This window comes from Acinetobacter nematophilus (genome assembly GCF_026344175.1).
Lineage (GTDB): Bacteria > Pseudomonadota > Gammaproteobacteria > Pseudomonadales > Moraxellaceae > Acinetobacter > Acinetobacter nematophilus.
Map to the genome: position 1 here is coordinate 1 of NZ_JAPKMY010000005.1, position 57,091 is coordinate 57,091.

Annotated in this window: 60 protein-coding genes and 1 pseudogene (1 of these 61 cut by a window edge); 22 read left to right on the top strand and 39 right to left on the bottom strand. The window is 40.0% G+C overall.

All coding sequences use genetic code 11. The features are described from left to right. Window positions 1–56 precede the first annotated feature (56 nt). The 3 genes from OSH00_RS10630 to OSH00_RS10640 form a co-directional block, all read right to left on the bottom strand. Window positions 57–1,142 carry a DUF6670 family protein gene (locus OSH00_RS10630; RefSeq protein ID WP_266130417.1) on the bottom strand — a complete coding sequence of 362 codons (1,086 nt, stop codon included), beginning with the start codon at window positions 1,140–1,142 and terminating at the stop codon, window positions 57–59. Window positions 1,143–1,176: 34 nt separating this feature from the next. Next, window positions 1,177–2,004 carry a CDP-diacylglycerol--serine O-phosphatidyltransferase gene (gene pssA / locus OSH00_RS10635; protein ID WP_266130418.1) on the bottom strand — a complete coding sequence of 276 codons (828 nt, stop codon included), beginning with the start codon at window positions 2,002–2,004 and terminating at the stop codon, window positions 1,177–1,179. Window positions 2,005–2,160: 156 nt separating this feature from the next. After that, window positions 2,161–3,018, bottom strand: a complete 858-nt coding sequence (locus OSH00_RS10640; RefSeq protein ID WP_196076698.1) for a 23S rRNA (adenine(2030)-N(6))-methyltransferase RlmJ — start codon at window positions 3,016–3,018, stop codon at window positions 2,161–2,163. Window positions 3,019–3,133: 115 nt separating this feature from the next. On the opposite strand from OSH00_RS10640, the gene OSH00_RS10645 reads away from it, so the two are divergent. Together OSH00_RS10645 and OSH00_RS10650 are read left to right on the top strand one after the other, a co-directional pair. Then, window positions 3,134–3,736, top strand: coding sequence for a 2OG-Fe(II) oxygenase (locus tag OSH00_RS10645; RefSeq protein ID WP_266130419.1), 603 nt, complete (start codon window positions 3,134–3,136; stop codon window positions 3,734–3,736). A gap of 197 nt (window positions 3,737–3,933) precedes the next feature. After that, window positions 3,934–4,461, top strand: a complete 528-nt coding sequence (locus OSH00_RS10650) for a hypothetical protein (RefSeq protein WP_266130420.1) — start codon at window positions 3,934–3,936, stop codon at window positions 4,459–4,461. 107 nt (window positions 4,462–4,568) lie between these two features. Here the strand turns inward: OSH00_RS10650 and OSH00_RS10655 are convergent, their stop codons facing one another. The 4 genes from OSH00_RS10655 to OSH00_RS10670 all read right to left on the bottom strand — a co-directional run bounded on the left by OSH00_RS10655 (window position 4,569) and on the right by OSH00_RS10670 (window position 8,975). Continuing rightward, window positions 4,569–4,826: a DUF2789 family protein gene (locus OSH00_RS10655; protein WP_196076695.1), complete on the bottom strand. Its 258-nt coding sequence runs from the start codon at window positions 4,824–4,826 to the stop codon at window positions 4,569–4,571. A gap of 233 nt (window positions 4,827–5,059) precedes the next feature. Further along, complete coding sequence (locus OSH00_RS10660) at window positions 5,060–6,046, bottom strand: malate dehydrogenase (protein WP_004826724.1); 987 nt, start codon at window positions 6,044–6,046, stop codon at window positions 5,060–5,062. A gap of 258 nt (window positions 6,047–6,304) precedes the next feature. Further along, a complete protein-coding gene (locus OSH00_RS10665) occupies window positions 6,305–6,964 on the bottom strand; it encodes a ribonuclease T2 family protein (protein WP_420909516.1) in 660 nt (219 codons plus the stop codon). Between the two features lie 37 nt (window positions 6,965–7,001). Further along, window positions 7,002–8,975 (bottom strand): lytic transglycosylase domain-containing protein, encoded by a 1,974-nt coding sequence (locus tag OSH00_RS10670; protein ID WP_196076693.1) that lies wholly within the window; start codon window positions 8,973–8,975, stop codon window positions 7,002–7,004. Between the two features lie 285 nt (window positions 8,976–9,260). Between OSH00_RS10670 and miaB the strand changes: the two genes are divergently transcribed. The 3 genes from miaB to ybeY are packed head-to-tail and all read left to right on the top strand — an operon-like array spanning window position 9,261 to window position 12,358. Next, entirely contained in the window at window positions 9,261–10,715 is a 1,455-nt protein-coding gene (gene miaB / locus OSH00_RS10675) for a tRNA (N6-isopentenyl adenosine(37)-C2)-methylthiotransferase MiaB (protein WP_151824247.1), read from the top strand. 38 nt (window positions 10,716–10,753) lie between these two features. Next, entirely contained in the window at window positions 10,754–11,863 is a 1,110-nt protein-coding gene (locus tag OSH00_RS10680) for a PhoH family protein (protein ID WP_266130422.1), read from the top strand. Window positions 11,864–11,872: 9 nt separating this feature from the next. Continuing rightward, a complete protein-coding gene (ybeY, locus tag OSH00_RS10685; RefSeq protein ID WP_266130423.1) occupies window positions 11,873–12,358 on the top strand; it encodes an rRNA maturation RNase YbeY in 486 nt (161 codons plus the stop codon). 93 nt (window positions 12,359–12,451) lie between these two features. Here ybeY and OSH00_RS10690 read toward each other — a convergent pair whose 3' ends face one another. Next, complete coding sequence (locus OSH00_RS10690) at window positions 12,452–13,303, bottom strand: PHP domain-containing protein (RefSeq protein WP_196076689.1); 852 nt, start codon at window positions 13,301–13,303, stop codon at window positions 12,452–12,454. Window positions 13,304–13,347: 44 nt separating this feature from the next. Here OSH00_RS10690 and OSH00_RS10695 point away from each other — a divergent pair, with 44 nt between their 5' ends. The 4 genes from OSH00_RS10695 (at window position 13,348) to mnmC (ending at window position 17,070) form a co-directional block, all read left to right on the top strand. Continuing rightward, entirely contained in the window at window positions 13,348–13,962 is a 615-nt protein-coding gene (locus OSH00_RS10695) for an inner membrane-spanning protein YciB (RefSeq protein ID WP_196076688.1), read from the top strand. Between the two features lie 27 nt (window positions 13,963–13,989). Next, a complete protein-coding gene (locus OSH00_RS10700) occupies window positions 13,990–14,292 on the top strand; it encodes a YciI family protein (RefSeq protein WP_196076687.1) in 303 nt (100 codons plus the stop codon). A 4-nt stretch (window positions 14,293–14,296) separates the two neighbouring features. Next, on the top strand, window positions 14,297–14,821 hold the full coding sequence (locus OSH00_RS10705; RefSeq protein WP_196076686.1) for an SH3 domain-containing protein: 525 nt from the start codon (window positions 14,297–14,299) through the stop codon (window positions 14,819–14,821). Between the two features lie 344 nt (window positions 14,822–15,165). Continuing rightward, window positions 15,166–17,070, top strand: coding sequence for a bifunctional tRNA (5-methylaminomethyl-2-thiouridine)(34)-methyltransferase MnmC2/FAD-dependent 5-carboxymethylaminomethyl-2-thiouridine(34) oxidoreductase MnmC1 (gene mnmC, locus OSH00_RS10710; RefSeq protein WP_266130424.1), 1,905 nt, complete (start codon window positions 15,166–15,168; stop codon window positions 17,068–17,070). Window positions 17,071–17,111: 41 nt separating this feature from the next. On the opposite strand, the gene OSH00_RS10715 is transcribed toward mnmC, so the two are convergent. Further along, window positions 17,112–17,426, bottom strand: coding sequence for a rhodanese-like domain-containing protein (locus tag OSH00_RS10715; RefSeq protein WP_266130425.1), 315 nt, complete (start codon window positions 17,424–17,426; stop codon window positions 17,112–17,114). A gap of 91 nt (window positions 17,427–17,517) precedes the next feature. On the opposite strand from OSH00_RS10715, the gene OSH00_RS10720 reads away from it, so the two are divergent. From OSH00_RS10720 to OSH00_RS10730, 3 genes are all read left to right on the top strand, one after another. Beyond that, the gene (locus tag OSH00_RS10720; RefSeq protein ID WP_058968125.1) at window positions 17,518–18,006 is read left to right on the top strand and encodes a YajQ family cyclic di-GMP-binding protein; all 489 of its coding nucleotides are present in this window, start codon (window positions 17,518–17,520) and stop codon (window positions 18,004–18,006) included. A gap of 28 nt (window positions 18,007–18,034) precedes the next feature. Continuing rightward, window positions 18,035–18,538 carry a DUF4442 domain-containing protein gene (locus tag OSH00_RS10725; protein ID WP_009586131.1) on the top strand — a complete coding sequence of 168 codons (504 nt, stop codon included), beginning with the start codon at window positions 18,035–18,037 and terminating at the stop codon, window positions 18,536–18,538. Window positions 18,539–18,675: 137 nt separating this feature from the next. Further along, window positions 18,676–19,188, top strand: coding sequence for a nuclear transport factor 2 family protein (locus OSH00_RS10730; RefSeq protein ID WP_266130426.1), 513 nt, complete (start codon window positions 18,676–18,678; stop codon window positions 19,186–19,188). 68 nt (window positions 19,189–19,256) lie between these two features. On the opposite strand, the gene OSH00_RS10735 is transcribed toward OSH00_RS10730, so the two are convergent. The 3 genes from OSH00_RS10735 to OSH00_RS10745 form a co-directional block, all read right to left on the bottom strand. Further along, complete coding sequence (locus OSH00_RS10735) at window positions 19,257–19,625, bottom strand: acyl-CoA thioesterase (RefSeq protein ID WP_227552200.1); 369 nt, start codon at window positions 19,623–19,625, stop codon at window positions 19,257–19,259. A 74-nt stretch (window positions 19,626–19,699) separates the two neighbouring features. Next, entirely contained in the window at window positions 19,700–20,131 is a 432-nt protein-coding gene (gene trxC / locus OSH00_RS10740; RefSeq protein ID WP_266130427.1) for a thioredoxin TrxC, read from the bottom strand. Beyond that, a complete protein-coding gene (locus OSH00_RS10745) occupies window positions 20,132–21,028 on the bottom strand; it encodes an alpha/beta hydrolase (RefSeq protein WP_266130428.1) in 897 nt (298 codons plus the stop codon). A 126-nt stretch (window positions 21,029–21,154) separates the two neighbouring features. On the opposite strand from OSH00_RS10745, the gene OSH00_RS10750 reads away from it, so the two are divergent. Next, complete coding sequence (locus OSH00_RS10750; RefSeq protein ID WP_042085020.1) at window positions 21,155–21,493, top strand: protein tyrosine phosphatase family protein; 339 nt, start codon at window positions 21,155–21,157, stop codon at window positions 21,491–21,493. 814 nt (window positions 21,494–22,307) lie between these two features. Then, window positions 22,308–22,829, top strand: a complete 522-nt coding sequence (msrA, locus tag OSH00_RS10755; protein WP_266130429.1) for a peptide-methionine (S)-S-oxide reductase MsrA — start codon at window positions 22,308–22,310, stop codon at window positions 22,827–22,829. 88 nt (window positions 22,830–22,917) lie between these two features. Here the strand turns inward: msrA and OSH00_RS10760 are convergent, their stop codons facing one another. From OSH00_RS10760 to OSH00_RS10780, 5 genes are all read right to left on the bottom strand, one after another. Next, entirely contained in the window at window positions 22,918–23,322 is a 405-nt protein-coding gene (locus OSH00_RS10760) for an ExbD/TolR family protein (RefSeq protein WP_196074490.1), read from the bottom strand. Beyond that, window positions 23,322–23,945 carry a MotA/TolQ/ExbB proton channel family protein gene (locus tag OSH00_RS10765; RefSeq protein ID WP_266130430.1) on the bottom strand — a complete coding sequence of 208 codons (624 nt, stop codon included), beginning with the start codon at window positions 23,943–23,945 and terminating at the stop codon, window positions 23,322–23,324. Before OSH00_RS10765 ends, OSH00_RS10760 begins: the two co-directional genes overlap by 1 nt. A 28-nt stretch (window positions 23,946–23,973) precedes the next feature. After that, on the bottom strand, window positions 23,974–24,789 hold the full coding sequence (locus tag OSH00_RS10770) for an energy transducer TonB family protein (RefSeq protein WP_266130431.1): 816 nt from the start codon (window positions 24,787–24,789) through the stop codon (window positions 23,974–23,976). 219 nt (window positions 24,790–25,008) lie between these two features. Next, complete coding sequence (gene purU / locus OSH00_RS10775; protein ID WP_196074487.1) at window positions 25,009–25,875, bottom strand: formyltetrahydrofolate deformylase; 867 nt, start codon at window positions 25,873–25,875, stop codon at window positions 25,009–25,011. An 83-nt stretch (window positions 25,876–25,958) separates the two neighbouring features. Then, complete coding sequence (locus tag OSH00_RS10780) at window positions 25,959–26,651, bottom strand: TetR/AcrR family transcriptional regulator (protein WP_196074486.1); 693 nt, start codon at window positions 26,649–26,651, stop codon at window positions 25,959–25,961. Between the two features lie 111 nt (window positions 26,652–26,762). Here OSH00_RS10780 and OSH00_RS10785 point away from each other — a divergent pair, with 111 nt between their 5' ends. From OSH00_RS10785 to OSH00_RS10800, 4 genes are all read left to right on the top strand, one after another. After that, window positions 26,763–28,211 (top strand): coniferyl aldehyde dehydrogenase, encoded by a 1,449-nt coding sequence (locus tag OSH00_RS10785; RefSeq protein ID WP_266130432.1) that lies wholly within the window; start codon window positions 26,763–26,765, stop codon window positions 28,209–28,211. Between the two features lie 165 nt (window positions 28,212–28,376). Continuing rightward, a complete protein-coding gene (gene rpmB, locus OSH00_RS10790; RefSeq protein ID WP_000048256.1) occupies window positions 28,377–28,613 on the top strand; it encodes a 50S ribosomal protein L28 in 237 nt (78 codons plus the stop codon). Window positions 28,614–28,625: 12 nt separating this feature from the next. After that, the gene (gene rpmG / locus OSH00_RS10795) at window positions 28,626–28,781 is read left to right on the top strand and encodes a 50S ribosomal protein L33 (RefSeq protein WP_003654787.1); all 156 of its coding nucleotides are present in this window, start codon (window positions 28,626–28,628) and stop codon (window positions 28,779–28,781) included. 182 nt (window positions 28,782–28,963) lie between these two features. Then, on the top strand, window positions 28,964–30,682 hold the full coding sequence (locus OSH00_RS10800) for a cation:proton antiporter (protein WP_266130433.1): 1,719 nt from the start codon (window positions 28,964–28,966) through the stop codon (window positions 30,680–30,682). Between the two features lie 93 nt (window positions 30,683–30,775). Here the strand turns inward: OSH00_RS10800 and OSH00_RS10805 are convergent, their stop codons facing one another. The 5 genes from OSH00_RS10805 to OSH00_RS10825 all read right to left on the bottom strand — a co-directional run bounded on the left by OSH00_RS10805 (window position 30,776) and on the right by OSH00_RS10825 (window position 35,637). Beyond that, window positions 30,776–31,054: a hypothetical protein gene (locus tag OSH00_RS10805; protein ID WP_266130434.1), complete on the bottom strand. Its 279-nt coding sequence runs from the start codon at window positions 31,052–31,054 to the stop codon at window positions 30,776–30,778. 108 nt (window positions 31,055–31,162) lie between these two features. Next, entirely contained in the window at window positions 31,163–31,666 is a 504-nt protein-coding gene (locus OSH00_RS10810; RefSeq protein WP_196074483.1) for a DUF6586 family protein, read from the bottom strand. Between the two features lie 329 nt (window positions 31,667–31,995). Further along, window positions 31,996–32,247, bottom strand: coding sequence for an RNA recognition motif domain-containing protein (locus tag OSH00_RS10815; protein WP_266130435.1), 252 nt, complete (start codon window positions 32,245–32,247; stop codon window positions 31,996–31,998). 86 nt (window positions 32,248–32,333) lie between these two features. Continuing rightward, window positions 32,334–34,325, bottom strand: coding sequence for an ATP-dependent helicase (locus OSH00_RS10820; RefSeq protein ID WP_196074481.1), 1,992 nt, complete (start codon window positions 34,323–34,325; stop codon window positions 32,334–32,336). Between the two features lie 175 nt (window positions 34,326–34,500). Next, complete coding sequence (locus OSH00_RS10825; protein WP_266130436.1) at window positions 34,501–35,637, bottom strand: glycerate kinase family protein; 1,137 nt, start codon at window positions 35,635–35,637, stop codon at window positions 34,501–34,503. 99 nt (window positions 35,638–35,736) lie between these two features. Between OSH00_RS10825 and OSH00_RS10830 the strand changes: the two genes are divergently transcribed. Beyond that, window positions 35,737–36,189: a carboxymuconolactone decarboxylase family protein gene (locus tag OSH00_RS10830; protein ID WP_266130437.1), complete on the top strand. Its 453-nt coding sequence runs from the start codon at window positions 35,737–35,739 to the stop codon at window positions 36,187–36,189. 133 nt (window positions 36,190–36,322) lie between these two features. Here OSH00_RS10830 and OSH00_RS10835 read toward each other — a convergent pair whose 3' ends face one another. The 6 genes from OSH00_RS10835 to OSH00_RS10860 all read right to left on the bottom strand — a co-directional run bounded on the left by OSH00_RS10835 (window position 36,323) and on the right by OSH00_RS10860 (window position 42,224). Then, on the bottom strand, window positions 36,323–36,886 hold the full coding sequence (locus OSH00_RS10835; RefSeq protein WP_196074493.1) for an HdeD family acid-resistance protein: 564 nt from the start codon (window positions 36,884–36,886) through the stop codon (window positions 36,323–36,325). Window positions 36,887–37,020: 134 nt separating this feature from the next. Beyond that, window positions 37,021–37,779, bottom strand: a complete 759-nt coding sequence (locus OSH00_RS10840) for a hypothetical protein (protein WP_266130438.1) — start codon at window positions 37,777–37,779, stop codon at window positions 37,021–37,023. Window positions 37,780–37,784: 5 nt separating this feature from the next. Then, complete coding sequence (locus OSH00_RS10845; protein ID WP_266130608.1) at window positions 37,785–38,552, bottom strand: NYN domain-containing protein; 768 nt, start codon at window positions 38,550–38,552, stop codon at window positions 37,785–37,787. Window positions 38,553–38,660: 108 nt separating this feature from the next. Continuing rightward, complete coding sequence (gene topA, locus OSH00_RS10850; RefSeq protein ID WP_266130439.1) at window positions 38,661–41,303, bottom strand: type I DNA topoisomerase; 2,643 nt, start codon at window positions 41,301–41,303, stop codon at window positions 38,661–38,663. 26 nt (window positions 41,304–41,329) lie between these two features. Then, complete coding sequence (locus OSH00_RS10855) at window positions 41,330–41,779, bottom strand: ammonium transporter (RefSeq protein WP_196074476.1); 450 nt, start codon at window positions 41,777–41,779, stop codon at window positions 41,330–41,332. Between the two features lie 106 nt (window positions 41,780–41,885). After that, window positions 41,886–42,224 (bottom strand): winged helix-turn-helix transcriptional regulator, encoded by a 339-nt coding sequence (locus OSH00_RS10860; RefSeq protein WP_266130440.1) that lies wholly within the window; start codon window positions 42,222–42,224, stop codon window positions 41,886–41,888. A 149-nt stretch (window positions 42,225–42,373) separates the two neighbouring features. On the opposite strand from OSH00_RS10860, the gene OSH00_RS10865 reads away from it, so the two are divergent. Continuing rightward, entirely contained in the window at window positions 42,374–43,120 is a 747-nt protein-coding gene (locus tag OSH00_RS10865) for an SDR family oxidoreductase (protein WP_266130441.1), read from the top strand. Window positions 43,121–43,196: 76 nt separating this feature from the next. Here OSH00_RS10865 and OSH00_RS10870 read toward each other — a convergent pair whose 3' ends face one another. The 8 genes and pseudogenes from OSH00_RS10870 to OSH00_RS10905 form a co-directional block, all read right to left on the bottom strand. Then, on the bottom strand, window positions 43,197–44,222 hold the full coding sequence (locus tag OSH00_RS10870) for a hypothetical protein (RefSeq protein ID WP_266130442.1): 1,026 nt from the start codon (window positions 44,220–44,222) through the stop codon (window positions 43,197–43,199). A 129-nt stretch (window positions 44,223–44,351) separates the two neighbouring features. Then, the gene (locus tag OSH00_RS10875) at window positions 44,352–46,091 is read right to left on the bottom strand and encodes an acetyl/propionyl/methylcrotonyl-CoA carboxylase subunit alpha (RefSeq protein ID WP_266130443.1); all 1,740 of its coding nucleotides are present in this window, start codon (window positions 46,089–46,091) and stop codon (window positions 44,352–44,354) included. Between the two features lies 1 nt (window position 46,092). Beyond that, a complete protein-coding gene (locus OSH00_RS10880) occupies window positions 46,093–47,673 on the bottom strand; it encodes a 5-oxoprolinase subunit B/C family protein (protein WP_266130444.1) in 1,581 nt (526 codons plus the stop codon). Between the two features lie 18 nt (window positions 47,674–47,691). Further along, window positions 47,692–48,498, bottom strand: a complete 807-nt coding sequence (locus OSH00_RS10885; RefSeq protein WP_266130445.1) for a putative hydro-lyase — start codon at window positions 48,496–48,498, stop codon at window positions 47,692–47,694. Between the two features lie 12 nt (window positions 48,499–48,510). Continuing rightward, window positions 48,511–49,269, bottom strand: coding sequence for a LamB/YcsF family protein (locus OSH00_RS10890; RefSeq protein ID WP_266130446.1), 759 nt, complete (start codon window positions 49,267–49,269; stop codon window positions 48,511–48,513). A 34-nt stretch (window positions 49,270–49,303) separates the two neighbouring features. After that, a pseudogene (locus OSH00_RS10895) lies at window positions 49,304–50,555 on the bottom strand (NRAMP family divalent metal transporter). Between the two features lie 339 nt (window positions 50,556–50,894). Then, window positions 50,895–51,806, bottom strand: coding sequence for a LysR family transcriptional regulator MumR (mumR, locus tag OSH00_RS10900; protein WP_196076578.1), 912 nt, complete (start codon window positions 51,804–51,806; stop codon window positions 50,895–50,897). A 126-nt stretch (window positions 51,807–51,932) separates the two neighbouring features. Then, the gene (locus OSH00_RS10905) at window positions 51,933–52,178 is read right to left on the bottom strand and encodes a SlyX family protein (RefSeq protein WP_196076579.1); all 246 of its coding nucleotides are present in this window, start codon (window positions 52,176–52,178) and stop codon (window positions 51,933–51,935) included. 35 nt (window positions 52,179–52,213) lie between these two features. On the opposite strand from OSH00_RS10905, the gene OSH00_RS10910 reads away from it, so the two are divergent. Then, window positions 52,214–54,121: an ATP-binding cassette domain-containing protein gene (locus OSH00_RS10910; RefSeq protein WP_196076580.1), complete on the top strand. Its 1,908-nt coding sequence runs from the start codon at window positions 52,214–52,216 to the stop codon at window positions 54,119–54,121. A gap of 53 nt (window positions 54,122–54,174) precedes the next feature. Here the strand turns inward: OSH00_RS10910 and OSH00_RS10915 are convergent, their stop codons facing one another. After that, window positions 54,175–54,945, bottom strand: coding sequence for a hypothetical protein (locus tag OSH00_RS10915; RefSeq protein WP_266130447.1), 771 nt, complete (start codon window positions 54,943–54,945; stop codon window positions 54,175–54,177). Window positions 54,946–55,283: 338 nt separating this feature from the next. Here OSH00_RS10915 and OSH00_RS10920 point away from each other — a divergent pair, with 338 nt between their 5' ends. Then, entirely contained in the window at window positions 55,284–55,499 is a 216-nt protein-coding gene (locus tag OSH00_RS10920) for a hypothetical protein (protein ID WP_266130448.1), read from the top strand. Window positions 55,500–55,609: 110 nt separating this feature from the next. Here the strand turns inward: OSH00_RS10920 and OSH00_RS10925 are convergent, their stop codons facing one another. After that, window positions 55,610–56,587, bottom strand: coding sequence for an acyltransferase family protein (locus OSH00_RS10925; protein WP_266130449.1), 978 nt, complete (start codon window positions 56,585–56,587; stop codon window positions 55,610–55,612). A gap of 33 nt (window positions 56,588–56,620) precedes the next feature. Continuing rightward, window positions 56,621–57,091 carry the 3' portion of an O-acetyl-ADP-ribose deacetylase gene (locus tag OSH00_RS10930; protein WP_266130450.1) on the bottom strand. 81 nt of this gene lie beyond the right edge of the window, so 471 of the gene's 552 nt are visible here — the last part of the coding sequence; its start codon lies beyond the right edge, outside the window; the stop codon is at window positions 56,621–56,623.

A 57,091-nucleotide genomic window follows, 5' to 3' on the forward strand; every position in this document is an offset into this window, starting at 1 on the left:
TTTCTGTTCGGATGGATGTTTTTTCCTCAAATCTACCCTTTTTTTGGCTTCTTTATCTATTTTTTAAGCATAATGAGCGCAGGTTGACTCGATTTACTGGATAATTTATTTTCTTTATCGATTTCCTGCCACTTTAAAGGACGGCAATCGATATATTCACAATAGCCACTTTCGCCTTGGTATGTTTGTCCATTCAGCTGTATTTGGTAGCTAAAACTTCCCACATAACCTGCTGCCAAACCAAATTTATAATCTCCCCGACTTTGGGCTTGGATATTGATAGAAATATTTTCATCTTGATACTGCCACTCAAACTCTCTAGGCAAATACATTTCTTGTTGATTTACAGTTTTAACTTTAGGAAAAACACGCTGAATATTGAATACCACTTGCCGATCAAACATTTTGGCTTCAAGTGTCTGGATATTACGCATATAGATACGGGACTGTAAAACATTATTCATTTGATCGCAGCTATAGACGCAAATGATTTGAAGTTCGTCACTTAATTGAATCAATTGATAAGTATAAAGCGCATAAGGAAGGTATGGAAAATTCACCATGCGCATATATTCAAATGCTGCATATTGTTGAATAGCATATTTTTGATCTTTGTATTGAATACAACCTTCGCAATGCGCAACCAAAGACCAATGCTCAGCAAAACCAAACTTCAAGTGAATGAAATGTGAAACCAAAGGCAACGTGGTTATTTTTAAATCAAAACTTAATTCACTATCCTGTCTTTGCATGACAAAATTTGGAATTTTCCCAAAGACCTGTTCTTTTTGACCAAACTCAAATTTTACTTTGCACTGATCATCGATTTGAAACTGGCAATCATTTTGAATCGAATATGCGCTTAACTGCCCCACCATATGCGCACTGGTACTGGCCAATACAGTAGCTGTATCTAAAGCTGTGGTGAGGATTTCATTTTGATTGCAAAAAACAGAATTATTCGGTTGTCCAATCAAACTAAAAAAATTGAGATAGTGCAAGGGCCCAGGGAGATTAGCCAGAACCAGCTTCTGGTGGGTAATTTTATATTTATCTTTGGATGGATGATAAAAAAGTTCAGTCGGCTCTTGAGCTTGATTCAGTTGTTTAGACTGATCTAAGAAATCTTGAAACAAACGCATATCAAGCTCCTGACCTTAAGTTTTATTTTATATTTTATTCAAGGCTATTCTTTCTTGCCAAAAATGTGGTTACAAAACCAGAAATAGCATAGATAATTGAAATCACCAAGATGCCTACAGGAATATTATAAGTCATTGCAGCAAGGATAAATACAGCGATTGGCAATACAAAGAAAGGGACCCGTTTACGATCCACGGTTTTAAATGAATAATATTTAATATTGGAAATCATCAGTAAACCAACCGCAATAATGACAAAAGCATTCGTTGCCTGAATAGCACCATCTTTAAGATCAAAAATATACCTGAAATCTTGCCCAACCCAAACCCAAGCAATAATAATGATCGCAGCCAATGGACTGGCAACACCAATAAAATAACGTTTATCGACCACACCAATTTGAACATTGAAGCGTGCTAATCGAAATGCCGCACAAGCTGTATAAACAAAACAAGCTGCCAAACCGATTCGTCCTAAATCATGCATACTCCAGCTATACATCAAAATAGCAGGTGCAACTCCAAACGCCAGTAAGTCGGAGAGTGAATCAAATTGCTCACCAAAAGCGCTTTGTGCACCAATTGCACGAGCCACCCGACCGTCTAGACCATCAAATAATGCTGCAAGGAAAATGGCATAAATCGCTTGAGTAAAATCACCATTCATACTGGCTATAATTGAATAAAAGCCTGATAACAATGCTGATGTTGTAATCAAGTTCGGCCACAAATAGATTCCGCGACGTTTTACTTTTTGACCTTCATGGGTATGCTCTTCCTCTTCAACCTCAAAAGTGATGCCATCAAATCCAAGGTCCTGGCTCGAAGAGTTTGGGCTTTCTGGTTTATTTATATTTGTCATTTTTGAATCCTATCTATGGCTCTTATTTTGGAGCGGTTGATATCTCACCTAAGATTTTATCACATTCATTTCTAAGTGAAATTGATGCGAATTACTCAAATTATTTCGTCATAATTTGTAATTCGCATCATTTTTCTAGCTATCGCTATAAATGAACTACTCGCCCACCAACCAACGTACTGCTGCATGTCCACCATTTTCACTCATACGTAAATGAGGGAATAACCATTGTAGTGCTTCATCAGCATCTTCAGAGAATTTCCATGGTGGATTGATGACCAACAATCCGCAGCCGTTTAAGCCAACAGGGGTATCATCAGGCCATACACAAACTTCGCAAATCAACTGACGACGGATACCCGTTTTGATCATTTTCTTTTCAAAACGCTCAATCATGGCACGATCTTTGATTGGATACCAAATTGCAAATACCCCCGTAGACCATTTTTTATGGGCAGCAGCAATTAATTCAACCAACTGTGGAAAATCTTTACGTTCAAGCTCATACGGTGGATCAATCATGACCAAACCACGCTTTTCTTTCGGTGGAATTACCCCTAAAAGACCTTCATATGCATCACGTTCATGTAAACCCGCACGTTTATCGCGAATATTGAAATACAATTGTTGAAACACATCACGCTGCATTTCAAAAATGGTCGCTTTATCTATATCTCGCATTGCTTCAAGTGCGAACCAGGGTGAACCTGGATAAGCGCCTTTTCCAGCACCTGCTCGCATATCTTCAACCACTTTCAGATATTGTTTTACACCTTCTGGGGCATTGCGCTTGATTGAATCATCAAGCTTAACGAGCCTGTGAATACCTGTCAGGAATTCACCTGATTTTTGCGCTTCTGATGTGGATAAATCGTATTTGCCCGCACCACCATGTGTATCGATATAACGATAGGGTTTGTCTTTAGTATTTAGACGTGTCAATAGTTGAAGCAATAACACATGTTTCATGACGTCGGCAAAGTTGCCTGCATGGAAATGGTGACGGTAATTCATGTTTCGATTAATTCCTGAGTTCAATGGTTATTTTAACACGAAAAAATATTTCTTCACTGCCCATCGTTTGTTCTAATATAGCAACAGCCCTTCAAACACTATTTTTTGGTCATTTATGGAAGCTCTTTCTCTCCCAAAGTCATGGAATGTTGATCAAATTCTTGATGATTTAGATCAACATGGATTTACCGTTATTGACCATGCATACCCAGCAGACTATGTACAACAACTGATTAAAGAGTGTACTGAAAATCTAAATCGTTTCCGTGATGCAGCAATTCAAAATGGTGTAATCAGCAAGATTCGCAGTGATCATATTTTATGGATCAACGAGGATTTAGAAATTGCTCAACATCATATCCATACGCTTCAGCAACTCTCTCAAATTTTCAATGCTGCATTTTATTTGGGAATTAAAGAGGTTGAAGCACATTTTGCATGCTATAACGCAGGCGAGTTTTACGCCTTGCATCGAGATAATCCTCAAGGCAAAAATGGTCGTATGATTTCTACAGTCTATTATTTGCATGATGAATGGCAGGATGACTGGGGGGGCAAATTACATTTACTAGACAAAAACAATGTATGGCATATTTTAGAACCCAAACCTAATCGAATCGCCTTGTTCCAAAGTGACTTATTACATGAAGTCCTTGAAGCTAAACATCAACGACTTTCAATTACCGCATGGCTCAGAAGTGACTCTCATATCCTGTAAGTTGTTTAGTTTGTTTAGTCCAAAGATCAGCCATATTGCCGGTTATTTGGGTTATAAAAGCTTGTAGGCTTATTGAATAGATTTCGACATTTTGGTCTTGAGTGTTCAATAGTGCAACGCTCTATCTCAAATCCATCAGCTTTAAATTATTGAAATAGACCTCATAATAGAGTGTAGAAATTAAGAGGATTCAGCATATGTTTGATAATACAAAACAAATCATCTCGCGCATTGGTGAAACTGATCAATTGTATTTGTCAGGCAATACCCCTGAACTTGCACTTGAACGTGGTGATCTACGTTTACAGTTAGTCACGCAAAGTCATTCAAAGCAGGAACAAATTCACTTCCTACAAGAAGCGATTGTATTACTTGAAACTGCGCGTTTGGAATACGAAGAAATGCCAATGTCATTGTACATACAGCTTTCTTTGCATTTGGCCAAAGCCTATATGATTTACTTTGAACTGACCAAAGAATCGCGTTACGCCTTGATCACTCAACAAATTTTAAAACCGATGACGCAACATGAACATGCTGATATTTACTTTATGTTGGCTTATGCCTGTGTAAGTAAGCAAGATTTTGCCTTAACCCGTCATTGGTTAAATAAATATATCAAAACCGCAGATTTTGATTTAGCGCTACTTCGACAACATCATGCTTTCAAACCTGTCAGAAATGAAGCCTGGTTTAGTCAAATGATTCAAAGTAAATTGCACTAAGCATTGGGTCTATGGTCATCATGACATGATATAAAATCGTAACCCTCCAAAAGAAAAGATGGCTAATGTAGCCATCTTTTTGTTGCACTTGGGAAAAGTTAAAAGCTTTAAGCTGTTTGTAGTTTATATGCATCTAAATGGAGTTGCTGGTTTAACTCATCAATCCAAATTGCCCAATCATCATCTTGCACCAAATGGCTGATTAATAAATCACGCTGAGATTTGTTCCAAAATGGCGCTTCATGCAATGAAACATTTGCAGGTAGCTGATGCGTACGCACATAAAGTTCAATCGCTGCTGCACTATTGGCTAAACCCAGTTGAGAAAACAGTAACTCTAAGGATGGTTTGTTCGTCCTGAGCATATCGCCCTCCTTATATAAGTTTATTTGTCATTAGATATACAATTAACTTATAAGAAAGACCTGATAAAAGATAGTTTCAATTTTAGTTTTCTTGTTTCAAATTGTGATTAAAAATCAATCAAAACATGCTTTAACGCACATTGTCGCATTGTACTGTGCCAGATTTAACCAATAAAAAAGCACTCTAAATAGAGTGCTTTTCAAAATTCATCTGAAACAGATTAAATTTTTAATTATTTAAGCATATCCGCAATTGCAGCACGCTCTTCTTCAAGCTCTTGAAGAGTTTTGTCCATACGTTCACGACTGAATGCATCAATTTCTAAGCCTTCAACACGTTTGTATTCGCCATTTTCACAAGTCACTGGAACACCGTAGATTACGCCTTCAGGAATACCATAAGAACCGTCTGAAGGAATACCCATCGTTACCCATTCGCCATTTGTACCGAGTGCCCAATCACGCATATGGTCGATTGCAGCATTTGCAGCAGAAGCAGCAGAAGAAAGACCACGCGCTTCAATGATCGCAGCACCACGTTTACCAACTGTTGGAAGGAATACATTTGCATTCCAGTCAGCATCGTTGATTTTGTCTTTCAAGTTTTCGCCATTTGCAGTTGCAAAACGGTAGTCAGCATACATTGTTGGAGAGTGGTTGCCCCAAACTGTAAGATTTTTGATGTCCGCTACAGCAACACCAGCTTTTTGAGCAATTTGAGTTAACGCACGGTTGTGGTCAAGACGCAACATTGCAGTAAAGTTTTTCGCCGGAAGGTCTGGAGCAGATTTCATTGCGATATAAGCATTTGTATTTGCAGGGTTACCTACAACAAGAACTTTTACATCACGGCTTGCTACTTCATTAAGTGCTTGACCTTGACCAATGAAGATTTCACCGTTCACTTTCAACAAGTCAGCACGTTCCATACCAGGACCACGTGGACGTGAACCAACCAATAACGCGTAGTCAGCATCTTTAAATGCAACTTTTGGATCATCAGTACCGATCATGCCAGCCAATAATGGGAAAGCACAGTCATCTAATTCCATCATTACGCCTTTAAGCGCAGCTTGAGCTTTCTCAAATGGAACTTCTAACAATTGCAAAATAACGGGTTGGTCTTTACCAAGCATTTCACCGCTAGCAATACGGAATAATAAGCTGTAACCGATTTGACCAGCTGCGCCAGTAACGGCAACGCGAACAGGTTGCTTCATGTAATTATCTCCAATGAGGATCGTTAATGTGATTAAACGGTTAAATCCGTTTTAATCGAATTATCATAAACGGCAAAGATTGTACTCCAATCCTTTGACACTTGCATGTAAAAGAGAATGAATTTCAACAAAAGTATGATAGGAAATATAAATAAAATATCTCAAAAAGAATGGGTTCTATCGACAATTCAGCTGTGTGGGTGACTATATCTGCTTTTTAGCGATAACAAGACCCACAATATAAAATACCCACAGCGACTAGTATGTCCCTTTGATGGAGAATGTATTTGGACAATTTGAAACAATATGATTCGAGCATTGTTTGTACTGCCCATTGACCCGATAACACACTTGAACTTCAGTTAATACAGGACTTGATGATGAACTCTGACAAGTAAAGCGAATACTGTCATTGTTCATTCCCGGGTTTAATCTCACAAATTGTGTTTTTAAGGCATTATGCTGAACGCTTTTACTTTCGGAACTGGTTAAATCTGCAGGAATTTTAAGCCGATCAGCCAAATTGATCACTGTTCTAAAATACTGACTCGCATTCATCGGTACACAACCACCCACACTCCGCCACAGTTGGATACGGGCATTTTCCTCTGGCATTACTCGTGCAACAACTTTTGCCTGTAATGGCGTTAAACTGGCAGAACTATTGGTTGTGCAATTGCGTTCAGTTGTTTCAGGCAATAAACCCGAAATGGTCAATGAATAGCCTTCCAGACACTTACGTTGCCTTTGCTTTGACGAATCTAATGCACAAACCGCTGGCGTCAATTGCACCTGCATCACATAACCTTGTAATTGCGGTGCTGCATGTAACGGCACATTGACCAAAAAAAATCCTGCACAGCATACAGTCAATGCCATGCAAAACTTCTTTAATTTACGCAAGATATTGAAAATCATTGATTTACCAACAAAGTTTCATCCAAGTTCAAAGCGATTATTGCGATACACGAGTTGGAATCACAGGCATACGACTTTCAATAGCTTGAGGTCCTTGCCCTAATAAAATTCCATAATGCGCTGCATTGGTCATCACATTTTTTACATAGTCACGAGTCTCATTCAAAGGAATAGACTCCGTATACTGATCTGCTGAAAGATTTTGATAATCAGGTTGCCAACGCTTAGCACGATTTGGTCCTGCGTTATAACCTGCTGTTGCCAACACAGGATTACTACTTAATTGCCCATGAATCATCGACAGATAGAAAGTACCATAACGAATATTGGTATTGGCATCACTGAGTGCAGCCGGATTATACGTTTCACCCATCTGTCTCGCCACTAATTTTGCCGTGCCTGGCATGATCTGCATTAAACCGCCTGCGCCAACATGTGAACGGGCAGCTGTAACAAAACGACTCTCTTGGCGCATTAACCCGTATGCCCAAGCAGGATCAATCCCTGCATTCCGGCTGTGACTCACGACTAGAGATTGATGTGGCGTTGCATAACGATAGGTATAATTATGCTTTTTCTCTGTACGTTCAGCGGCATAAATTGCTCGATCATACCACCCCATATCTGTTGCACGTTTTGCTGCAGCAAGCAGCAATCCATCATCATGCTTCAAGTATGCCTGACGTACTGCCCAATTCCACTCTCTATTGGTATAGGTTGCCGGTGCATTGATATTGCGTAAAGTAAACGCACGACGGAAATGAATATCGCTATTTAAACGTTGTTGATCGTCTGTCGAGGGCTGCTCTCTTGCGGGGCTATCATTATATTTTTGCCCCAAATGATCTTTAGCAAGTAGATTGTGATAGTCATCACCCGACATTGCCAAACGCTGGTAAATCTCTCGTGCTGCTCTTTTCGATTGCGCATCATTACGTTGTTCAGATGCACGAGCCAACCAATATTGCCAACGATCTTCTTGCTTTTGCGTTACGCTCATACTGTCAATCGCACGAATTACACTTTCCCACGAACCAAATCGTATCGCTTGGCGTGCATAAACTTCAGCTTCTTCAGCGCTAAAAGGTACACCATAACTGGCATCAAAATTTTGCAACACTTCACGATTAAAATTATTTTTCATGACGGTTGTACCACCAATATAGCCCACCGTACGATAAAGATATTTTTGCACATCTTCAGGCACACCTTGAACCAACCTAGGCACAGACTGTAAAGCACTGGTTAAATCCGTATCTGCGGCACGTCCCAATGCATAAACCAAATAAGCATAATCTTGCACATTCGTTTTCGGCGCTGACCATAAGTAGTTGAGCGGATTTGCTTGAATCTGGTTCATTTGCGTTAATGATAAATTAATACCGATTGATTGGGCTGTCGCAATCGCTAGACCAGATTGCCCTGCTCTTAATTGCGCATAAAGACGTTGTTGACGATCTTGTGTAGTCATGAGTGGGCTAGACAGCATCATGCGCCCCAAACCATTACATGACTCAGGTTGAGTATTGGTTGCAAGCCAAACATCTTTAAACTCTGCAAAAACCAATGAATCCCCAGTTTTGGCACGAACTTGAGCAACGGCACAACGTTCTGCCTGATCTGGATTAGTTACATATTGCAATACAGGTTGCGCACTTGAAAAGTCAGCTTGTTTGACTTTTTCTTCGACATAATCTGCTGCCAACTTTTCAGCCATTGCCGATTGTGGGTAGCGCTGTGCAAAACTAATAATATTGCCAGCAGGTTGAAAAGCAAGATTAGCATTCAGCATCCAATATTCAGGATAATAACCTAAAGCATCATTTTGCATTGAAACTCGGTACTGTTCTAAAGCACTCGCATTATTCGCATTACGCAAAGCATCATTGAACTGCTCTTCAGCCGCATAAGCCACTTGCAGACTTGTGCATGCAACTGCGCCTAAAAGATAAAGTTTTAATTTATTTTGCTTAAGTTGCTGCTTTAACACCGTTTTTCTCTCAACCTGCATGATGTGCCTTAACTTGCCGATGCACTTATTTGTGCCTAGTTTAATTATTCTAATCCATTTCTACTGTTGTGTTATGTAACCTTATGATTCATCATTAATAATCTATTCCCTTTTTTGATTTTTTCATTTACGCCCTCTCTATAGTTGCTAACATACCAATCTTGCTTAAATATTTCCCTGAATTCCATTTAAATGCTGTAAAATGGCGCGCCTTTTGCGAGTCTGTTAAAATAACAAACTCAATGCGAATTTTAAATTCCCTTTATTCATAGGATAGACCCCTCCATGACGGTTCAAACCTTCATTCCAAATGGTGCCAAAGCTGCCTCAGAAAACACTGTAACCCAGCCACAGCACACCCCAGCCGACGGTACAGTTAAAAAACTGTATATCGAAACGCAAGGGTGTCAGATGAATGAGTATGACAGTCACCGTATGGCAGATCTTTTAGGCGACTCACATGGTTATGTGCTCACAAGCGATCCAAGTGATGCAGATATTCTACTGATGAATACCTGTTCAATCCGTGAAAAAGCGCAAGAAAAAGTATTTTCAGAATTAGGACGCTGGCGCAAACTCAAAGAAAAAAATCCTGATCTTGTGATTGGTGTTGGTGGTTGTGTGGCTTCACAAGAAGGCGACAACATCCAAAAACGTGCGCCTTATGTTGATATGGTTTTTGGTCCACAAACTTTGCACCGTTTACCGCAAATGCTGGATCAACACGTTGATCAAATCGAAAAACCTAAAAAAGATAAAATCAAGCTGGTAGATATTTCATTCCCTGATATTGAAAAGTTCGACTTTTTGCCTGAACCGCGCGTAGAGGGCTACAAAGCATTCGTTTCTATCATGGAAGGCTGTTCGAAATATTGTTCATTTTGTGTAGTTCCCTACACACGTGGTGAAGAAGTATCTCGTCCTCTGGATGATGTCTTGGCAGAAATTGCAGGTTTGGCTGAAAAAGGTGTGCGTGAAATTAGCCTACTGGGTCAAAATGTGAATGGTTATCGTGGTGAGACCTTTGAAGGCGAAATTTGCACATTCGCAGATTTATTGCGTCTTGTTGCAGAAATTCCAGGTATTGGTCGTTTACGTTATACCACCTCACATCCGCTCGAATTTAATGACGATTTGATCCAATGCTATCGCGACTTACCACAAATGGTTTCACATTTGCACTTACCCGTGCAAAGTGGCTCAAATGATGTATTACAAGCGATGAAACGTAATCACACCATTGATGTTTATATCGAAAAAATTGCCAAACTTCGTAAAGTTCGCCCAGATATGCATTTATCTTCAGATTTCATCATCGGTTTTCCGGGGGAAACAGATACGCATTTTGAAGAGACTTATCAGTTTATCCAAGATTTAGACTTTGACCATTCTTATAGTTTTGTATATTCAAAGCGTCCAGGCACACCTGCATCTGAATTACCAGATGACACACCTGATGAAGTGAAAAAGGAACGTTTAGCCAAAGTTCAGCATTGGATTAAGCAATCCAGTATCCGTAAAACAGATGCTATGTTGGGCACTATTCAACGCGTTTTGGTTGAGAATGTTTCGAACAAAGATCCAAATTTATTGGTGGGTACAGCCGACAATACACGTTTAGTAACATTTGTAGGTGATGCCTCTTGGGTCGGACGCTTTGCAGAGATTGAGATTACGGAGATTAAGACCTTAAATTTAGTTTACGGAGAACTCTTGAATCTTGAGCCTGACGTGGCGTAATGTAAGGGTATAGACTTTACTTTTAAAAAGGATATCTCTTGACTGCAGCGATTCGACGTACAGTAGCTTTTCCAGGTATTTCAGTTGAACGTTTAAAAAGCATGCTTGGTGCTTATAACGGTCATCTGAAACAAATCGAACAACGTTTAAATGTCAGTATTTCACACCGTGGTGACAGCTTTTATATAGATGGTGAATTAGAAGCACTGGAGAGAGTTGAAGGCTTATTGCAGCGTTTGCATGCTGAGGCTGAACTCTCTCAAGAAATCAGTGCTGATACCATCCATTTAATGATTCAAGGCAGTCAAACTGACCGCGAGTTACAAGAAGACCTTTCGGACAATGAGCACACAGGCTTAGATGAAGTCTGGCTGCAAACCCGTAAAGGTCGAATTAATCCTCGTGGTGCCAATCAAAAGCGTTATGTACAACGCATTTTACAAAGTGATATTTCTTTCGGGATCGGTCCTGCGGGTACAGGGAAAACCTATCTTGCCGTTGCTGCCGCTGTCGACATGCTCGAACGCAACGAAATTCAACGTATTCTTTTGGTTCGCCCTGCTGTTGAAGCTGGCGAAAAATTGGGCTTTTTACCGGGTGACTTGAGTCAAAAGATCGACCCTTATTTACGTCCACTCTATGATGCACTCTATGAGATGCTTGGCTTTGAAAAAGTTGCAAAACTTATCGAACGCCAAGTCATTGAAGTCGCACCACTTGCCTATATGCGTGGTCGAACATTAAACCACTCATTCGTGATTTTAGATGAGGCTCAGAACACCACGCCAGAACAGATGAAAATGTTCTTAACGCGATTAGGTTTTGGTTCTCGTGCAGTCATCACAGGTGATATTACACAGGTCGATTTACCACGAGGACAACAGTCTGGTCTGGCACACGCCTTACGAATCATCGAAAAAATCAAGGAAATTCATATCACACGTTTCCATTCTCGAGATGTGGTTCGTCATCAGCTGGTACAGAAAATCGTCGAAGCTTATGAAGGATGGGACAGTGAACAATATCGTTTAAGTGCTGAAGCACGTGCTGAACGTAAAGCACGTCAGGAAGCCTTAATTGCTGAAAATGATTCTGCGGCAGATGCTCAACACCTTGATGCAACTGCTTCAAATCAGGAAAATGTTTAAGGACTGTTTTTGAAACTTAGCTTATCGTTACAACAATCGTTTGAAGCACCAACTCTAGTGCTCAAACGTGCCTATTTAAAGAAAGTCATTGAAACCACTTTACGTCATATCGAAGTTGATCAAGATTGTGAAATTGGAATCGCTTGCGTAGATCATGACGAAAGCCATCAGTTAAACGCTGAATATCGAAAAAAAGACAAACCCACCAATGTGCTGTCTTTTCCAAGTGATATCCCTGAAGAAGTCCTACCGCTGTTGGATGCATTACCTTTAGGTGATTTAGTCATTTGTATTCCTGTAGTGTTGCAAGAAGCCATCGAGCAGCAAAAAACGCCGATTGAACATTTTACCCATATGTTGGTTCATGGAACATTGCATTTGATGGGTTATGATCATGAAACTTCAGATCAAGATGCCGAAGAAATGGAAACATTGGAAATCGAGATCTTAAACAAACTTGGCTTCGAAAATCCCTATACTGAAAAAGAAGATTGATGTTCAATCAAAATCAAGTCCCTCTCACGAGAGGGATTTTTTAATTCATCAAAGCAATCCTCATCAGGATATTTAAGTTTTCAGACCCAGCTATTATCGAAAACTTTCCCATATCCCGATTTGCCCTTCTTTTACGCGTGGAATATTGCCCAATTTAATCCAAGGCATGTTCTCTCCATGAAAATCACTCCCGACTGAAACCTTGAGACCATGTTCTGCAATCATTCGATCAACCATTTGGCGTGTAGAAGCGCTTTCAATCGCAGGTGGAAGTTCCACCGCATCGCCACCATGTTGAGCGAATAATTCAATTAAAAAACGAATATTGGTTGCAGATAAATCATAGCGTGTTGGATGTGCCAATACCGCGAAGCCCTGACTTTCATGAATCACCTGAATAGTTTCTGCCAAACCTAAACCATCAAACTTCACATAAGCTTTCTTGCCTTCCTTGATATATTTATCAAATGCTTGCTGAGCACGCTGTACAATGCCTTTTTCAACCAGAGTCTTGGCAATATGCGTGCGTGTAATTCGATCAGGCTCCCCATCTACTTTTGCCACAACATCGGCATAAATATCTTGTTGAATCAAAGGAATCAATAAATCACAGATTTCCTTTGCCCGCTCAGCCCGAATCTTTTTCTGTGCAGTTAAAAGCTGTTGCAATGGTTCAGGATTTTGCATATTGAGTGCAACGATATGCACGCCATAACTCTTTTTTGTGGCAGGTCTAGACCACTGACTCGAGATTTCTACACCTGAAATGATTTGAATTGGTTGATTTTTTGCAAATTGTTCAGCTTGTATTAAGCCATCCATGCTATCGTGGTCCGTCAATGCAAGCGTGTGTATGCCTTTCTCGATGGCAGCTTCAACCAGTAATGCTGGTGTTAAAGTTCCATCAGAAATATTACTGTGAGTATGTAAATCTATGCCTTGCATCTTTTATACTATCCCATCAACCTGAACAGACTAGATACTTTAACATGAAAGCACTTTTAGACTTTGTGCCCCTCATAATTTTCTTTTATTTATACAAAACGGTTGATCCTAAAGATGTAGATCATCCCTTACTCCAGTTGATCGGCTCAACAGGTGGTGTAAATAACAATAACATTCTCGTCGCAACAACAGGTTTGATTATTTCAATGCTTGTTGTCTATGGTGCGTTGTTTATTTCACAAAAGTTCCGTTTAGATAAACAGCAATGGTTTGTTTTGTTCATGACGGTGATTTTTGGGGGAATCACGTTAATGTTAAGTGATGACTTCTATATTCGCTTAAAAGCTGCGATTTTAAATTTAGTTTTTGCAGGTGCTTTCTTACTTTCACCTTATTTTGGTAAAGATAAAAAACCACTCATTCAACGATTATTTGGTCCTGTTTTAGAGCTGACTGAAAAGGGGTGGAAAAATTTAAACTTTGCTTGGGCAGCGATGTTCATTGTGATGTCAGGTTTACATGTCTTCTTTGCTTTTTTATTTGCAGGTGGCAAATATTGGGGAGAATTTACAGCATTTGGTGACATGATTGTGATGTTTTCCTTTATCATTATCCAGTTTGTTATATTACGAAAACACTTCAAGTCAGGCGACGAATAAAGTGTTTTAGAAAAATTGAGAAATATCATGCCATTATTTGTAATTACGTGTACTGATCAAGAAGGTACAGTAGAAAAACGTCTAGCTATACGTCCACAGCATTTGGCTCGACTAGAAAAATTAGATGCAGAAGGTCGCGTTATTGTTGCTGGAGCGATGCCTGTTGATCGTGAAAATCCACAGGCGGGTTTTTATGGCAGTACGATGATTCTTGATTTTGACAGCCGTGAGGCTTTAGATGAATGGTTACAAGACGAACCTTTCCTTAAAGAAGGAATTTATCGTCATATCGATGTTAAGCCATTCAATAAAGCCTTACCTAAGGGATAACAAAATGCGCGTTGTCGTCCAAAGCTTACTTCGTCTGACTTTAAGTTCTACGATACTGCTCTCCCCTATGTTATGGGCAGAGCCAACACAGGCACCCACAACTCAAGCAACGGCAGCAGCGCCTTCCTCTCAGGCGAATCCAACTGTCGCGCCTCCTAAACCGAATATTATTCCTGCTGTTGCTGGTGCAAATGCCACGACTCAGACCCAAGCACAGGCGCAAGAAAATAAACCTTTAACAGCAGAACAAATCGTTAAAGAAAAAGCATCCCAAGAAGCTAGAGTCAAGGCTTTAGTCAAAGACCAGGCAACACGTTTACAGCAGCTTGAAAAAGCCAATTTAGAAGCATTGGCGCAAAACCAAGAACTGCAGCTGAAAAATGATAATCTTGGGGTACAAGTTCAAGTCTTACAAAGCGAACAAAGTGCGCAAATGTTTTTATATGGTGCAGCAACGATTGCCGTTGGGGTATTACTTGGCTTTTTAATTGCAAGTTATATCTACACCAAACGTCGTCGCCAGTGGTAAATCATTGACCTGATACGTTTTGCTCAAATATTTCCAATATCATCAGATAGATCACGAGATAAAATTCTGATCAAAATCTTATTACAGTAACTTTTGATATTTGCGTTTTGGGCAAAATAGTTCATTTCGATTGTATGCTGGTTTTAAACAAGACTCTCAATCTGCAGGGTATTTTTGACAGACCATGGTATTCGTTTTTTAATTAAATCAGTCCATTGTGTTTATAATCAAACTCTCAACGATCAAGTCGATATGCCATCGATTGTCGTAAAATTGAGCCATTAAAATATTCATGATCTAAAAGATCAACTCCTAGCAATTCAATTTTAAAAAGGTAATCTACGTTGTCAAATGCCATTCAAACTGCCGATCTAGATTGGCAATGCATTGATGGAATTGAAGTTCCAATTTCTAAACAATTTGGTGATGTCTATTTTTCGAAAGACAATGGACTGCTTGAAACACGACACGTATTTTTAAATGGTAATGATCTTGCAACACGCCTTGCAGCGTTGGGTGACTTTGAATATTTTTGTGTAGGTGAGACAGGTTTTGGTACCGGACTCAATATTTTAGCGCTATGGCAACTTTGGCAACAGGTACGCCCTGATAATCACAGCCACTTACATGTGATCAGTGTAGAAAAGTTTCCGCTGTCTAAACCAGATTTAAGCCGTGCTTTAGCGGTCTGGACGGAACTCGAGGTTTTTTCACAGCAATTAATTGAACAATATCCATTGCCGATCGCAGGATGTCATCGTTTAAACTTTCCCGAATCACGGTTTTCAATTGATCTTTGGTTAGGTGATGCGCATGATGTTTTTCCCGTTATTGCCAAAACACACCCCGTTAATGCATGGTTTCTAGATGGTTTTGCACCTTCCTGCAATCCTGACATGTGGGAAGCCAATGTGTTAAATCATCTCATCAGACTTTCTGATCCTGGGACTACATTTGCCTCGTTCAGTGTTGCAGGTGTATTGAAACGCGGTTTAACAGAGCATGGCATCAGCATTTCGCGACCACGTGGTTTTGGACATAAGCGCGAGATGTTAAAAGCTGTTTGGAATGCATCTGAAGATTTTTCCATTCAGCGTATAGAACAAGACTATCGACAGCATCCATCGCAATCTTCCAATCAACGTCAAATTGCAATTATCGGGGCAGGAATTGCAGGATTAAGTTGTGCATGGGGTTTTGCCCAACGCGGACATCAAGTCACGATTTATGAGCAATCAGCCCCCTTAGCAGGTGCATCCGGTAACCCTTTGGCCCTACTCAATCCCAAACTCAGCCCGATTGAACAGAGTGCAGAACATTTAATGACTTTGTCTTGGCAACATGCACTTCGTCATTATCGAAATTTTAACGCGTTTCGTCCGATTGCCGTTCAGCAACTTGCACAAAAAAATCCTGATGAATTACTTCAATTAGCGAATGAATATCCTCAAAATTTACTTAAAGCGCAAACAGCGGAACAACTTGATCTGCGCACTCAATTCAAAAGTTTACAGCTGACTCAAGCAGGTTCAGTCTATCCACAGCAACTCAAAGACCAAATTCTTGAACATCCTCTGATTCAGTTAAAATATGCAAAAATCGAAAACATTACTCAATCAAATGTTCATCGATTGACCTTATGCAATCATCAGCACAGCCATCTGGGCGATTTTGATCATGTGATTGTTTGCTGTGCCAAAAACAGCCGGCAATTTTTTGAACACTTTCCCATTCTCAAACCGATCCGCGGACAAGTAAGCTGGCTCAACAACAGTTCAAATAAACTCAATCCCAAACATGCCTATAGCTATGGTGGTTATTGCATGCAGCTTGATGACCAACAATTGATTCTGGGTGCTTCTTTCTATCCACAACGAGAAGATAGTGAAGTATTGATTGAAGACCATGTGCATAACTATGATCTTATCCACAGTGTATTTCCACAATATGCAGAAACACTCCTACCTGTAGAGCAATGGCATGGTCGTGCATCTGTACGTGCGCAGAGTTTGGATTATTTCCCATTACTCGGAAAAGTTGAAACAGACAAAGAAATTTATACTTTTTCAGGACTGGGTTCTAAAGGCTTTTTATTTGCACCGCTGTGTAGTGAAGTTTTGATTGCCATGATTTTAAATGAAGCTTGCCCTGTGCCAGAAACGCTTTTGAGAAAATTGGATGTCAAACGTTTCAATAAAAAACTAAAACCAAAGAAACCATACTTCAAGCCAAATAATGTTGATCGTTAATCACAGCTACTGGCAATAAAAAAGCGCCTTTCGGCGCTTTTTTACGAACCTTGTTCCAATGGTAAGCCTGCATCACGTGCAGCACGAGTACCGCCCATAAGCACGACATAATCGCGAGAACCATCTAAACTTTCTAATTTTTCAGCAGCACGAGGTGCCTTACTTCCACCACCACATAATATGTAGATGGACTGATCCGAATTCACTTGAGTCAAAATCTCTGCATTTAGGCTATCGATGGGCTGATTTACAGCACCTTTCACATGACCTTCGGCAAAGGCTTTTGCGTCACGAACATCCCAGATTACGGCATCTTCTGGGAACTCAAATGTTGTAATTTCTAATTTACGGATCATTGTGCACTCCTTTGATGTAAACAACACTTGGCAAATGAAGAAAACATCCCTAGCATCTCAGATATTCTTTCTATTTGTAAAGGTCTAAACTATGCCATCTTTCGATATTGTTTCAGAATTAGAGATTTTTGAAGTTAATCATGCGGTTCAAAACACTCAAAAAGAAATTGCTACACGCTTCGACTTCCGCGGACAGGATGTTTCTATCGAAATCAATGAAAAAGCCAAAGAGATAAAAATCTCAACTGAAAGTGATTTCCAATGTGAGCAGGTTTACAGCATGCTTGAAAATCATTTCTTTAAACGTAAAGTTGATATTCAGGCGCTTGATCCTCAAAAGATGACCGCTTCCGGTAAAAATGTTGTTCAAGTGATCAAACTCAAAGATGGACTTGACTCAGATACCGCAAAAAAAATTAATAAAGCCATTAAAGAAAGCGGTGTCAAAGTGCAATCTTCTATCCAAGGTGACAAGATTCGTGTAACGGATAAAAAGCGCGATACATTACAGCAAGTTATGGCGTTTTTAAAAGAACAACAGTTCGGTGTACCTTTACAATTTAACAACTTCAAAGACTAAAGTCTTTAATAGCCCTATAGGTTAAGACATGACTCAGACCAATCGTTTATCTAAACTTGTAAAAGCGACTTCTAAATTCCCTAAAGGCATTCGTAGTACGCTCTGGAGTAAAGCCTTTGGTCGAGTTGTCCCTATGGTTGGCACAGCCAATATTAAATACCTAGAGGTTAGCTCTTCAAAAGTTGTGGTGGAAATCAAGAACCATCGCGCTATGCAAAATCATATCGGTCAACTACATGCTGTGGCGATGGCATTAATTGCAGAAACAGCAACAGGCTTTGTGACAGGAATGAATGTTCCTGATAGCTCAATTGTATTGATCAAAAGTATGCATATTGACTATAAACGTCCATCTAAGGGAGATATGACAGCGACAGCAACCCTTAGTCCTGAACAGATTTTAGAAATGCAAACTTCTGAAAAGGGTGAAACGCTAGTTCCAGTTACGATTATGGATGAATCTGGAAAAGAACCTGTAGAATGCCAAATGGTTTGGGCATGGGTATCTAAAGATCGCCTGAAAAATAAGTAAATGTAAATAAAACTTACTGTTCAGTAAGTATAGAGTTTACTAAATTCCCCCGAACGAAAGACGATTAATCACTATACTCATCAATATTTACTCATCAAGATGATGTTTGAACATCATCTTAAATATTGAGAATAATCATGAAATCCGATATTTCCACTAAATTAATTAGACTGACGCTCATACTAAGCCCCATATTATTTCTTACAGCATGCACTCAAAACCAAGTCTCAGCTGATCTTAAAAACAATTCGACATCTGTGATTGCAACCCAACAGGCGCAAAAAAACAAAGCCATTGTGACTGATTTTTATGAAGGTGTGTTTCAGAAACATCAAGTCAAAACCTATGCTGATCGTTATATTGGTGATCAATATATTCAACACAATCCACGTGTCCCTGATGGCAAAGCACCATTTGTAAATTACTTTACTCAATATTTCCAAGACAATCCTGAAGCAAAAAATGTCATTAAGCGTGCAGTTGCCGAAAGAGATTTAGTGTTCTTACACGTACACTCAACACTGAATACACAAGATCGTGGTGTTGCAATCATTGATATTTTTAGACTTGAAAATGGCAAGATCGTTGAGCATTGGGACGTACGGCAACCCGTTCCTGAAACAAGTGCCAATCAAAACACCATGTTTTAAAACAGCAAATACATACTTTTCCGAGGCTATAAAAAAATCCCAAACATGTTGGGATTTTTTTATAGCCATTAGGCCGTTTGTGATGCGAGATGCTTTTGTTTTACATCTTCAGGAATTTGCCGTTTGTTGCCTGTAACGTCTACAGCAACAAAAGTAAACACACCTGCTGTCACACGTTTGGCAGCGCGAGAACTGTCGTGACTATCCCACACTTCAATCTGCATCTGAATGGAAGTATTGCCTACTTTTAAAATCTTGGTATAACAACTAATCACATCACCTACTTTCACTGGAACAAGGAAAGTCATTTGATTAATTGAAATGGTTGCACAACGTCCCTTACTAAAACGTTCTGCATGAATTGCGCCAGCCAAGTCCATTTGTGAAACAATCCAACCACCAAAAACATCACCGCTCCAGTTTGTATCCGCTGGCATTGCGATGGTTTGTAAAGACAGTGTACCTTCAGGTTTTACATGAGAATCTGACACAATAACTCCGAGCCCATGAATTATTTAAGGGCATTCAATTGTTGATCTAACCATTCTTGTAATTGGTTAGCCCGTAATGCGCCGCTTATTCTAGCAACTTCCGTGGTTTTATTCATTAAAACCAAGGTTGGAATGCTTCGAATATTAAAAGCACTACTCAAACGTGGATTCGCTTCTGTATCAATTTTGGCAAAAACCACATTGGGATTACTCCCCGCCACTTGCGTAAAATGAGGCGCCATCATTTTGCATGGACCACACCATTCAGCCCATAAGTCAATCAGAATAGGCAGGTCACTATGACTCACAAAATTGCTAAAATTCTGTTCATTCAATTCAATTGGAGCAAGCGGTATAAGATTCTGATGGCATTGCCCACAACTCGGCTGCGCATTCAACTTATCTTCAGGAACACGGTTTTTTGCGCCACATGATGGACATACAATGATCATCTAGCTTACTCCTATATGTTGGTGTAAAAAGTCTAATTGGGTCAAAATTGCTTTTTCCAACCATTTCCCGTGATAAATATCAAAATGTGCCATATCCCACTCATGATATTGCACAAAAGGTGCGATATTTGTTGCCGTTTCACGACTGGATTCTATCGGAATAAAACTGTCTTTTTTAGATGCAATAAACAACACTGGAATATTTATACGTCTTACCGTCTGAATCGGTCTAAAACGAATTAAATTAAAGAAAACACGTGCAGGAACTTCGCCACTCCAAAAATAGTCCGGATGTACAATCGACATGTAACCATGGTAGCTGTCTTTGGTCGGAATAAAGCAAAGGTCATAAGGATGCACCACAGGCAGAGTTCTAGGAAGCATTCCTACCTTTGCCCCCATATAATCTTGACTGGATATTTTTAAAGCTTTAGGCAATTGTTGGATCGGGAAAGATTTTGCCGTTTCCGCACCGTCTACATAAGGCACTTGCACCATGATCGCTTGAACATTTTTCATTTCGCTGGCAAGACTCAGTACATAGCCACCACTCAGCGATGTTCCCCACAATACAATTTTCTTAGAATTTATTTTCTTTTGCGTTGCTACATAATTGACAACCGTTTTCCAATCTTCCATCTGATTTTGCAAAGAAATAAGTTCACGGGGAAAACCTGTACTGCCTCCCCAGAAACGATAGTCAAATAACACAACAGCATAACCAGCTTGGGCAATTTTTTGTGCATATGCAATCAATTTGAATTGTCTAAGGCAGGCAAAGCCATGTGCCATAATGATTACAGCAGGTTTCTTTAAATTTTTAGGACGATAAAAATCTGCGGCTATAACTTCTTGCCCGATGGGGACATACAGTGGTTCAACTGTATATGCGTACATACACACTCCATTGCGTTATCTTTTATAGATATTTCTTTTATAAATCTTTTGTAGTCCAAACTCAGTTCTGAGCTTAATGCTATTATATATAGCATATTTGATTCTAAATAATATAGGAGTGACAAAATGAGTGAAAATGTTGGTTTCGCAGGTCAAATCGGTCCAGAACATATTGCTCAAGTTGCAGAAAAGGGGTTTAAGTCTGTAATCAATAACCGCCCTGATTTAGAGGGTGGCCCAGAACAGCCTACCAGTGCACAAATCGAAGAAGCAGCACGTGCCGCGGGATTAGATTATGTATTTTTACCTGTGGTTGCAGGTCAGATTACAGAAGTAGATGTGAGAACGTTTGCAAACCGTTTTAATGAGCTTCCAAAGCCAGTCCTGATGTTCTGTCGTACAGGCAATCGTTCCAATAATCTTTACCAAATCGCCAAGCAAATGGACTTATTAGACGACGAATAATAATCGTTTCACTAAGATAAATATCGTTGAGAAGCATTATTTCTTGATTGATTTTAGAATATGAACAATCACCAAAGAGCCATTTCAACCTATTGGAATGGCTTAAGTTTAAAATATTGATGAAAAATAAAATTTAAGAATTTCACATAAGATGTCGTATGTTAGTTGTATAGGAAATAAATAATTGGTGAACAAAATGTCATTGGTACTACCTGTGTGGGTCGATTATGGGGCAATTGAAGTTCTCTGGTATAGCCATTTTGACAATATGGAAATTATTATTTCATGGTAGGAAGATCAATAAAGTATTGATATATAAATATAAAACAGATCTCCAAGCTACTAAAGCGATTCTACCCAATGGAATAATAATAAAAGTTACAACGCATAAAGAATCTGATTTCTTCTACAAAATACATGCAGAAAAAAGTCATTCTTATGCTTGATAACGATTACACATCGTACTTATCCTTTGAAGAAAAGAAATATTTTCATAAAAGGAAAACTTAATTTTTCTCCTACTCCACCCAGTATTTAAGCGAATACAAAAAAACTTAACAACCTCGTTGGTATAAAATCAATTTTTAGGAGCACATTCTTTTTAAATGCCTTTACTCACACGAATACCATAAGCTTTGACAATTTATTTATATTTATTTGATTCTAAATTTAGCTACAATTTCTCCTGACCGATCAACTTAATCAAGGTTGTCATCTTATCCATCCTGAAATAGTGATATGACATAATCACAATTTTCACGCTATGATCATTTAGATCATATTTTTTCCCATTCAATAATAAAAGGATTTCTCAATGCAACAAGCTTTATTCGGTGGTGGCTGTTTTTGGTGTACAGAGGCCGTTTTTTTACAGCTTAAAGGTGTTCAAAAAGTTCTAAGTGGTTATGCTGGCGGGCATACAACCCATCCGACCTATGAGGCGATTTGCAATGGAGATACCAATCACGCTGAAGTCATTTTGATTGATTTCAATGAACAGCAAATCAGTTATCAGCAACTGCTCACTGTATTTTTTGCGATACATGACCCTACCACGTTAAACCGTCAAGGCAATGATATTGGTACACAGTACCGTTCTGTCATTTATTACTTCAATGATCAGCAAAAGGTTGAGTCTGAAAGCTTTATTGAACAGCTCAAAGCGGACGGGCTGAATATAGTTACAGAGTTAAGCCCTGCTCCAACGTTCTATCCTGCAGAAGAATATCATCAAAATTTCTTTGCCCGTAATCCTGCGCAGGGATATTGTAATTTTGCCATTCCCCCAAAGTTACTTAAATTACACAGTCAATTCCAGGACTTGCTCAAAGATTAAGTTTTTTTAAATTTAGAGGATTTAAATCCGTATAAAAAAACCTCCCATCAGGGAGGTTTCAAAAACTTTTTAAATATCTTAATTTTGGTTAATTATCACTCATAAATGCAAGATCATTGAGTCCTGCCTCACTTGCACGCGACATTACTTGTGCAACAGTGTCATAACGCGATTCTTTATCAGCTCTTAACTGAACAGCGGGTTTAACAGGTTTCTGTCCAGCTTCATCAAATCGTTTCGATAATTCATCTAAAGTGATGATTTGATCATTCCACGCCACTTCGCCTTGCTGATTAATACTAATCGTAATGGCTTCAGGAGGTGGAGCATTCACTTCAGCTGTGGTTTTCGGTAAAGTTAACGGTATCGATGGGTTAGCAACGGTTGCTGTCACCAAGAAGATGATCATCAATACCAACATAATATCGATCAGCGGAATGAGATTCATCTCATTCATGCCAGAATCGTTGTCTTCTCCCAGTTGAAAAGCCATTAAGCTTGACCTCCCACTAAACTTTTATTTGTCGCCTCAGCTTCAACTTTTTTCGTTGAAGATTCTTGCTGCAACATTGTATCAATCAATAGACCATGTGCCTGATCTTGTAATTCATTTGACAAAGTACGATTGAAACGCACACAAATGTTATATGCCAATACCGCAGGAATTGCGACCGCAAGACCAAGACCCGTCATGATCAACGCTTCACCAACAGGTGTTGCAACTTGAGCCAGACCCGCTTGACCGCTTTTACCGACAGCAACCAGAGCATGGAAAATCCCCCACACTGTACCAAACAAACCAACAAATGGTGCAAGTGAAGCAATCGTACCTAAAACAGAGACACCCTTTTCAGCACTGGCTTTTTCAACCGAGATTTGACGTAACAAAGCTTGTTCTGCAACTGCTTTACGCTGGTCAAAACCAAGTGGTGCAAGTTTTGCCTTTAATGCACTCAACGCTTGAGCGAGATGGTCTTGAGCAACCTGCTTGAGTTGACGCGTGCCTAAAATACGCAAAATGAACACAGTCCACGTTGCAATAGACATTGCCAATAACACGAAATACAGTGTTTTACTGACCGCATCAGCATGTTGCCAATAAACTGAAAAGTTCATATGCACATTTCCTAATTCTTAAAAAAAATCATTTTTTAGAGACTGACAACGCAAAATCCTGCCTAATTTTAAATGGTACACCAGTGCCATTTTCTTTGTAGGCTTTAAATTTTGCAGATTGTGTCTGTTTAACAACGTAACTGTCTAAACTTGAATTACCACTCGATTGGATAATACGGACATTGGTAATATTTCCATTTGCATCTGCAGTAATTTCCAAATTCACAACTTTTGTCCCATCTTCTGGTGACATCAGTTTAAGTAGCTGTTCTTTTGCAATTCGAGGACTGCGACTCCAAGATACCTGTCCGTCACTGACATTACGTGGCGTATTCCGTTGTTCTTGCTCACGACGCTGACGGTCACGTTCCTCTTGTTCACGCTTCTGTTGCTCCAAACGTTTTTGATCCTCTAAACGCTTTTGCTCATCTAGGCGTTTTTGATCTTCTAAACGCTTTTGATCCTCTAAACGTTTTTGGTCTTCCAGACGTTTTTGCTCTTCAAGCTTTCTTGCCCGATCATCATTTTCCACAGGTTTTTTCTGCTCAATGACTTTCGGCTTGACCACCGGTTTCGGTTCGACTTTCTTCTCTACCGGCTTTGGTTTAACTTTAGGCTTGATCTGTTCAACAGGAGGTGGAGGCGGGGGTGGAGCATCTTCTTTCAGCTTTAAAAATTTGATTTTTAAAGGTTCTTTCTTTATTTGAGGTAATTCAAAAGCCTTCATGTTGCTGATTCCCCACAATACACCAACATGTCCAACAACAACTGCCAAGACAGCAACAAGGACTTTTTTCTTCATCGGTGGTGGCGTTTGAAGTGGTGCAGAGGAAAACTGACTCATAAGAATCTAAATACCTAAAATTGAGTAAACTGTAAAACAATCAATTTACAGATTAAGCTCATCGGATAGAACAATTAAAGTGCAACAATCATAAATGAGAAGTGTTTTCATTTGCAACTGCTTTTTTTGCGTTTTTTATCGTTTTTACAAATAAAAAAATAAAAAGGGATGCATAAAACATCCCTTTTTCATCTTAAAAAATCAAACAACATTCACATATTATTGAAATACAACAGTCTTGTTGCCATCGACAATAATACGATCTTCAAGATGCCATTTTACAGCTCTTGCCAACACATTACGCTCGACATCCTGACCCAATTCACGTAATTGTTCAACTGTAAAATCATGATTAACGCGTTCTACATCCTGCTCAATGATCGGACCTTGATCCAAATCAGCTGTGACATAATGTGCAGTCGCTCCAATCAACTTCACACCCTTTTCATAGGCTTGTTTATAAGGATTTGCACCAACAAACGCAGGCAAGAATGAATGGTGGATATTGATCACCTTCATTTCCCACTTTTGTACAAACTCTTCATCAAGAATCTGCATATATCGAGCAAGCACCAACAAGTCATTGCCCTGCATGAGTTCATCAATCTGCGCATACGCTTCACGCTTATTTTCTTTATTGACTGGAACCACATGGAAAGGAATGCCAAAGTTCTCTACAGACTCACGCAAATCTTCATGATTTGACACCACTTGAGTAATTTCACAAGGCAAGCCACCACGCGAATGGCGCCACAACAACTCCAGTAGCGCATGGTCAACTTTAGAAACTAAAATGCCGACTTTCTTAATGTCACTCACCAAGCTTAAACGCCAATGCATCGCATAACGCTCAGCAACATTACTTGCGAAAGTCTGAATCAAACTTTCACGACGAGATTGCAAATGGTCTAGCTCAAACTCAACACGCATAAAATAACGCCCGCCCTGAGCTTCAGTTGCGTATTGATCAAGCGCGGTGATGTTTGCGCCCTGATGATACAAAAAGCTCGATACAGCTTGCACGATTCCTGGCTTGTCTTCACAAGTAATCAGTAGACGTGCTGTGTTGGCAGTAGTCATGTTCATGTTGAAGGATATCACTTATAAATTAGTTTAAAACAGCCGAGTATTCTAACGCTTTTTTAGCAGCTTTCAATCTTGATTCGGCATCAATCGTGTTTTACTGCCGATAAACTTGCAAATAATTCTGAAGAACCAAAACTTTCCAACAAGCGCTCGTAGGTTTCACGACTTTCACCACGTAAGTAAGGACCTTCTAAAAACACCATTTGACGTAAAGCCTGCCAAATCCATTTTTCATCCAAATGATTAGAATCACTCAAATGTCCCGACATATAAAGAAAGTTCGTCCAGTTGGTAAGCACAATCCAAATATTGATAATCAATGCTTCTATTTCAGATGCTGTCATCTGCATCAATCCCGCTTGAACAAAAGCATGATAAATTTTTTGTCCCTGCTGCATCACTTTACCGGCAAAACGGGGATATATCTTTCTAAAATCTTCATTATTTTCAATTAAATGATAGACATCACGATGTAAAAAACGATATTCCCACAGTTGACTGCTCAACACTTGGAAATAACGGATTTTATCATTGGCATTGACGATACGGTCATCGGGTAATGAAAGCATATCCAAAGTTTCTTTTTGATATTGCTCCATCAACTCTTTAATGATTTCTTGCTTATTTCGAAAATGATAATACAAATTTCCAGGACTAATCCCAAGCTCAGCTGCAATATGATTGGTCGTAACAGCACGCTCTCCGCGTTCATTAAAAAGTTGCAGGCTAATCTGCAAAATTCGATCTTTCGTTTTCAAAGTTTTGGAGCTTGACATCCTATTACCATTTTTAACCGTTAGCACAAGCTAACATAAAGTGACTTGACTATTTAGAGTATTTACTCTAAAAAATATATTATATTAACCTATCCGTAAATGGTGTTTGTCATGAACAGTCATACAAAAACAGATTCAATGACTTCCTATTCACCTGAAGTTCAACGTATGCATGATCTTCTTGAGCAACAGAAAGCTGCCTATCAGCGTTATCCTGTGCCTACTGCAAAAGAGCGTATTGAACGTTTAGCTCGCTTGAAAAAAGTTTTGGTAAAATATCAAGATCAATTTGCAGATGCAATCAACCAAGATTACGGCAATCGTTCAATCAGCGAAACTAAAATCGGTGAACTACTTACCTGTTTAGAGCAAATTAAATATTATAGCAAGCATTTAACAGCATGGATGAAGCCATCTAAGCGTCATGTGTCTATGTTACACCAACCTGGTAAAGCATGGGTGCAATATCAACCTTTAGGCGTGATCGGAATCATCGCACCATGGAATTATCCGTTGTTACTGTCCGTTGGACCACTGATTTGCGCCTTGGCGGCGGGTAACCATGCCATGTTAAAAATTTCCAGTTCATCTTCTCAATTTGGTTATGTGCTTGAAAATGCACTATCTGAGGCATTTCCACAAGAGTTGGTTGCAGTAGTGAACGGCGGTGGGCAAATTTCCGATGCTTTTTCGCATTTAGCATTCGATAAAATCATTTTCACAGGTTCTACCAATGTGGGTAAAACAGTCATGAGTGCTGCAGCAGAGAATCTTGTGCCTGTCATTCTTGAACTGGGTGGTAAATCGCCAGTGATTGTACACCCATCCAGCGATTTAAAATTGGTGGCTGAACGAATTGCATTTGGCAAGCTTTGGAACGCAGGTCAAACTTGTGTTGCACCTGACTATATGTTCCTGCCTAAAGGTAAAACAGCTGAATTCATTGACTCATTTAAAGAAATCGCGACAGCAATGTACCCGACCTTGCGAGACAATCAGGACTACACCAGTATCATCAATGACAAACAGTACAATCGTATCCTAGGTTATTTAGAAGATGCGCGTCAACAAGGTGCTCAATTTACTGAGATTAATCCTAATCATGAGGATTTAACTACAGTCCGAAAAATTGCCCCAACATTCTTAACAGGTGTCTTGCCTACGATGGACATTATGAAGAATGAAATTTTTGGTCCAGTCCTTCCAATCATGGAATATGATCAAATCGACGATGTGATTGACTTTATTAATGGCAGACCTCGTCCACTTGCTTTATACTATTTCGACTTTGACAATGCTCGTGCTGAATACGTTTCTCAACGTACTCATTCAGGACATTTCGGTCAAAATGCCGTACTGACCCATGTTGCACAAGACGATCTACCATTTGGTGGCGTTGGTGCTTCGGGTATGGGCAAATATCATGGCCCAGAAGGTTTCTTTGGTTTATCACATGAACGTTCAGTGATGTCTATTCCTAAGCTCTTTAGCTTAAAATTCATCTTAGCGCCTTACGATAAACCCCTAAATAAAATTTTAGAGAAAACTTTCTTACGCTAACTGATCAAGGCATGATCTATCACAATAGATCAGATTGCGTTTTGACGAATTCCGCTTGTCTTTTAAGCGGAATTTTGGTATAAAACGCCCCTTGAATGAATTCAATCCGTTTTATTTTGACTGGCCATACAGATTTGCTGTTGGCTAAATCAATGGAGTTACACCATGTCTAAGGTTTGCCAAGTTACCGGCAAGCGTCCAGTCGTTGGTAACAACGTCTCACACGCCAACAACAAAACTAAACGCCGGTTCGAGCCGAACCTGCATCACCACCGTTTCTGGTTAGAAAGCGAAAAACGTTTCGTACGTCTTCGTTTAACCACTAAAGGTATGCGTATTATCGACAAATTGGGCATTGAAAAGGTTGTTGCTGACCTACGTGCTCAAGGTCAAAAGATCTAAGGAGTCTGAACCATGCGTGATAAAATTCGCCTAGTTTCTACTGCTGGTACAGGTTATTTCTATACCACTACTAAGAACAAACGTACTATGCCGGAAAAAATGGAAATCAAAAAATTTGATCCAAAAATCCGTCAACACGTTATCTTTAAAGAAGCTAAAATTAAATAATTTTAGTTTTCTTAAAAAATACGATCCATTTGGGTCGTTTTTTTTGCCTTTTTTTTCTTCAGCTTGTTAAAATCTTCAATAAATTTGGCACTATTCGTGCACTTTCTATGGTTTCACAACGAACCATACCCTTCTAGAAATGATTTTTTGAATGATTTCTCCTCAACATTAAGGAGTATTTAGTGCCTCATGACGTAGATCTGATTATTTTACTTGCAGTCGGTTTTGGTATAGCCCTCATTTTTGGCTATATCGCTGCACGTTTACGCCTTCCACCTCTGATTGGTTATTTAATTGCAGGGATTATCATTAGTCCCAATACACCTGGAATTGTCGCGGACATTACACTTGCCAATCAGCTTGCTGAACTCGGTGTGATGTTTTTGATGTTTGGCGTAGGCATGCACTTTTCACTCAATGATTTAATGCAAGTCAGACGAATTGCTTTACCAGGGGCAATTTTACAAATCGCAGTTGCAACATTATTGGGAATCGCTGTTTCCATGATGTGGGGATGGAGTTTTGGGTCTGCATTGGTCTTTGGTTTAAGTTTGTCTTGTGCCAGCACCGTCGTTTTACTCAAGGCACTGGGAGATAAAGGCTTACTAAACTCAGTAAACGGCAAAATCGCTGTGGGCTGGTTATTGGTTGAAGATCTGGTTATGGTCTTGGTCTTGGTCTTACTACCAGCGACGGCAGTACTTCTCGGCGGACATCCAATCGCAGGACATGAGTCAGATCAGAACATTTGGATGACATTGGGAATCACCCTCATAAAAGTGACAGGCTTTATTGCCTTTATGCTGATTGTTGGCAAACGACTCGTTCCTATGATCATGCAATATGTCGCTCGTTTAGGTTCTAGAGAGCTTTTCACCCTCACTGTAGTTGCAGCAGCAGTTTCAATTGCTTATGGCTCATACGCGATCTTTGGCGTGTCTATGGCATTGGGAGCATTCTTTGCTGGGATGGTGGTAAAAGAATCAGATTTTAGCCATCGTGCGGAAGAAGAAACCTTACCATTGAGAGAAATTTTCTCAATTCTTTTCTTTGTTTCTGTAGGAATGCTGTTTGATCCACGCATTATTATTGAACAACCTTTACATATCTTAGTGGTCATTGCCATTATTATGATTGGTAAAACGCTGGCAGCAATGGCCTTGGTTTTATTCTTCCGCTATCCGATCAATACCGCTTTAACTGTTGGTGCAAGTTTGGCACAAATCGGGGAATTCTCATTCATCCTTGCCACGCTCGGCTTATCACTTGGATTATTGAGCCCTGAAGCACAAAACTTGATTTTGGCAGGTGCATTATTCTCGATTACCCTCAACTCATTTTTGTTTTCAGCCATTGAGCCTGTACAGAACTGGATTCGTGAACGCTCACATTTAGCGCGCTTGCTTGAACGCAGTGGCGATCCATTGGCAATGCTTCCTGATGAAGTCGATCAGGCTTACTTACGTGATCAAGTGGTGATCGTAGGTCATGGTGAAGTCGGGCGTCGCATTACCAAGACACTTATGCAAGATGGTATTAAGGTGGTAATTGCAGAGGAAAATCGTGAAATTGTAGAAAACTTGCGTGAAAAAGGCATCGCTGCGGTTTCTGGTCGTGCCACGGAACCGAGTGTTCTCATTCAAGCACATATTCAACATGCAAGACTCTTGGTTATTTCACCCATGGATATTGTCGATATCCATAAAATTGTCGACACAGCGAAATTACTTAATCCAGAAATTCAAGTTTTGGTTTGTGCTGAGAATAAAGAAGAAGCTGAGGTCATTCGTAAAGACAATATCGGTGAAGTCTATTATGCAAAAGAGGAAATGGCGAAAAATATGAGCAACCATATTTTAAATCAAATTCAAATTGCACATCATCACGAGCCGACGCATTAAGTCTTTGTTGAGATCTTAGCGGAGTTCAAAGCAAGACCAAGAAAAACGCACTTTAAAGTGCGTTTTGTTGTACTTCTTCTAGCAAAACAAACTTTAGCTCATATATTTTGGCTGCACATCAACAACTTCTGCATGCCACTCATCCGCTTGCTTTTCAAGCAAGGCAAACAATGCAGCTTGAATCATTTGCTGAGCTATCACTGGAGTTTGATCACCCAATAACGCCTTCACTTCCTCATTAAACTGAATCGTGACCAATGGGTCTTTCTCAGAACCTGCATTACGCAATGCCAACTCACCACCTTCGAGTTGTACTAACTCCAAAATAGCTTCTTGATTCCCAAATAACTCTTTTAACTGTTCAATAGACATAAATCCTCCATGCTCAACATGGGGCAAAGCACTGAATGCACTTTGCATCTTGTAGATATTTTATATAGTCATTTAAAACAAAATTTCAAGTGAATCTGATCAAAAAGATCAGAATTCAACCATTTCATTACGAAAACCATCAATAAGCTGTGATAAATCACGGTGCCATTCTCTCAAAATTTTAGTATCAGGCAACCAAGCTTGTGGTGTTTGCGTCACTTTAATAATTAAATTAGATGATGTTTCATCCTCTGGTTCCGGTGCACTGGGTTCAGGTGCGTATTGGCACAAACGATAAGCTCTTTTAAGCTCTGCAATAAATCCTTCCTTTGCCAACTTCTGCATCACCAAAACTTCAGGTGATACCTGCCCTTTGGCAGCCATGTTTTCTTCAATCGACTTCAAAGTAGGAGATAAATCATTTAATCGATAATAGCGAACCAGTTCCTGTAAAAAAGCCAGAACCGCACCATGCAGATGAAAGACCGCTGCTTCACGTTGTGCTTGGGCTTGCTGAACATTTTCAGTCTGCTCTGCCTGCATACATGAAAGACGAGCAAAATAAAGTTTTTGATTGGTACGGTCTGCATGAAAGCGAGCTACACGTGACATGGATGTTCCCTAAGATTTTGGCATTTATTACATAGCGTCTGTTGAGATTGCAACCATACCTTGCGTTATCGACTGAAACGACATAAACAAGGCATGAAAAAAATTTCACAGTCGCAAGCATCTGTGAAGTGTCAACATATTTGACTTAGCTTAATCTTTATTGCACAGAAATCACAATAAATTTTATCCATGTTGAATGTCAATAAAATGAATAGTAATAAGCTCATCAAAATAGCTCACTCAACCATACAGAAAACACAAATAAATTGATCGTGATCTATTCAACCATCCCTTTATATAAAAAAGGAGCATTCCTGCTCCTTGTTAGATTAAGCTTTTGGCTTTTCTTCCGCAGCTTTCACACGAATCCCATGACCATGTAAACGTAAAGTATTCAAACCTTTAATCGCTTTAATTGCTTCACGACCATTCGGCATTTCCACGAAAGCAAAGCCTTTTGACTTACCTGTTTCTGTATCCAACACCAAAGTACATGAATCAATGGCACCATACTGTTTAAAGAGTTCCAGCAATTCTGCTTCGGTCACAGTACGTTCTAAATTACGAACTAAAATTTTCATCTCACAACCTTAAATATAAACGAGGCAAAAAACATCAAAAAGCACTCGCCTACCTACTTTTTGAATGAAAACACAATTGCCATAGTTTAATCCAGATCAATGCCAAAATCTAAATTAATCGCTTGCCGTTCAATTAAAGCACTTTTAACTGTTTGTTCGCGTTGTCTGTAATGGGTTTCTGTTGTACATAAATTTCGAGTCAAATCATTGAAGAAATAACTTTCGATTTCTCTTCCCTGTTCATCTGTCTGACGATGTGCCCAAAAGTTTAAATTTTGCTTGGTTAAAATCAATTCGTTCTGTGCACGGGTGAGTGCCACATAAAGGACTCTACGCTCTTCCTCAACTTCATCAAAATTACCTTGTGCGCGTGCATGCGGATATTGTCCTGCGGATACGTTGGCAACATAACAGACTTTTTGTTCAGTCCCCTTTGCAGAGTGAATCGTAATCATTGTCACCACATCATCCTGTGACTGACGTTCGATCTCACTAATCGAGACGGGGTCTAGTACGTACTCTTCTAAAAACTCACTTAATTGCGTATGTTTAGAAGCAAGCTGTTTCACCAGATCAAAATCACCCACGCGTTTATGCCAGTCCTTTTTAGCATAATTTTCTTCTAACTGGTTGAGGATTGCTTCAACACCAAGCCGAACGCAAGCTTCAACTTCAGTCTTCAACACACTCATTTGCTTCATGATCAGCAAGGTATGATCTGGAATACGTCCAAATTTCTCAAGTTTCTCTGTAATACTTTCAATATCAGGATCAAGTAACAGCTGTTGAGCAAGCTTACTTGCACCTACATCACCGACGCCATTCCACAAGGTTAAAAAACGCATCCACGCAATATCGTCAAGCGGATTGGCAATCACACGCAATAGGCTGAGCAGATCTTTTACATGTGCAGTTTCAAGTAATTTCATTCCCCCGATAAAACGGTAAGGCACATTGGCTTGAATAAATGCAGCTTCGATATGTCTGGCAGCAAAAGCCGAACGCACCAAGACCATATGATCGTTCCATGCTGAGCCTTGCAACAAATGGCGCTCTTTAATATCTATTGCAATCCACTTTGCTTCATCAAACTCATTTGGAAAAACATGCATACGTGGTTTAAGCCCTTCGCCACGGTAAGCTTCAAGTTTTTTATCATAATGAATTGGGCTTCGTTCCAACAACCAATTTGAAAGGTCTAAAATTTCTTGGGTAGAGCGATAATTTTTTTCTAATTTGAAAATCTCTGCATCTGCCACTCGATCTTTAAAATGATGAATATTTTCAAAGTCTGCACCGCGGAACCCATAAATCGATTGTGCATCATCGCCAACACAAAACAATGAGGTTTTTTCTTTCAAAGGTTCTAAAATTGCCCACTGCAAGGGATTGGTATCTTGCATTTCATCTACCAGCATGTATTGGCACAGACTTGCCACATACTCAACCAATCCTTCAGATTGTGCCAAAGCCGATCCAACAACAGCAAGAATATCATCATAGTCCAGAAAGCTACGAGCACGTTTACGGCTTTCATACTCTTTCATGATTTCAGCAATTTGATCTTTATCGTCTAAAAACTCAGGCAACTGTTTTTCTAAAGCCAAACTCAGTTTTTGACGTGTATTGCGAGCAAAAGAATATAAATCACAAAGTTGTTGTGGTTTCGGTAAAGCATTCGGATTTTTTTTATCATCTTTACCGCGAATCAGACGGAACAACATCAATTGATCATCACGATCAATGATTGAAAACTGATCCAGACCAAATGCCTTGGGTGCACGGCGCAATAAATACATACAGAACGTGTGGAATGTTGAGGCACGTAATCCTTTCGCCTGATCCCCCAACGCCAACTCGACTCTTGCTACAATTTCACTGGCAGAACGGCGCGTAAAAGTCAAAATCTGAATTTGATTCGCTGGAATACCTTGATCAATCAGATATGCAGCACGAGCAACAATCGTTTTGGTTTTGCCACAACCTGCCCCTGCAAGCACTAGACTATGCTTTGTTCCAGTCGTAGCAGCTTGTTTTTGTTGAGGGTTTAATTCATCAATCAGGTTGGCTAAACTCATTTTCACTCATCATTGCATGGATGGTCGTTAGTTTAGCAGAGCTGTCCTAAAATATGCATTTAAACCCTCGTATCAAGTCATGAATTGACGTTTAAATCAATGCAAAAAAATACAACAGAATGCAATATGCTTTGCATTTTAAAAATGCCAAAGCAGGTCTATCTGCAAGACCGGACTAGACATTGAGCAACCGAATGACATTTTCACAACAGCGCTGTAAATTTTTCTCTCCCTGCTTCAATGCTGTTTGTAAATCACATGCACCATCAACAATGCCAAAAATTGCACTAAAACCGTCGGTGTATAATTCCTCAACCCCTTGCCCCACGTAACCAGCAAAAGCAATCACAGGTTTATTCAGGTTCTTTGCAACTTGCGCCACTCCAAAAGGAGTTTTACCAAACTTGGTCTGAAAATCTATACCACCTTCTCCAGTCAAAACATAATCAGCTTTCGCAATCTTTTCTGCCAGCTGAGTTTCTTCAATCACAATGTCTACACCTGAACGTATTTTTGCACCTGTAAAGACCATCAGGCCAAAGCCTAAACCACCTGCTGCACCCGCCCCATGTACATCGGCAACATCGATATTTAATTGCTGTTTCACCAAATCGGCAAAATATCTTAAATTCCGATCCAGCTTTTCAACCATCTCAGGTGTTGCTCCTTTTTGTGGGGCAAACACATAAGCAGCACCAGATGCTCCACATAAAGGATTCGTCACATCACTGGCAATCACAATCTCTGTCTGCTTCAAACGATGATCCAATTGCGAAATATCAATGGTCTCGATTTGCTCCAGTTGCCCACCACAGACATCCACAATATGCATATTTTTATCTAAAAATTTTGCACCCAAGGCCAGCGCCATTCCTGCACCCGCATCATTGGTGACACTCCCACCCAAACCGATAATGATTTTAGACACACCCAATTCCAAGGCAGTTTTAATCATTTCACCTGTCCCTAGTGTTGTTGTCACTAAAGGATTTCGTTGGGACTTTTCGAGCAGGTGAATACCATTCGCCATCGCCATTTCAATAACGGCTGTTTTACCCTCATCAATTAAACCTAAATAGCTTTGAATATTTTGACCGATCAGAGGACCAGTGACTTCAAAGTGTATTTTACGACCATTCCGCGCAGAGACGAGTGCATCAACAGTTCCCTCACCACCATCCGCCATAGGCACATGGATACACTGCGCATCAGCAATCGCTGTGTTGATACCGCGTTGCATCGCACAACAGGCTTGTTCAGCTGTCATGCTTTCTTTAAATGAGTCTGGAGCAAGAACAAAAATTTTGGTCATGAGAAAATTTATTTTGGTGAGATTCAAAAAATAACATAACCATTTTTTTTGGGTAGATAAACTGTTAAATGAAAAATTAACACGCAAGAAATAATCATTATGCAACGTATAAATCTTGGAAAAACAGTCCCAGAACTCTACAAAACAGTCATCGAACTTGAAAATTTATCTATGCAGAAAGTTCAACAGGCTGGGTTAGATATCGGCTTTTCACATCTATTGAAATTACGCGCTTCTCAAATCAACCAATGTGCTTTTTGTGTTCGCATGCATACCCAAGATGCAGTTAAAGCAGGTGAGACGACTGATCGTATTGCCCTGATCAGTGCTTGGCGTGAAAGCGAATACTTTAATCAAAAAGAACGTGCAGCGTTAATTTTAATTGAAGAAATCACATTGCTTGCCCAGCATCATTTTCCTGACCAAGCTTATGAGCAGGCAGCGCAACATTTGTCCAGTGCTGAAATTACCGCAATTGAATGGATTGCCATTGTGATTAATACATGGAATCGTATTGCTATTTCTAGTCAATATCGTGTTGCACCTGGATAAGCGGAAAACATTTGTTTTAGATCTGGTGTTTGATCAAGATCAAATTTTATCGTTTGAAACTGCAAAATAAAAACGCCCGATGTAATATCTCAGGCGTTTTTTATCATTGGTCTATTTAGAAGCAGCGCTTAAATTAATGACTTGCAGGAGGAATATGTTTGATTGCTGCGGCAAAAGTAAGATAGTTCACTCCTTGAAATAAAATATCAACGCCCAAGAACAGTCCAAGCACCCAGAAAGGCGCATCTGGTGATGCTAAAATAATTGCCCCAGTTGCCAAAGTTAATAAACCTGAAAATAATGTCCACCCCCATCCAGACATTGGTTTGAGCATAAACGCATTAAAAATACGAATAAAACCACCAATCAATAAAGCAATTGCCAGAAGATTGGTCAGCACCACTGCGGTAGTCACTGGTGATTTAAATGCATAATACCCGGCAATCAGATACAGCACCCCAAACAATGCCCAAAGCCAGCGGAACCCGCCATCAAAAATTTTAAATGCTGCAATGAGATGTAAAATCCCACCAATCATCATCAATGCACCAAACAGTACAATAACTGTAAGTGTTGCCATCCCCAATGAAGCCAATAAGACCAAGCCAAAGATCACCAACAATGCCCCAAGTAAAAGATACCATTTGCGGTTTTCATGGAGTTGGTGACGAACTAAATCATTTCCTACTGTACGCATATTTTTCTCTTCTTTGTTATTCATTGATTTGATTGTTGATCTAATTCAGCATCTTGTCTGTATAAAATCTGCATCTAAAACACAGAAATTATTCGCCCATATCCAGAAACAAAATTAAGGGATCTGCTTGGATACTATTTTACCCATCCCATTTCCTGTGCGGTTAAACGGCTGATCATGGTATCTGCTAAACGTTCAGGTGTTTTGCTTTTGCTTTGGGAAAGTGGAATATATCCTCCCATGATTTCTGCACGTTGCTGTGGGTAAAGCGGTTCTTGCTCAGGATTTGCATAACCTGTCGGATAAAGCGGCTGCCCTGTCGATAGATCATATTTATCCTGTGCACCAAAAGTATGTAAGAGTTCATGCACCAAAACAACTTGATTACTGGAGCTCTGCTTTTGTGAAGCAAATAAGTTGACTGAGCCAATACGTCCACGCTCCAAGGCGGTAGAGTGCTTTAAAACTTTCTGCAACTTTGGATCATAATAATTCAGATATAACGTTACAGACGGCGCACCATCCTCTCCTTGATGTTGTTTCCACGCATAGAATCTAAACTTTAAACTCCATAATATCGTATTCAATATACCTGTAGAGTCAGGAAATTTTGGTGGAGGAGTATTCAGCTCACGCCCTAGCTGGAAATGAAACGATGTCGCTTGTCCACGGAAAAGCAGCGATTGTTGCACCAAATAATGCGTCATCTCCTGTAAATCATCGACAGAGATTTGCTGTATATAATGGGACGTAGAGACTTGCCCATCTGCATTGATCGGATGCAGTAAAACCACAATCGGCTTTGTCCAATCTTGATTCATATCTCGCCAAGCATTCACTCCAACAATCAGCAGGATCATCAATAAAATTGTAATTCGAAGTTTTTTCCACATTCAATTCAGCTCTGCTTTTTTCGTTTTTTAAGAAACATTTGACTACCTTCTATTTTTGTTTCAAAAACTTCCACAGCTTTTATCAGTCCCGATAATTTCGTATAACCATAGTCACGAGTATCAAAATCTGGCTTGACTGTACTCAAATAGGTGCCAATAGAACCTAGATATGCCCAACCATTGTCATCTGAGTTGTCTTTTACCGCTTTGTAAATCAAATTTAAAGTTGCTTTATCCAGTGGGGGTTTAGTTTCTTCTTTCTCGATTGAAGAAGTTTTTCTGGTATTTTCATTATTTTTAGTTTCAACACTTTGTTTGTCTTCTTCTTTTTCTTCAGAAATTAAATTTTCTATCGAAATAAATTTGTCACAGGCTTTTTTAAATGGCTCAGGGGTTTTCTTACGTCCAAAACCATAAACAACTAAACCGCTCTCTCTAATTCTTGAAGCCAAAGGAGTAAAGTCACTATCACTGGATACAATACAAAAACCATCCAATGCGCCGCCGTATAATAAATCCATCGCATCGATGATCAAAATCATATCTGTAGCATCTTTTCCGCTGGTATATGCAAATTGCTGTACGGGTGTAATCGCATGCGGCAACAACACTTCTCTCCATTTTTTCAGGGAATCACTGCTCCAATCTCCATAAACACGCTTTACACTGGCAATCCCGTATTTCGCTACCTCTTCCAATACCGAAGAAATTGAGTTCACAGATGAGTTATCTGCATCAATTAAAACCGCAAATTTTTTAGTATTTTCCAAAATATCCCCAATTTTTTAGTTTCTTATTCATTTATTTATCATACCGCTTCTAATCGTAATTGATATAAAAAATGCCCACCTTTGTGAGCATTTTTTAATCAGTTTTAAAACTTAGGCTTCAACCCATTTTCCATCCTGGTAAAGCAACGACCATTTGGTTTGTTTTCCTTCTGGTGTTTCCGAACCAATATACTGTGCTTGATTCTTACGACTGAATTTCACCAATGTCGGATTTCCATCTGGATCTTGATCAGGCGCTTGCAAAATAAATTGATATTTTGGATCAAGTTGATCTGCAACAGAACGCAATTCAGCCACCTTAGGTGCACGTGTTTCACGTACTTTCGGGAACTTACTTGCAGCCAAGAATAGACCCGCAGCACCATCACGAAGAACAAAGAAGTCATCATGTTTGGTTGAACGTAAATGTTCCATTTTAATTGGATCTACACGTGGTGGCGCAGGTTGACCGTTCTTCAGTACTTTACGGGTATTATCACAGCTCATACACGCAAAGTAAGGACCAAACCGACCATTTTTCAACTGCATTTCGCCATCACACTTGTCACATGGAATGGTTGGTCCATCATAGCCCTTGATTTTGAACTCACCTTCTTCAAGTTCATAACCATCACAGTCTGGATTGTTTCCACAGATATGCAGTTTTCGACCACCATCAATGACATAACTGTCCATTGCAGTACCGCAAATTGGACAGCGTTTTTTCGACATCAAATCGGCAGTTTCCGCACCATCATCATCAGAAAGTGCTGCCAGTGATTCGACAGGCGTTAGATTCAAAGTACCCTTGCAGCGCTCTTTCGGTGGTAAGTTATAACCTGAACAACCCAGAAATACACCTGTCGTCCCCGTTCGAATCTGCATAGGGCGATCACACTCTTTACAATGTACCGCCTCAACTTCTACAGGTAAGTTACGACGCATGCCGTTCTCACCTTGAGCTGTGGTTAAACGCTTTTTAAAATCGCCATAAAAACTGTCCAACAGCTCTTTCCAATTGCGCTCACCATCTGCAACTTTATCCAACTGACCTTCTAGATCCGCTGTAAAAGCGTAATTCATGAGGTTATTGAAATTCTCATCCAAACGATCGGTAACAATTTCTCCCATCTTCTCGGCGAAAAGACGGCGGTTATCGAGTTTAACATAACCACGATCCTGAATCGTTGAAATAATCGCAGCATATGTTGATGGTCGACCAATACCGCGTTTTTCAAGTTCTTTGACCAATGATGCTTCAGTAAAACGTGCAGGGGGCTTAGTGAAATGCTGAGAAGGATCAAGTTTCTCAAGTTTTAAAATTTCACCTACTTTAACCGCAGGCAATAAAACATCGTCATCAGATTTGTTTTGACCACGAACTTTGGTAAAACCGTCAAATACTAAAGTTCGACCTTTGGCTTTGAGTTCTACACCATTCGCATTCACTAAAATCGTCGAAGATAAATACTCTGCCGGTGTCATTTGACACGCCACAAATTGGCGCCAAATTAAATCATACAAACGTTGTGCATCACGTTCTACACCAGCCAAACTATCGCCTTTCAGGGCGACATTTGAAGGACGAATCGCTTCATGTGCTTCCTGCGCATTTGCCTTGTTACCATAACGATTGGCTTTGGCTGGTAAATATTTTGCACCGAATTCTGTTTCGATGTGCTGACGCACCATACTGACTGCATCATCACTTAAAAAAGTTGAGTCAGTACGCATATAGGTAATAAAACCGGCTTCATACAACCGTTGTGCAAGCATCATGGTTTTCTTTACAGAGAACCCTAAACGTGTACTTGCTGCTTGTTGCAGTGTAGATGTGATATAGGGTGCGCTTGGATTAACCTTGGTCGGTTTATCTTCACGTGTTGCAACTTTATATTCAGCATCTTTTAAAATATTCAACAAAGCATCGGTTTGCGCCTTATTTTGTAGTTTTAATGCCTTACCTGCTTGTTTGACTGCTTCTAAACGAATCTCATCTTTTTTAGATTTTGTATCCGCAAAAACTTGCCAGTATTCTTCTGGAACAAAAGCTCGAATCTCACGTTCGCGCTCTACCACCAATTTCACTGCAACAGACTGTACGCGCCCCGCAGATAAACCGCGCGCAATTTTTTCCCACAACAAAGGAGAAACCATAAAACCAACCACTCGATCGAGGAAACGACGAGCCTGTTGTGCATTGACACGATTTAAATCTAAACGTGTCGGCTGTTTAAATGCTTCTTGAATGGCATTTTTGGTGATCTCATTAAAAACCACACGATGGTAACGACTGTCATCACCACCAATTACTTCCCTTAAATGCCAGGCAATCGCTTCCCCTTCCCTATCCAAATCCGTTGCAAGATAGATTTCATCTGCATCTTTGGCGAGCTTTTTGAGTTCTGCAACCACATTTTCTTTACCAGGAAGCACTTCATATTTGGCTTTCCAACCATGTTCTGGATCAACACCCATACGGTTGATCAGAGCGGATTGTGCTTTTTCAGCCTTCTGTTCTTCTGTCAATTTAGTTCGTGTAGCAGGCTTTTTTTCTGCTGTTTTGCCAGAACCACCTGTAGGTAAATCACGAACATGACCTACGGATGACTTGACAATGTAATTTGAGCCTAAATATTTATTAATCGTTTTCGCTTTTGCAGGCGACTCCACAATCACTAATGCACGCTTTTTACCAGCATCAGGAGAGTTTGCTGTAGTGCTTTTGGATGTGGACCGAGGAGCGTTCGCCATAATAAACCACTGTTCCTATTATAAAGTTAAATTTCAGCCAATTTAAGTAAATATGCTTTCATATCATCAAGTTGTGTTGCTCTAAGGTCAGATTCTTCGTCCCAATAAAGCCCTACACAATTTGCCTGCATATCAATAGCATAAATCCCTTTTAATGCAATGGGAAAATCATTAAATTTCTCATCACCTTGAATCACATGAAGCTTTTCATCTTCGACACATGCACGCATCAGCGCCAAACGTGCATCTGGAATAAGTACACTATAATAAGCCACCATACTTGCACGTGATTCTGTTGCCATCGGGATTTTTGTCCACTCTGGCGCAGCCACCAAACGCGGATGCAACCCCATCTTACGGGCTTTTTCTCGCATTAAACCCAATGCTTTTTCTCTCGGGCTTACGCGTAAGCCAAAAATTGAGCCCAAAACAAAAACAATGATAACGAGCGCAACCCAAAGACCAGTGTGTTCCATAGTTCACCTTTTAATTCCTATATTAGAGTTGCATAAGCTGAATATAAAACGCAAGTTTAAAATTAAAATTACAACGAATCTGTAAGTTTAAAGTCAGTTTAATGTCTTATTTTTCATCTCTATTTTTTTCATAAAACATCATCCAATCGCCCAATGCGCGAATCGAACTTTCCAGTGATTTTCCCAATGCAGTAATTTGATATTCCACACGCGGCGGAATTTCCGGATAGATCTGTTTTGAGATCAGTTGACACTCTTCCAAAAGCTTCAATTGTTTTGAAAGCTCCTTTTGTGGAATCGGAGCTAAAGCTTTCTGTAATTGATTAAATCGTACAGGATGTTGAGCGTGTATAAGATGATAGACAATCGGCAAGACCCACTTACCGGAAAAGATTGCAACGAATCGCATAATCGAACAGTTTTGTTCATAGTGCACAGTTGTCATTTTTCACCTTACATAAAGCTACAATTTATCAAGGCTGATTTCAGCCTGTTTCAAACCGAACAGCCACTTAGTTACTATTTGGTAAGTTCTTACCTCTGCGGATAAATTTTCACAATATACGTTTTTCTTAATGACATTATAGTGAAAAAATGAGATTAAAAGACAAGACTGTTTTAATCACAGGTGCAACCAGTGGAATTGGCTTTGCTGCCGCACAACGGGCAATTGAAGAAGGTGCTCGGGTGATCTTTACTGGACGGAATATAAATCAACTCACCCAAACCCAACATCAACTCGGATTGCAAAGTATGGGTTTTGCATGTGACCATGCTGACTTGAATTCTCAGCATGATTTTATCGAAAAATTACAGCAATTCTCCTTGAGCTTCGATGTGATTTATATCAATGCAGGCAATGTAAACCATCAACAATTTGGTCAATGGAACGTTGAACAATTTGATGAGATATTCAATACCAATCTCAAGGGTCCTTTCTTTTTAATCCAAAGCCTTCTTCCGATGATCCACCCAAATGCTTCAGTGATTTTGTGTGGTTCGACCAGCATTCATATCGCGCTAGAAAAAAGCAGTGTATATGCTGCTTCAAAGATCGCTTTACGCTCTCTGGTCAAAACACTTTCAAGAGAACTGTTAAATCATAAAATACGCTTTAATCTGCTTTCTCCTGGACCGACGTTCACCCCTGCACTCAATAAAGTTGCAGACAGTCCCGCTGAAGCCGAACAATTAAAGACCAGTATTGAAAATTTAGTCCCTCTTCAAAGGCTTGCCACAGCAACAGAAATTGCCAACGCCTTTATTTATCTTGCTTCTGATGAGTCTCGTTTTGTTGTGGGAACTGAATTATTGATTGATGGTGGTGTCGCCAATTTATAAAGTGTCGCAATCAATAAATTCAGAAAATAAATGAGAGAGATACGCTGTGGTATTTCTTTCATCCATTTAAACAGCATCAATTCAAATACATTTCATGGCTATAGACCACTTCATGTCCATTCCAATAAATATAGCCTTTTTCAATCAGCTCTTTCAGCAATAAACGAACATCAGATTGAGGGAACATTTTTTCCAATAGATCACGCAAGGCATAAATATCTTTGGGTTTCGATGTTTTTAAATCATTCAGTTTATGAATCACTTCAATTTGAACAGGATCAATCTGCTCAAAATTTTTAAACAGCCCCTGTTGCACTGTTTCAATTGATTCTTGATCATCTACCTGCTGTGGATACGCATGTAAGCTTTCTAAAATTTGATCGATTTTATGTAATTTGATATGTGATTGTCGGTCGAACTGTTGATCCGTTTGATCAGGAGAATTTGAATTTTCAACATCTAGACTGATCCACTGTTTTAAGACTTTTTTCCGATAGGAAATTTGTTGATCAAAACATTTCACAATTCTTAAATTGATCAGCATTCCTACAAGATGCTGGGCTTTTTCTGGCACAACCTGCAAAGTACTGGCAACCGAATTACGTAATTTTTCAACTGTGTTCGGCTTTCCTGTCATCTTTCCCAAAGCATCACAGTATTTTTTAACCATTTGTAAATACGGTTTTTTTTGAATTGTTTCAAGACTCGGAAGCTGTCGTTTTTGACTTGGCAATTGACCTGTCGACTCGATTTGAACAAGACGGCAATCGAGATGTACATTCCGGATGATGTCCAACAGCACTGTAGAACTTGGCGAAGCTGAAATAATTTCGATCTGTGTATCTGGCGTTAAAAGCGCCAACAATTGCCCTGCAATCACGGCATATTCATATTCTTTTTGAGCCGCTTCAGGCACATCTAAAATCACCACTTGCCCACTGTTGATCCAACTGGAAAGCTCAGTGAGATCAGCCAGTGAATAATCAAAATGTCCAGTGCGATTGAAAAGATATAATATAGTGTAATGCGCTACCATTTTGCCCAGCGTGTGTGCCGTGGGCATATTATTTTCAAGGTCAAAAAGAACAACTGTATGCGGCATGATCAAAGGTTTGCGATTAAACAGTGGCGTGCATTACAACGGGCTTTCAGTAAAAGGTCAAATAAAATTGGAAATTTAACTATAAATTTCCAATTTTTACGTTCGGATTTAATTGCATATGCATGAGGGCTATTGAATCGTGGCAATCACATGATCAGCCTGGCATGTTGTACCGACCTCTGCCAATATTTGTATTTGACCGCTTTGATGCGCTAAAACTTGGACTTCCATTTTCATGGCTTCCATAATCGCCACCACTTGCCCTTCAATGACCTGCTCGCCTGATTGGACTTTCCATGCCATGATGGCGCCATTGATGGGTGCAGGCAAATGTTCAGGTTTAATCTCGAGTTCTGCTTTCTGCTCCAACTGTTGTGCAGTAGAAGTGGTGTTTTGAGCAAACATGCCTGCGGGTAATCCGAGACGATGTAGCTTCCCATCAATCTCAATATAGCTCAAAGTCATCGCTTGCTGATGTTGAGGAATACTTCGCTGTGTAGGTTTGAGTACCTGCTTAAAGTCATTTTCAATCCAGCGCGTATGTACCTTAAATTCATCGGTAAAATCAGGTTCATTCAATACAGCACGATGAAAATCCAGAACAGATGCAACACCTTCGATTTTAAATTGCTTTAATGCCCGTCTTGCACGCGCAATTGCGATCTCACGGGTTGAGCCAGTCACAATCAGCTTGGCCATTAAAGAGTCAAAATGGCTTGAAACCAGCGAGCCTGTGCGCACTCCCGTATCTACGCGCACGCCATGTCCAAATGGCGCTTCAAATAAACTTAATGTACCAAATGCCGGAATAAAACCACGACTCGGATCTTCGGCATTAATTCGGAACTCAATTGCATGCCCACGCGCTTTTGGCGTGTATTGAATAGACAGTTCTTCACCTAATGCAACTCTGATTTGTTCAACCACCAAGTCTACTTGTGCCGTTTCCTCAGTCACAGGATGTTCGACCTGCAAACGAGTATTGACTTCAAGAAATGACAATGTGCCATTTTGGCTTAATAAATATTCAACAGTTCCTGCACCAACATAGTCTGCTGCCTGACAAATATTTTTTGCAGAACTGAGAATTTCTTGATAAATCTGATCGCTGATAAACGGCGCAGGAGATTCTTCGACCAGTTTTTGATTACGGCGTTGCAGAGAACAATCTCGCGTACCCAACACCACCACATGACCATGCTGATCAGCAATCACCTGAGCTTCTACATGACGCGGGTTGTCCAGATACTGCTCGACAAAACACTCACCGCGACCGAATGCCGCTTTTGCTTCTCGAACCGCAGACTCATAGAGTTCTTTCACTTCTTCAAGTTTCCAGACCACTTTGAGACCGCGTCCACCACCACCAAATGCCGCTTTAATCGCAATAGGCAAACCATGCTGTTTGGCAAAAGCTAATGCTTCTTCTGCATTGTTCAATGGATCTTGGGTACCCTGAACCAAGGGTGCACCTACTGAAGCTGCGATTTTACGCGCCTCAATTTTATCCCCTAACTTTTGAATCGCGGTTGGAGATGGACCGACCCATTTTAAACCAGCATCAATCACTGCTTGAGCGAACTCTGCACGTTCTGATAAAAAACCATAACCAGGATGTACCATCGTGGCTTTGGATTTCTTTGCAACATCAATGATTGCATCGATATTTAAATAGGTTTCTTTGGCTGTTGCTCCCGCTAAACCCCATGCCTCATCCGCAAGTTCAACATGTAAGCTGCCCATGTCATCATCTGCATACATGGCAATAGACGTAATACCCATATCACGACATGCTTGGATAATACGTACGGCAATTTCACCACGATTGGCGATTAATAGTTTTTCATTGGCATAATTTTGCTTGTTCATTTCAATTCTCTATCTCTACAAATTCGGCAATTTTTCTAAACTTGACATGGCAATCTGCAGGTATTTGCGCTACCAGATTCCAATGATGTTTAGCGACCGAAGCAATCACGGGATAACCGCCAGTAAGTGGGTGATCATTCATAAACAATACTGGCTGACCATTAGGCGGGATTTGCAAAGCACCGATACAGGTCCCTTCACTTTCCAACTCTTGGGTCACTTTACGTTTGAGCGGGTCTTGACCCAGCAGACGCAAACCGACACGGTTACTTTCATTGGTGACTAACCACGCTTGATTACACAGTTTCTCGATACTGTCTGGATCGAACCAATCCGTGCGGGGTCCCATCACAATATCCAGTTCAACCGTGTCACCAAGTTGAGGGAGATTGGTTTTTGCCACGTCATTGAGCGTGATATTGGATGGGACAACTTGACCTTGGTAAAGCACATCCCCTACGTTTAAGGGGCGTGGACCAAGAATTGCTAAACTGTCAAAAGAACAGCTATTTAAAACAGGCTGAATGTCGAAACCACCACGAACTGCAAGATAATTTCGTAGACCAGCACGAGGAGTTTGTATGTGAAACTCATCACCACAATCTAATGCAATGGGCTGATAACATTCAAAATCAGCGGCTTGACCATCTGCGAATTTCACATGAATATTTGAAATTGCACCAGCCACAGCAATAACCGCTGAATGCTGCATTTTTGCTTTTAAGCCCCCATTTAAGACCTCAAGTACTGGTGTTTCGGTTGGATTACCAACGATTCGATTGGCGCTATGCATAGAATCAGTATCCATTGCACCTGCTGTCCCCACACCAATATTGGTCTGTTGAAAACGCCCTTCATCTTGTATCGAAGTCTGCAATCCAGATGCTGTAATTTTAAATAAGGGCAGTTGTGAACCGGTGGCTTGCACTAAGACGATCTGTTTGGGTACATCTACAGTGATAGGATGATGTGTCACATCTTCAAAATGCACAGTCATTCCTGGTCTTAACAGTGCAGGATTGGATCGCTCCAAATCCCACATTTTCTCCGTTGTTGTACCAATCAATTGCCATCCACCAGGGCTATCTTTTGGATAAATTCCTGAATATTGACCTGCTAAGCCTAAAGAGCCTGATGGAATTTTTTTACGGGGCGTTTTTAAACGCGGAATATCCGTAAACGGTTGGTCAGGACTATTCATATAGGCAAAACCAGGAGCAAAGCCAATAAATGCCACATCCCAAGTACTTTGGTGATGTTTACGAATTACATCTGCGACTGATAAGCCCTGTAGTTCAGCCACTTGCGCTAAATCTTCGCCATCATAACGGATGGGGATAATCACTTGCTGGCAATGTCGTTGAACATCTAAATCTATATTTAAGGTACCGATTAAAGCCGATAACGTTTTAAAGTCAGTGTTGATCTCGTCAAAAAAGACCAAAATCGTCTTTGCTGCTGGAATTAAATCTTTGATTCCTTTCACATGTAAATTTTGCAATTTGCTGTATAACGCCAAAGTTTCTTGCAAACTGGCCAGTTCAATCAAGAAACTATCGGAATTTACTGATAAAAATCGCATTTACTGATCCTTTCTTTTTTAACCCATCCAGACACGATCTGGAATATCGGTAATCAACATGTGTCCAGGTGCATGACTGATTGCAAATGGAACTTTAGAGTTCATGACTGCCGCTTGTGGTGTAACACCACATGCCCAAAACACGGGAATCTCTCCTGCTTCAATACGAGATGCTTCCCCAAAATCAGGATGATTGATATCTTGAATACCTAAACTTTCAGGATACCCGATATGCACAGGTGCGCCATGTACACTCGGCATACGAGCAGTGATTTTTACGGCTTCTGGAATCTGGTCTGAAGGGATGGGACGCATGGAAACCACCATATTGCCCGACATGCGCCCTGCTGGCACACAGCGAATGTTGCTCAAATACATGGGCACATTGGTTTTGTCATGAATATGACGGACTTCAATGCCTGCATCTTGCAACGCGGTTTCAAAAGAAAAACTACAGCCAATTAAAAATGTCACCAAATCAGGATGGGCATTGTAGATCTCAGTCGCATCGGTCACTTCATCGACCATCTCGCCATCTTTCCAAATTCGATAGCGCGGAAAATCTGTTCGAATGTCGGAATCAGATGCCAATTTTGTGGCATATACCCCTTCTTCCAAAACATCTAAAACGGGGCAGCTTTGAGGATTACGATGGGCGTACAATAAGAAATCATAGGCCCAATCTTTAGGTACAGAAATCATATTCACCTGGGTCATGCCTGGTGCCATACCTGCAGTTGGTCGATCAAAACCTGCACGAATCTGCTTTCTTGCTTCCCGAGTCGCTTTTAGTTGCGATGGATCAACTTTGATATTTTTGAACATCTGTATCTTCCTTTATGCACAAAATGAACGAATCTGAATATCATTTTTTAACAGTTCAGCTTTAATGGCAGCAGACATCTCTAATGCACCCGCGGTATCACCATGCAAACAAATCGTATCGGCTTGGATCGGAGTAAATATCCCATCAATCGATTCAACCCCACCGTTTTTCAGCATAGAAACCACACGTTGTGCTACAAAATCAGCATCATGCAGCACTGCACCTTCCAAACGGCGTGAAACCAAAGAGCCATCTCGGTTATAAGCACGATCTGCAAATGCCTCCGACACCACTGTTAAACCTGCTTGACGCGCCTGCTTGACCAAATTAGACCCTGCTAAGGCGACCAGTACCAGCGAAGGGTTATACATTTTAATCGCTGCAATGACTGCTTCCGCCTGAACTGCATCTTTGGCAATCGTGTTATAAAGTGCGCCATGAGGTTTAACATACTTCACTGTCGAACCAGCCACTTTGGCAAGCCCATCCAATGCAGAAATTTGGTAGAGAACATCGGCAATCAACTCGTCCCGTGACAAATCCATATTGCGACGACCAAAACCCACCAAATCAGGATAGGCAACATGCGCACCGATACAGACATTCAATTGCACAGCCTGCTTTAATGTTTGTAATATCCCTAATGGGTCACCAGCATGAAAACCACAAGCAATATTAGCGCTGCTGACCACAGGTAAAATCTGCTCGTCGTTGCCCATTTTCCATGAGCCGAAACTTTCACCCAAATCACTATTTAAATCGACAAACATCAGCGGAGCTCCTTTTAATTGAGTGTTAGCTTGATTACAGCTTGGTGAGATAATTAAATACCGTAGTAAAAGACATATATCCCATCCACCATGTCAGTAAGCAGGTCAGCACACCTAAAATCAATAACCATTTTGGATAGTTATAATTGCCCATGAGATCTTTGCGACATGCAGCAACATAAACAAAAATCGTCAAACCAATCGGTAAGACCAGACCATTAAACCCACCCACAAAGATCAATAACCCAGCTGGTGTTGCACCTAAAATCACATAAAGCAACAGTGCCAATGAAATGAAACTAATCGTGATGTAATTGGTTTGCTTGGTTGTTAAATTCTTTTTGAATGCAGAAACGAATGAAACCGAAGTATAGGCTGCGCCGATGGTGCTACTGATTCCTGCTGCCCAGAAAATTAAGCCAAACAGTTTAAATCCAAACGTACCTGCGGCATATTGAAAAGCTTGTGCTGCTGGATTGGCATCATGGCTGGCTAAATCAATTGTTGCACCACTCACCACCACACCTAAAAATGCCAGGAACAAAACATAACGCATGATCCCAACAACAACGATCCCCTTGGTTGCGGCTTTAGCCACTTCATCAATGTTCTCTGGACCAACAGCACCCTTATCGAGTAAACGATGTGCACCTGCATAGCAGATATAGCCTCCGACTGTACCGCCCACAATTGTGGTAATAATCGCAAAATCAATTTGGTCAGGTGCAAAAGTTTGTTGAACAGCCTGTCCCACGGGCGGCATGACAATAAAGGCCACAATGACAATCAAAATAATTTTGAGTAAGCCCAAAACAATCATGCTTTTGTCCATCACCAATGTGGCTTTTCTGGAAGCAAAAATAAGAATCGCCAATGCACCACTGACTACGCCACCAATTTTTGTATCTAAACCAAATAAAGCATTTAAGCCCAGTGCTGCACCTGCTATGTTCCCGATACTGAAGAAGAAGCCGCCAAGAATGACCAAAAATGCAAGTAAATAGCCACTTCCAGGTAAAGCCTTGTTGGCAATATCAGAGGCTCGCATTTGGGTTAGCGTCACCACACGCCAAATGTTTTGCTGAACCACATAATCAATCAGGATAGAAATCAAGATAGCAAAGCCAAATGCTGCACCCAATTTCACTGTAAATACAGCAGTTTGCGTAAGGAATCCCGGACCCATTGCAGACGTTGCCATCATAAATATCGATGCAACGATAGCCCATTGACGGTCAGATAATATAGAAGATTTCAATAAAGACATGTATGCGTTCCTCATCCATTTGAGCTTAATCAACGCTATTTCAAGTTAAACAAAGAACATCATTTTTTTCTGAAAATATGAAATTCTTTTATCCTTTAAATCTTGAAGATTTTTTGGTATTGCTCTACCAAATCCATATTTAAAATAAAAGCACAGGAAATGAACCAGAACAATCATCCTTAAAGACGGACAATAAAAATATAAATCAATGAATTTAATGTATTTTATTTCAACCTTATTGTTATAATAATGATTCTTTATAGATTCTGATAAGTTCTGATTATCAAAAAAGCAAGCTTTGAAAAAATTTCAAAGCTGAATTGATTCCATAAATTTTAGATATTCCAATAAAGATTACTTAATTTTTAATTTTATCATTCAACTTTTTCATTGCTCTATCTGAGATCAACACTGCCAAATCCGTTAGCTTTTCCTTTAAAGCGGTATTATTTCCTTGAGTATAAATTGCGGTGAAATGAAAAGTCTTGAGCTGAATTGGGGTATCCAATATTTCCAAACGCCCCTCTAAAATTTCTTTGAGTGCGGTCAATTTAGGCACTACAGCTATTCCTAAACCTTGTTCGGCCAAACGTAATAGAGTTGCCAGTGAATAACTGGTGATTGAAAGCGGCTCATCGATGCCCTGTTCTTTCATGCGGGCTTTCAGCTCTTTATAAGGATAGGTAATTCTTGGATAAGTCAAAATAGTATGAGACATCAATGTCCTGAATGACATTTGACCGATGCCTCCTTTAAAGGAAGGAGATGCTAAAAAACTTAATTCAAAATCACACAGTGAACGTTCAATACACTCAAAGGGTAAGGTAGGTCCAAGTAAAAAAGCCATATCCAAATCCCCTACACGTACACCTTCTTGCAGGTCCGGGGTCAAACTCACCACGATTTCGATAGAAACTTTAGGAAACTCTTTTTGAACCTGTTCCATATATTCTACTAGCCATGTGTGTACAATGGTTTCAGAGACACCTAAACGAATGGTCCCTGTTAAATACTGACTTTCAGTCAGCTCGGCAACCAAATCTGTTTCTAGCCGCATGAATTTTTCAGCATATTTGAATAAAGTTGTTCCTTTATGAGTGGCTTTAATCTGGCGGGCACTGCGATCCAGCACTTTAAAGCCAAGATCATTTTCAATTGCAGTAATTTTTTGTGAAATTGCTGGTTGTGTCGTTTGAAGTTTGGTCGCCGCTTTATTGAAACTTTTTAAAGTCACCACCCAATAAAATGCTTCAAGGTTTTTTAAGTTCATGATCCATCTTGACCTTATCTATGAATGATGGCGTTATACAAATCCTCTGCCAGCCTAACGGATAATCGTGTAAATGCAAAAACAGTTAAAATCATATCAGCAGCGTTCAGCACTGATTCAGTTTTATCAATAATGTGGTGGACGATTGGTCATTGGATCAAAAGCCGCAATACCTTCTGACAAATCAGCAGACTCTACCCGCTGATACAGTAACTGCATTTGTTTTTTTAAATCAGCAATTTCCAAGCCCTGTTGCGCAACTTGATCATTTAATTGTTCGACTAAATCATCTAAAAATGCAATTCGGACTTGCAAATCTTCGATAGGTGCGGAAAATGACGCCTGATCATCAAGATTTTTATGTTTAGTCATTTTTAGTCCTCACTGTGGGATGTTTAGGAAACCGTATGGCCTATATTACTATAAGGGATGTCCAACTTGCGTTTGGTGGACCTGCCCTGCTCGATGGCGCAAACTTCAATTTAGAACGTGGCGAACGAGTCTGTTTGATTGGCCGTAACGGTGAAGGTAAGTCTACTTTACTCAAACTGATTGAGGGAAGTTTATTACCCGATCAAGGTGAAATTGCCTTACAAAACGGAATCACCATTTCCATGCTTGCTCAGGATGTACCCATGGATTCTGGCAAGGTCGCGGATATTGTCGCTGAGGGCGCAGGTGAAGCTGCTCAAGTCCTCAAAGAATACCATGAAGCGAGTGATGCTTGTGTATTAGGTGATATGGATGCTTGTGACCGTATGGGCAACTTGCAGCACAAGCTTGATCTACTGGATGGCTGGGCTTTAGAAACCAAAGTCAATGCTATTCTCAGCAAAATGGGGCTAGATCCAGAAGCTGATCTGGCAGATTTATCTGGTGGTCGTAAACGTCGTGTTTTATTGGCACGGGCTTTACTCACACAGCCCGATGTTTTATTGCTTGATGAACCAACCAACCATTTGGACGTCGAAAGTATCGAATGGTTAGAAAAATTTTTACTCGATCAAAATAATCTCACGCTGTTATTTATTTCACATGACCGTGCTTTTGTCGACAGTATTGCAACCCGTATCGTTGAATTAGACCGGGGTATTTTGCGCAGTTATGAAGGCAACTACTCGAGATACCTCGACTTAAAAGCCCAACAAATGGAAGCAGAAGAAAAACAAAATGCTTTATTTGACAAAAAACTGGCTGAAGAAGAGGCTTGGATTCGTCAGGGCATTAAAGCTCGCCGCACACGAAATGAAGGTCGTGTACGCGCATTAAAAGATTTACGCGAACAATCCAAAGCACGTCGTTCACAACAGGGCAAAGTCAGCATGGCGGCGCAAGAAGCCAACCGTTCAGGTAAACTGGTCTTCGATATTGAACATTTACGGGTTGAATATGATGGCTATCCAATCATCAAAGATTTCTCTGCATTGGTTCTGCGTGGTGATCGCATCGGTTTAGTGGGCGATAACGGTGTTGGTAAAACAACCTTAGTCAAAGCCATCCTTGGCGAGATTGAACATACGGGTTCAGTTAAAACTGGCACCCAATTAGAAGTCGCCTATTTTGATCAGCTACGCAATGCGCTTGACCTTGAAAAATCGGTGAAAGACAACGTTTCAGAAGGCTCAGACCATGTCGATGTGAATGGCAGCCGCCGTCATATCTACAGCTATTTACAAGATTTCCTGTTCTCTCCTGAGCGTGCACGGACACCGGTTAAAGCCCTTTCAGGTGGTGAGCGAAACCGTATTCTTCTTGCAAAACTCTTGCTTAAACCCGCCAATCTGATTGTCATGGACGAACCAACCAATGACTTGGATATGGTTACACTAGAGCTTTTAGAAGAAATGCTCAGTGAATACAAGGGCACCTTGTTGTTGATCTCGCACGACCGTGCCTTTATGGACAATGTGGTGACATCAACCTGGGTATTTGATGGTAAAGGCAATATTGATGAATATATTGGTGGTTATCAAGATTATCTTGAGCAGCGTCCTGATCAAAAAGTTGTTGACCAAAAGAGTGATGTTAAAAAAGCCCTTGCCAAAGCCGAGGCTGCGACTGCGGCTGTTGAAGCACCCGTCAAAAAAGTTAAGCTGAGTTATAAAGACCAACGTGCTTTGGAACAGTTGCCTGCCGAAATCGAGGCATTGGAAAAAGAACAGGCTGAACTCTCAGAAAAACTCGCAGATGGTTCATGGTTTGTCACAGATGCTGATGCTGCAACACAAGCCTCTCAACGTTTGGCTGAAATCGATGATCTGCTTTTGGAAAAAATGGAACGCTGGGATCAACTTGAAGAAATGACCAAAGGTTAATTTTTTATTGTTTCTTCCAAAAAACTCCGTAAATCTGCGGAGTTTTTTTTGAGTTAATCCTGTTGAAAGATTGGCACTATTGTTGCAACGGGCATTTCCATGAGTAGAAATAGCCAATACTCATTGATAAGTGGTAAGCGCTCAGATAAATTCGCAATAAATTTTGTATAGCCCGCCATTGATTCATCAATTATGTGAATTCTTTGTGGCGTCAAAATAAATAATCGCACTTCCTGATGACTGAATTGATCAAGCATCACCGCATCAATCCTTTGGATATCAGTCCATTTGACAGTATAAACTTGATTTTCATTATAAAAAGTAAAACTATCTGTATGGGCAGAATAGCGAAATAAACCATCTATGCATGTTTCATGCTGATTTTTAATTTTTTCAATACGTTGATTCCAATCAAATGAATCTTTAAACCAGACATGAGGATGCTCAATCAAGAGTAATCCAATCAAGCTGATTGAAAAACATACAAGCCAAATGCTCCAGTGCAACATCACTGAAAATAGCGCAAATAGCCAAAGAACAAAGCCAATAAAATCAGGAATTTGTATAAAACTGGCTTTATTTATCGGAATATAAATTTTCATCGGTAATCGCTTTTCTTCTAGAAAAGTGTCAATCACGCCATGCTTTATTTTTATGAAATAATGAATAACTAGAATGAGAACAGCTAAAATCAGTAAAATCAAATCATGATATTGCCATAATTGAAAATCAGACAATGCCAATTTAATAAAAACAACAATAACAGTTGACCATCCATATACGCTTAAAAAGTAATAGACCTTTTCGGTGATCAATATTTTCATTTTTCTGAATGAAGACCCATTTGTTTTTTCCAATCCATGCTATCACTGATCAGACATGATGTTCAAAGAAAGGAAATACATCAGGTCATCATCCCCCCTATTTCAATACTTTCATTGAAATGGAGTATTGATCAAAAATGAAGGCAATACTTTACGAATTAAAATTAAATAAATCTTAAAAAATCAAAGCACTTACCATTTCTCTATCATCACGCGCCATATCATTGCATTTATACTGATTTTCGCTACAAGCACTTCATGATGTTTCCATATAAATGCCTGAATATACAACTATCGAATCTAGTTCAGATCTCGAATTATTTAGTGAGAATACGATCATGAAAAAAGTTACATCATTACTTATTGCAGCATTCACAACAGCAGTTTTTGCAGGTTCTGCAATGGCAGCAACACCAGCACAACACTCATCTCAGCCGGTTAAACAACATCAGCTTCAAAAACAGCATAAAGCAGGACATGCCAAACAACATCATGCAGCTGCGCATAAATCAGCAACAGCAAAAAAAGTAGAGGATAAAGCTGCAACTAAATAATCGAGTGAATTCAAACGCTTTATAAATCAATGATCCTCATGCTTAAAAGCTACATCAGTGATGTAGCTTTTAAATTTTTTATCGATAAAGATCATGTTCCAACTTTAAATCTACTTTAGTCCCAGTTTTTCAGCAGGCTTGATGAGCCACAGTGATAATTTTCTTAATCCTGTATCAAACATAGGCTGTTGCAGGATCCAGCATGTCAAAATAGATAAAATGATACAGATACTTACTTCGACAAAAAGATTCAAATTCGATGGCCAATAACGTGCAAGCAAAATCACCAAAAATCCATGTAATAGATACACAGCCAATGTATTTTGCCCCAGGCGTACAAAGCGTTGATTTAAACTTTTGACCCATACGAAAACTGCATAGATTCCCAGTGTAGAAATGAGCAGACATGCTACTCTCATTCCTATTCCCAAGGGTAGACTGACTTTAAGTTGCGAATAACTCAAACTGCCATATAACCAAAACGGGTTCAATTGGGTGAGGTAAACCAGAACGGCGATCGCACACAAAAAAGACAGACTCAGCATTTGAGTGAAGCGATTGAACTGAATTTTGATTAAAAGTCCTTGTCCATACAGTGCACCAGCAACAAAAAATGGCAAGAAAGTAAAAATTCTTCCAATTGAATATTGATAATTATTCCAAGGACTCAAACCAACAACGATTGCCAACACCAATGAAATTGACATTGCAAATTTTGTTTTCACAAGAAAGTGAGACAGTAGAGTCCATGCAATCATTCCCAGCAGATACCATAAAATCCAATAGGGTCGTTGAAATAAATTCCAGTTGATCTGAAACCGACCAGACCACAGCGCATCAAAAGCAGGAAATAAAATTTGAAAAGGTAAGTACAGCGAAATAAAAAATAAAATATTTTTCAGCCATTTTTTATCGTTAAACAACATGCCTGAAATAAAAATAAATGCAGGCATGTGGATAAAATAAATTGTCCCCAACATGGCATGGTTAATTGGGTCATTCCATCCAATCATTCGCTCGAGGAAGTGCCCAAGAACCACAAGAAATATAAGGGTTGCCTTACAGCTGTCTAAGTAAGTATCTCTCATGATCAAATGGTCGAGAATGATGATTGATCATGATTATATACCTAAAATCTGTAATTGATTTTGCTCAATCTCAGCAAGAAGCTGCCGATAGATTTTAAAGTTCTCTAAATCAAAACAGACAAAATTGACTTCCTGTAAATGCGATGCCTGCAACAAAAAATCTGCCGTGATTTTGATTGCAATCGATGCAGCGTCATTTTTTGGAAAATGGTAGATTCCTGTAGAAATATTGGGAAATGCCAGTGTATTCAACTGGTACTGTTCCGCCAGTTTCAGACTATTGGTATAGGCTTTTTCAAGCAGTTGGGCTTCTCCGTGTTGTCCATCTTGCCACGTCGGTCCCACTGTGTGAATGACAAAGCGACTGGGTAATTTTCCAGCTGTAGTAATTACAGCTTCACCGACTGCGCATCCTCCTTGTTTGGCGCGAATTTTCTGGCAATCATTTAAGATTGCATCCCCGCCTTTCCGATGAATTGCACCATCTACGCCACCACCACCCAG

Coding starts and splice junctions, on each gene's coding strand:
- OSH00_RS10630 (WP_266130417.1), bottom strand. CDS start 1,142: ATGCGTTTGTTTCAAGATTTCTTAGATCAGTCTAAACAACTGAATCAA.
- pssA (WP_266130418.1), bottom strand. CDS start 2,004: ATGACAAATATAAATAAACCAGAAAGCCCAAACTCTTCGAGCCAGGAC.
- OSH00_RS10640 (WP_196076698.1), bottom strand. CDS start 3,018: ATGAATTACCGTCACCATTTCCATGCAGGCAACTTTGCCGACGTCATG.
- OSH00_RS10645 (WP_266130419.1), top strand. CDS start 3,134: ATGGAAGCTCTTTCTCTCCCAAAGTCATGGAATGTTGATCAAATTCTT.
- OSH00_RS10650 (WP_266130420.1), top strand. CDS start 3,934: ATGTTTGATAATACAAAACAAATCATCTCGCGCATTGGTGAAACTGAT.
- OSH00_RS10655 (WP_196076695.1), bottom strand. CDS start 4,826: ATGCTCAGGACGAACAAACCATCCTTAGAGTTACTGTTTTCTCAACTG.
- OSH00_RS10660 (WP_004826724.1), bottom strand. CDS start 6,046: ATGAAGCAACCTGTTCGCGTTGCCGTTACTGGCGCAGCTGGTCAAATC.
- OSH00_RS10665 (WP_420909516.1), bottom strand. CDS start 6,964: ATGATTTTCAATATCTTGCGTAAATTAAAGAAGTTTTGCATGGCATTG.
- OSH00_RS10670 (WP_196076693.1), bottom strand. CDS start 8,975: ATGCAGGTTGAGAGAAAAACGGTGTTAAAGCAGCAACTTAAGCAAAAT.
- miaB (WP_151824247.1), top strand. CDS start 9,261: ATGACGGTTCAAACCTTCATTCCAAATGGTGCCAAAGCTGCCTCAGAA.
- OSH00_RS10690 (WP_196076689.1), bottom strand. CDS start 13,303: ATGCAAGGCATAGATTTACATACTCACAGTAATATTTCTGATGGAACT.
- OSH00_RS10695 (WP_196076688.1), top strand. CDS start 13,348: ATGAAAGCACTTTTAGACTTTGTGCCCCTCATAATTTTCTTTTATTTA.
- OSH00_RS10700 (WP_196076687.1), top strand. CDS start 13,990: ATGCCATTATTTGTAATTACGTGTACTGATCAAGAAGGTACAGTAGAA.
- OSH00_RS10705 (WP_196076686.1), top strand. CDS start 14,297: ATGCGCGTTGTCGTCCAAAGCTTACTTCGTCTGACTTTAAGTTCTACG.
- OSH00_RS10715 (WP_266130425.1), bottom strand. CDS start 17,426: ATGATCCGTAAATTAGAAATTACAACATTTGAGTTCCCAGAAGATGCC.
- OSH00_RS10720 (WP_058968125.1), top strand. CDS start 17,518: ATGCCATCTTTCGATATTGTTTCAGAATTAGAGATTTTTGAAGTTAAT.
- OSH00_RS10725 (WP_009586131.1), top strand. CDS start 18,035: ATGACTCAGACCAATCGTTTATCTAAACTTGTAAAAGCGACTTCTAAA.
- OSH00_RS10730 (WP_266130426.1), top strand. CDS start 18,676: ATGAAATCCGATATTTCCACTAAATTAATTAGACTGACGCTCATACTA.
- OSH00_RS10735 (WP_227552200.1), bottom strand. CDS start 19,625: ATGCCAGCGGATACAAACTGGAGCGGTGATGTTTTTGGTGGTTGGATT.
- trxC (WP_266130427.1), bottom strand. CDS start 20,131: ATGATCATTGTATGTCCATCATGTGGCGCAAAAAACCGTGTTCCTGAA.
- OSH00_RS10745 (WP_266130428.1), bottom strand. CDS start 21,028: ATGTACGCATATACAGTTGAACCACTGTATGTCCCCATCGGGCAAGAA.
- OSH00_RS10750 (WP_042085020.1), top strand. CDS start 21,155: ATGAGTGAAAATGTTGGTTTCGCAGGTCAAATCGGTCCAGAACATATT.
- msrA (WP_266130429.1), top strand. CDS start 22,308: ATGCAACAAGCTTTATTCGGTGGTGGCTGTTTTTGGTGTACAGAGGCC.
- OSH00_RS10760 (WP_196074490.1), bottom strand. CDS start 23,322: ATGGCTTTTCAACTGGGAGAAGACAACGATTCTGGCATGAATGAGATG.
- OSH00_RS10765 (WP_266130430.1), bottom strand. CDS start 23,945: ATGAACTTTTCAGTTTATTGGCAACATGCTGATGCGGTCAGTAAAACA.
- OSH00_RS10770 (WP_266130431.1), bottom strand. CDS start 24,789: ATGAGTCAGTTTTCCTCTGCACCACTTCAAACGCCACCACCGATGAAG.
- purU (WP_196074487.1), bottom strand. CDS start 25,875: ATGAACATGACTACTGCCAACACAGCACGTCTACTGATTACTTGTGAA.
- OSH00_RS10780 (WP_196074486.1), bottom strand. CDS start 26,651: ATGTCAAGCTCCAAAACTTTGAAAACGAAAGATCGAATTTTGCAGATT.
- OSH00_RS10785 (WP_266130432.1), top strand. CDS start 26,763: ATGAACAGTCATACAAAAACAGATTCAATGACTTCCTATTCACCTGAA.
- rpmB (WP_000048256.1), top strand. CDS start 28,377: ATGTCTAAGGTTTGCCAAGTTACCGGCAAGCGTCCAGTCGTTGGTAAC.
- rpmG (WP_003654787.1), top strand. CDS start 28,626: ATGCGTGATAAAATTCGCCTAGTTTCTACTGCTGGTACAGGTTATTTC.
- OSH00_RS10805 (WP_266130434.1), bottom strand. CDS start 31,054: ATGTCTATTGAACAGTTAAAAGAGTTATTTGGGAATCAAGAAGCTATT.
- OSH00_RS10810 (WP_196074483.1), bottom strand. CDS start 31,666: ATGTCACGTGTAGCTCGCTTTCATGCAGACCGTACCAATCAAAAACTT.
- OSH00_RS10815 (WP_266130435.1), bottom strand. CDS start 32,247: ATGAAAATTTTAGTTCGTAATTTAGAACGTACTGTGACCGAAGCAGAA.
- OSH00_RS10820 (WP_196074481.1), bottom strand. CDS start 34,325: ATGAGTTTAGCCAACCTGATTGATGAATTAAACCCTCAACAAAAACAA.
- OSH00_RS10825 (WP_266130436.1), bottom strand. CDS start 35,637: ATGACCAAAATTTTTGTTCTTGCTCCAGACTCATTTAAAGAAAGCATG.
- OSH00_RS10830 (WP_266130437.1), top strand. CDS start 35,737: ATGCAACGTATAAATCTTGGAAAAACAGTCCCAGAACTCTACAAAACA.
- OSH00_RS10835 (WP_196074493.1), bottom strand. CDS start 36,886: ATGCGTACAGTAGGAAATGATTTAGTTCGTCACCAACTCCATGAAAAC.
- OSH00_RS10840 (WP_266130438.1), bottom strand. CDS start 37,779: ATGTGGAAAAAACTTCGAATTACAATTTTATTGATGATCCTGCTGATT.
- topA (WP_266130439.1), bottom strand. CDS start 41,303: ATGGCGAACGCTCCTCGGTCCACATCCAAAAGCACTACAGCAAACTCT.
- OSH00_RS10855 (WP_196074476.1), bottom strand. CDS start 41,779: ATGGAACACACTGGTCTTTGGGTTGCGCTCGTTATCATTGTTTTTGTT.
- OSH00_RS10860 (WP_266130440.1), bottom strand. CDS start 42,224: ATGACAACTGTGCACTATGAACAAAACTGTTCGATTATGCGATTCGTT.
- OSH00_RS10865 (WP_266130441.1), top strand. CDS start 42,374: ATGAGATTAAAAGACAAGACTGTTTTAATCACAGGTGCAACCAGTGGA.
- OSH00_RS10870 (WP_266130442.1), bottom strand. CDS start 44,222: ATGCCGCATACAGTTGTTCTTTTTGACCTTGAAAATAATATGCCCACG.
- OSH00_RS10875 (WP_266130443.1), bottom strand. CDS start 46,091: ATGAACAAGCAAAATTATGCCAATGAAAAACTATTAATCGCCAATCGT.
- OSH00_RS10880 (WP_266130444.1), bottom strand. CDS start 47,673: ATGCGATTTTTATCAGTAAATTCCGATAGTTTCTTGATTGAACTGGCC.
- OSH00_RS10885 (WP_266130445.1), bottom strand. CDS start 48,498: ATGTTCAAAAATATCAAAGTTGATCCATCGCAACTAAAAGCGACTCGG.
- OSH00_RS10890 (WP_266130446.1), bottom strand. CDS start 49,269: ATGTTTGTCGATTTAAATAGTGATTTGGGTGAAAGTTTCGGCTCATGG.
- mumR (WP_196076578.1), bottom strand. CDS start 51,806: ATGAACTTAAAAAACCTTGAAGCATTTTATTGGGTGGTGACTTTAAAA.
- OSH00_RS10905 (WP_196076579.1), bottom strand. CDS start 52,178: ATGACTAAACATAAAAATCTTGATGATCAGGCGTCATTTTCCGCACCT.
- OSH00_RS10910 (WP_196076580.1), top strand. CDS start 52,214: ATGGCCTATATTACTATAAGGGATGTCCAACTTGCGTTTGGTGGACCT.
- OSH00_RS10915 (WP_266130447.1), bottom strand. CDS start 54,945: ATGAAAATATTGATCACCGAAAAGGTCTATTACTTTTTAAGCGTATAT.
- OSH00_RS10920 (WP_266130448.1), top strand. CDS start 55,284: ATGAAAAAAGTTACATCATTACTTATTGCAGCATTCACAACAGCAGTT.
- OSH00_RS10925 (WP_266130449.1), bottom strand. CDS start 56,587: ATGAGAGATACTTACTTAGACAGCTGTAAGGCAACCCTTATATTTCTT.